Origin of the sequence: Mammaliicoccus sp. K-M42, assembly GCF_022386375.1 — a bacterium.
Taxonomy (GTDB): Bacteria; Bacillota; Bacilli; order Staphylococcales; family Staphylococcaceae; genus Mammaliicoccus; species Mammaliicoccus fleurettii.
This window is the reverse complement of sequence record NZ_JAJNIS010000005.1, coordinates 1-57,671: the sequence shown is the minus strand read 5'-3', so window position 1 is coordinate 57,671 and position 57,671 is coordinate 1. Positions and strand designations below refer to the sequence as shown.

Below are 57,671 nucleotides of genomic sequence, written 5' to 3'. Positions count from 1 at the left end.
TAGAAATATTTGAACATTCAGGTCACGCACCATTTATCGAGGAAAGCGAAAAATTCAAAAAAGTTGTTTCTAAATTTTTGAATCAAAACGTAAGAGATAAGCAAGTAATATAAACAGATTAAGAGCTGAGACAATTAATTTGTCCCAGCCCTTAATCTGTTTTGTTTATATATTAATCGTTTATTTCAGTCTTTGCGATTTCTTTATCAATTTTTTCAAGAACTTCTGATATAGATTTGCGTTGCTTTTTATTAACTAAAATTAAAACTGTACGTTCATCGTATTCATTTCTTCTTTTAGTAAAGTAATCGTGTTGTGATAGGTTTTTAACAGCTTTTACAATTTGTGGCTGTTTATAGTTTAATTTATTAATGATTTTTTTCAAATGATATTCTTCTTCATCTGTTTCATTAATATAAGTTAAAACTGCGAATTCTTCAAAGCTAAGTGAAAAATCCTTCTTAATGATAGATTTTAATTTGTCCACATAAGTAACAAGTGCTAATAAATCTGAACAATTTTCTATTTTAGAAATTGCCATTTTGAATCCCCCTAGATAGTGAGTATTTTGCTCCAATGATTGAAAAAATACAATATAGCGTGAAGGCTTGTCTAATCAATTTGAAAGCGTTTTTAATTTTTTAATTCATAGTTTCCATTTATCAATTATTTACTTATTTTAGCCTAAATATAAGTGTATGTAAACTAATAAGAGTAGGATTTAATTAAATAATAATATAAATAATATAATTGTCACAAACGAAAGGGACATATAATATAATCCTATAAAATTTAAGTGTAAGATTATTATTAATTCTACTAATAAAATAAATCGAGAATTACGAAATATTCTAATATTAAATGAGAATATTATATATTTAATTCATGTAAAAAGCCGTATTTAAAAATACGGCTTTTTAAAATGTTATTTTTTAATAGAAGTGTATTGAATAATTACTTCTTCAATAATATTTGAATCTAGTTCTGCATATTTGTTTAAGAATTCAGCAACACTATGATCATTGATATAGTTGTTTTTTTCAACTGTTTCTTTATCATTATCGTCTTGATATTCAAGCAAGTAACATAATGCTTTTACGAGTTCTGAATGTTTTTGATTTGTTTTTGATAAAGCTACTAAAGGTTTTACGATACGATCATTTGGTCCAACTTTACGTAACACACCACGTCCGACTCTTGTAACATCATCAGATAAGTAGGGGTTATTGAAGCGTCCAATTATTTTTTCAATATAATATGCTTGGTCTTCTTTTGTAAACTCGTCAAAGTTTGCAACGAGGTATTCACCTGTTTCATTTAATACTTCATGTAAACCGTCATTAATTTCTTTATCTTGAATCGCTTCAAGGATTGTTTTGTAACCTTTATATTGGCCATAATATGCTAAGTAAGCATGACCAGTGTTCACAGTTAATAATTTTCTTTCGATATAAGGTGTTAAATCATCAACATAATGAACATCTTCAAGTTGAGTACCTTGCCATTTAGAAGCTTCAACAACCCATTCAAAGAAAGGTTCTACTAATACATCTAATGAACCTTCTTTTTGACCTTGAGGTACAATACGGTCTACTGCTGAGTTAGGGAAACTTATATCATCTGATAAAGGTCCTGTAATATCTAATACTGCTTTTTTAAGTTGATCCGTTGCCATGATGGCATTTTCACAAGCAACAATATTTAATGTTTTACCAGGTTCGCGTTCTTTTAAAAATTGTGCGAAAGATTTAGCGATGATTGGTAAGATATTAACACCTACTGCAGTTGTGATTACATCTGCTTCTAAAATTGCTTCTTTTAATTTATCTGTTTCAGTAATACTATTTATACCTTTAACACCTGATACGGGTTCTTTAGTATTTTCTTTGTTAGCAATGACTACTTGATACGCTTTTTCTTCATTAATTTGATTAATAATATTTTCATTAACATCGACGAATGTCACATCATAGCCATTATCGCTTAATACTTTACCTATAAAACCTCGACCGATATTACCGGCACCAAAGTGAATGGCTTTCATTAAAGTTCAACCTCCTCAAAGATAGCAAGAATTTCTTCTTTAGATTGAGCGTTGATGACACGTTCTACATTTTCTTCTTCACTAAATACAATCGCGATTTGTGAAAGAATATCTAAATGTTCACCGTCTTTACCAGCTATACCAACAACAACTTTAGTTTCGTTTCCATCCCAATCAACACCATTTGGAATATGAAGTAATACGAGACCTGATTTTAATACTTCTGTTTTTGCTTCATCTGTACCATGTGGAATTGCTAAGAAGTTACCCATGTAAGTTGTAACAATTTGTTCGCGTTCTTTCATAGCAGTGATATATTTTTCAGTTACTGCACCGTCTTCAACTAAAGCTTGTCCAGCTTTTTCGATAGCTTCTTCTTGTGAGTTTACTGATAAGTTCATAAAAATGTTTTGTGGATTAAATAAGTTTGTCATGTTAAATCACTCCGTTTTCGTTAATTTTTGTTTTAATTTATTTAAGAAAAATGATTTGAGTGTATTTTCTATTAGCACTCTATCATTTAACAACTGATCAATATCATCCAGATGCTCAGTAATTAAGGATGATACTTCACTCATAAATTGACCTTGTTCTGAATTTTTCGGTATGAACATACTTACGAGCCAATTTACTTCTTGTTCTTCATTCTCTATCGTTCTAAGCATTAAAGGTTTAGTTAATTCAGTTATAATCAGTTGTGGTTTTTTAATAAGTTCATCTGATAAATGAGGTATAGCAACTGGATAATCTGTTAATGCAAAGCCTTGTAGTTCTATTCTTTTACTAAGTTTTTCATTGAAACTATGCGTGTCATCAATAATGTGATTTTTAGATAACGTTTGAACTAAATAGCGATTGAGCTGTGTTACTTTCTTCTTTTCAACTATCATATTTTGAATTAATGATAAGCTTTCTTCTATAAAAGAAACTGTATGATCATAATCTTCATATGAAATTGGCTGTTCTTTAGACTGATTGTCTTGTTGCCTTTGAACAATTGAATGTTGTAATTTCAAGAAATATTTAACATTTTCAGCGTCTTGTTCCGGTAATAATGGGTTCACTGTAATGTGTGGATATTTAGTATCAACTGCAACTGTAGAAATCATGCCATCATACATCGAGAAATCAATCGATTTTAAACTACTGACGGATACTTCGGTCGTTTGCGTAATTTCAGAAAAATGTTGTTTCAAACGATTGGATAGGATACGACTTGTACCAATGCCGCTACTACAAACAACTAATACATGTAATGAACGACTTTGTTTGGCTTTTAACATACCACCAAAGTGAAGTGCGATATAGGCTACTTCGCTTTTTGGAAAATGATAATTACTGAATACAATCTTTAAACCTGACGAAACAGCTTCGAATAATGCTTTATCATATGTTTCGATCATTTCAGTAAGCGGATTGTATGTTTCAATATTGGCTTCCAATCTGTTAATAGCGGGCTCTAAATGTAAATTTAGACCTTTAAATAATGACTCTTCATCTTTGAAAGAAAATCCTTCGCTTTTTACAAAATCAATGAGTTCCGTTACACGTTGTTCATGCGTTTCGGTGCTCTCATATGATGTTGCTTCATGACGTCGCCTTGCACCTCTTAAATGCATTGTGATAAATGCTATTTCCGAATGATTAAATGTGACATCATAAATGTTACTTAACACATTAGTCAGTCTTTCTGATACTTTGAATTCATCTGTTGAAATCAATTCGTTTAAAATATCATCTTCAATATCTACATGACCATCTTGCTTAATACGTTCAATTGCTAATACAATATGAATCGTTAAAGTTAAATAACTAGCTTCTGTTAATGTATAGGGCAGTGTACCAAGCTCATCCATTAACAACCGTTCAACATTAAATAATCTATCGATATCAACGATACCTTGTAAATGTGTCTCATTTAATGTGTGATATACAAAATGATCTTCAACAACAGAATAGACGCTATCTCCGTCTAACTTTTCTAACATAAATCTAGCTAATAGTTGTCTTTTATTTACTTCTTCACCATTTAAAATTAATCCCTCGCCGCGCCTTCGTTCTAACGATAGTTCAAAGGTTTTTAACTCAGGCTCTAACTGCTCAATAATCTTATTCAGTGTGTGTGTTGAAGCACCAATTTCATTAGCTAAGCTGTATAATTTCACTGGACCTTTAGATTGGATCAAATTGTATAAAATAATCACTTTTCGCTCTTCATCAGATAAATCAATCGTATGTTGTTCATTTAATGATTGAACGAAAGTATCAATATTTTGTGGTTCACCTTCAATGCGGAGTCCTAATTTAGGCACTCTTGTTAAGGAAAGGTGATATTTATTGAGTGTATCTTCAACACTTTTCATTTCTCTATGCACGGTTCTAGACGAAATACCTAAGTCTTGAGCAATGTCATGAATCGTTAAAAAAGAGTGAAGACGCTCAGATAGTAATTTGAGAATGCTTTTTTCTCGGTTACTTATCATCATCGACCTTCACTCCTTTGTTTAGAATTATTTTTTCAATTCGCTAATTAACTCTTCATATCTTGGTGAATTCAAGAAGTTATCTACTGAAATATGAATCGCTTTTGGATTCTTTTTAATAGCTCTATCTGTTAATGTTTTTTGAGTAATTACGACATCTGCATCATCTGGTAATTGATTGATAGCAGTGTTTGTTACTTCAATATTTGTTAATTCAGCTTTTTTGAATTTATTTCGTAACATGCCGGCACCCATTGCACTTGAACCCATACCAGCATCACAAGCGAAAATAACTTTTTGAACATTTGAGAAATCATGTGCGTCTACATTTTCAGTGTCATACTCATCTAATAATCCATCTGATTCATCTTTTTCTTCAGCATCATCTGAAGTTTCTTTTTCTTCTTTATCAGCACCAGTTAAAGCACCACTTACAGAAGATTTTTTACCCTTACGAGCTTCCATGTCAGCAGTTGCTGATTCAAGGTCACTTTCAGGATCTTTAGTTACTTTCAATATAATAGATGCTACTAAGAATGAAACTAAAGTTGCTAGGAAGATACCTAGTAACATGACTAAATAACTACCTTTAGGCGTTATTGCGAAGTAGGCTAAAATTGAACCTGGTGATGCAGGACCTGTTGTACCAAAGTCGAATATGCTGAATGTAGCTACACCAGTCATACCACCTAAAATAACGGCAACTAATAATAAAGGACGCATTAATACATATGGGAAGTAAATTTCATGAATACCACCTAGGAAATGGATGATACCAGCACCATATGATGTTGCTTTTGCTGTACCTTTACCGAATACCATATACGCTAATAAAATACCTAGACCTGGTCCAGGGTTAGACTCTAATGTATATAATATAGATTTACCAGCTTGAGTAACTTGTTCAGATGCAAGCGGAGTTAATACCCCATGGTTAATTGCATTGTTCAAGAATACAGTTTTTGCTGGTTCAATAATAATACTTACTAGTGGCAATAAATGATGAGAAACTAAGAAATCAACACCCATACCAAGAAGTTTCATTAATCCTTCAACCAATGGCGCTAAACCTTTGAAACCAATGATTGCCATGATGAATGCTAGAATACCAGCTGAGAAGTTGTTGAATAACATCTCAAAACCTTGTGGCGTTCTAGGAACTAAGAACTCATCCACTTTTTTCATTAACCAACCAAGAAGTGGACCCATAATCATTGCACCAATTAACATTGGTGTATCAGGGAATGCTGCGATAACCCCCATAGTAGCAGTAGCACCAACGACGCCACCACGTAAACCATGAACTAAACGACCACCACTAAATGCAATTAATAATGGAATTAAATATTTGATCATTGGGTCTACCATAGTAGAAAGTTCTTCATTAGGTAACCAACCATCTTCAATAAACAGTGCTGTAATTAGCCCCCAAGCAATAAAAGCACCGATGTTCGGCATAATCATACTACTTAAAAATGAACCAAAAGCTTGAACCTTAGGACCAATGCCTTTTTTCTTTTCTGTTTGTTCTGCCATATTTAACACACCTTCCCTTACATAAAAAGTATTTTGTTACTTAATCATACGAAGATGTATACCTATTAACAATGAATAGTAGATGCAACTTTGTCACAAGCACTTTGACATGTGTGATTTAAGTGGATGAAAGTGAACAAATGTTAAACAAAACGCTTTCAATGTAATTATACACTTTTGGAAGGGAGGTTCATAATGTTTTGGAATAAATGTTCAGATGTGAAGATATTCAGGCCAATAAAAATAAATATCGACCCGAAAACGGAAAATACAGGCCGATAAAAATAAATATCGGTCCAGAAACGCGAAATACGGCCGATAAAAATAAATATCGGTCCAGAAATGCGAAATACGGACCGATAAATAAAATTAGCGGTCCAGAAACGCGAAATACGGACCGATAAATAAAATTAGCGGTCCAGAAACGCGAAATACGGACCGATAAAATAAAATAGCGGTCCGAAATCTGCTTATAACGCACCTCTCCAAAGCACACTCTGCTATAGCCTGAACATAAAAACAGTAGTATATGTTTTATATCTATCAACACTCTAAATGTAAAAAGTATTTGACATGTTTATCTCAGATGTTAGACTAATAAATGTAAAAAACTTTTGACATTTGGAGGTGCAATTTTTATGGTATTGAAATGGTTACTTTTTATTATTATTACATTGGTCATGTGGACGGTTTACTATAAATATATAGCAATTAATACTAAAGAATTTAAAAAAGAGCGAAGACTGGATGAAAGGCAATTGAGAATAAGACTCGAAATACTGTCTAACACATTTGGTTATATGTTCTTGATTATCATGTCCTATATAGCGATTAAACTTTCTGGCTTAAATGGGAATGCACAGAATGTCTTCACTCAAAATCCTGAAATACTTTTTATTGTTTTGTTAGGCATTATATATGCAATTAATGTTTTAATAGTAAAGAAGAAATACAGTTGAGAGTAGGTAAGTTGTGAAGAATAAAATACGGGAATATCGAAAGCAAATGGGAATGTCACAGGATACGTTAAGTAAAAATGTAAAAGTGACGAGACAGACGATTAATGCAATTGAAAATGATAAATATGATCCTACATTGGCACTAGCTTTCAAATTAGCAGAAGTGTTTGATGTAACTGTAGATGAATTATTCTCTTAAAAGAAAGGAAGATTATTTTGAAGAAGCAAGATGAAATGGAAAGACAACATGTATTTATCGCTTCTAAGTATACTGTAGTGTATTTTATATTTGCTTTAGTTATTTATAATTTATATACGAAATTTACGACAGGCGAGTTTAATGTTGTTTGGTTAATATTATTAGTTGGCATTATTATATTTTTAGGAATTCAAACTTATTTTAAGGTTATTACTAAAACGTAATACTATTAAACAAAAGTATAAAAATACAATAAATATTTATTATTCCCCCCTTGTAATTGAAATTCAATATAGTAGGATGTAGGTGTATCGTCTTTAGATACATAATCTATAAAAAGGGAGAGAGATCGAATGAACAAATTTTCAAAGATTTTTGTTTCAAGCGGTTTAGCATTAGCGACAGTATTTACAGTAGGTGCAGCTAGCAACGGGAATACAGTGGATGCAGCAAGCAATGGTAATATGGAAAGCGAAGCGTCTCAACCTTATACTTCTTATTATAATGGATATGTTAGTTACGACCCAGGATTCTTTATAACAGATACTTTCAAAAAAGGATTCGAATCAGGTAATTTCACTTTAAACGGTTATGAAACACCTGCACATGAAAATTACGCAAAAGAACATCAAGACGAAGCAAAAAATATTAACTTATATGATCAAAATTTAAATGTCTATAGTAATTATGGTTTAGATGCAAACGCACAACCGACGAACGCTGAACAATTTAATTTATCTATAGATGATGTTAGAGAATCTTATGGTATGGATTATTCTAAAACTGGAAGTCCTCGTAGTATAGAAGGTCAATATTCTTATAATTTAAATGGTTACAAAATTGCCTTCACATCTGATGAAAAGGGTGTTGTAACAAGAATTGACTTTTATACATTAGTAGAATAATTTTATAAATTGTTTATTTGTTCAATACGATATTGAAGTTCATCAAAGTCTATTATTCGGGCTTGTCGGTGAACTTCTTTTTGATTGTAAAAAAGCATGACTACGGGTGAAGTGAATAAATTTAATTGTCCAACTGCTTCAGGTACTTGATTAGCGACTATTTCATATGCTGGGATTTGATAATTTTCAGCCATTTTTTGCACAATTGGATGATCAGCTTTACATACAGAACAATTTTCACTAGAAACATATATCAAAGTGAACGTATGGGCATTAATTTTTTCATTTAATTCGTCAAAAGTGTTTATAATTTTCATAAAAATCTTCTCCTATCATTTCAATATATCGGCAAGTATTATACCATTACAGGAGAAAAGGAGTGAATGATATGTTTGGTAATAAGAACGAAGACGAAAGATTTTATGTGAAATCTAAAGAAAATATTAAATCTTTAGGTAGATTTACTGTTGTAGCTGATCGTGAAACAGGCGTTAATTATGTACACGCTTGGGTAGGAACTGGTAGCAGTTTAACACCATTATTAGACAAGAACGGTAATCCTATAATAGATAACATGAAATAATTTTTCAGTAATACACAAAGGAGTATTTAAATGTTTAGTAGATTTGTACGCATCGTCGTAGCTATAACCTTATTGATTTTTATTGTAAATGCACCCTCAAAAATTGCTGAAGCATCAAAAGAAGCAGGTACAATGGGAAATGGTTATAAGAAATACATAGAAAATAAACAAGATACACAACATAGAAAAAGCCAAGAAACAAAAGAAGCGGCAGTCGTTCCTAAAGAAGATTCAATACTTGATTTATCAGAATGGCAAGGTAAACTAACCTCTGCACAAGTAAAAAAATTAAAAGCAAATTATGACTTTATTATATTAAGAGCACAGTATGGATCAGATTATAAAGATGCAACTTTTGCAACAAACTCAAAATTATTAGAAGCAAATAATATGAAATATGGTGTGTATTCATATAGCATGTACGAAAATGCCAGTGATGCACGAACAGAAGCAAAATCATTATATAATAGAGCACCGAACGCAAGCTTCTACATTAATGATTACGAAGAAGAAACTGTAACTTCAGGCACATCTGATGAAAGTACACAAGCATGGTTAGAAGAAATGAGAAAGTATTCAGGAGATAAAAAAGTCCTATTATATTCATATGAAGACTTTATGCTCAATAATACAGCAACAGCAGTACAATCATATGACGGATATTGGTTAGCAGCTTATCAAGAAACACAGCCAGAAAGAGAACATGTACTATGGCAATATACAGACAGTTATTATTCAGAAGAACTTGATCAAAACGTAGATGCTAATGTATTAAGTCCTAACGTTCAATCAAGCTGGTTTATCTCTTAAAATATACTTAATCATATGAAACCTCTCAAAAAGTCTATTTGTAGTAAGTTTGATTGAGTGTATAGTAACTATATACATTATCATAGATAGAAAGTAAGGTTCACTCGAATAAAGAGAGAGGTGTTATAAATGTATATATTATTTATTATTTTAGCTATAATTACATTCATTTTCTTGGCATATTCTATCGTAATATTAATGGGGAAAGATGGTATGATATATTCATTTTTATCCAAAAAAGAGAAGAATCAATCTGATAGAAATAAAGGTTGGATATTCTTTTCAAGTGTCTTATTATTGTTTATCTGTTTAATTGTTTTCTTCTTTTTTGTTATTTAAGTAATAAGACAATATGATTTATCTTCAAGGTTATGAAAGATATAATCGAGTATAAAGAAGGTGAATTAATGAATATATTAGATGATTATTTTAAATTATTTGATGAATCAAGATATAGTGAAGAAAGTTTTCAGAAGTTAAATGCATTATTTAGTGATGAAATTGAATTTGTATTGAATAATAAAACATTTAAAGGTAAAGAAGCTTGGAAACAGTTTGTAAAAAGTGTGTATACAACAAACAAAGACTTGAAACATATGCATAACGGTTGGACAGAAAACGAAGACGGTAGTTTCGAAACACATTGGGCAGTTAGTGGTAATAGATATGAGACAGGCGTTTACACACAAGAAGGTAAAGATATAGCAAGATTAGATGCAAATGGAAAAATTGCGTATTTAGAAAACCAGCCAAAAGACGATCAATTATTTTCAAATCAATAGAATAAATCAAGAGCGTAGGGCAGAAATCTAATTTTATGACAAGATTTCGTTGTCCCACTCTCTTATCATAGGGCATCCATATTCACACAAGTCGAGAGAAGTGTGAGCAAGGGTGGCTATATTTACACAAGTTGGAAGAAGTGTAAGCAAGGGTAGCTATATTCACACAAGTCGAAAGAAGTGTAAGCAAGGGCATCCATATTCACACAAGTTGAAAGAAGTGTGAACAAGGGCAGCCATATTTACACAAGTCTAAAGAAGTGTAAGTAAGGGCAGCTATATTTACACAAGTCTAAAGAAGTGTGAGCAAGGGTACCAAGAATAAATAATAACTTAGTTTAGATACTCTGATTATAAAAATAAGGTGATTATGTAAAATGGCTACTTTAATAATAGGTGGATCAGGCATGCTGTTACAAGCAACTCAAGAAATTATAAATGTTGAAAATCAAGTTTTATTATGTAGTAGAGATAAAAATAAATATAAAAATTTGCTAAATAATCATGACAGTGCAAAATTTTTACAATTTGATTTTTCAGACGCAAATGACTTTAAAAAACTTGGGAATTATATTAATGATGAGAAAATTAACATCATTAATATAATTATTTGGATACATAGCAGTTATTATAAATATTTTTATGAATTATTAGAGAACATTAAAGCTGATGAAAATACATCAATTTATTTATGCAAAGGTAATAGTTCGATGAATTTGGATAATTCATTATTTGAAAAATATAAAGTTCATATAATTAAACTGGGATACAATGACATTGATAATCGATGGCTCACTCATGAAGAAATTTCTAATGGAGTGCTAGAATCTTTTAGAAATAAGAAAAGTGTTCATGTGGGCCATGTAACAAGATAAATCTATTTTCATCATTCACGATGCTCCTCAATGAAAGCTCTTGTTTTTCCTGTGAGGAGTGGTCCGCCTGTATAAATGTCTCTTGTTGATTGATTTTTTATGTGCAATTCTGGTCGTATGCCATGTGCATGTACGCCGACAACGTGATTGTGTTTATTAAACACGGGTGATCCTGAGAAGCCGATTGTTCTATGCAAATGTCCGATATACTCAATGTAATTTTGAGTTGGTTTAAGGAAGTAACCTTTTGATTGATACATAAGTTGACCATTGTACGGATGTTCGCTCGGATATCCTAACATGTACAGTGGTTCTTTAGTTTGCATTTTTTTAATTTCTTGTTCGGATGCTAATGTTAATGGTTTTACTTTTTTAGATAAACGTTGTTCTGTAATGAGTATAGCGACATCTCTTTCAGACGATGTATAAAACTTTTTAACTTTAAATTTCATAGGAATTTGTTGTTCTGATTTAGATGGATAGAAATAAAATTGCTTTGTTTCTTTATTACCATCGTCATCACTAGCTACGTGAGCTGCGGTAATAATTGTATGATCATCAATGACAAAACCAGTTGCCCCATTCCCTGATTTACCAGTCTTATCTGATGATACTTTACCGACACCTTTGAAATGATTATTGCTATCTGTATCGTAGGGTTTAATTGTTAATAAATCATTTGGTATTTGTGAACCTAGTTTAAATGCATCATTGTAATCTGCATGTGTTGCTTCTGTGAATGTATCTTTATATGTTGCTGTTTCATCATGATCAACGAAAAAATAGTTGAATAATGATATAAATAGCACGAAAAATAATTTAAGGCATAACATAGTTTCATCACAATCTTTCTCAAAATTGAATATTGCCTATGTTATACCCTATTATAATTTTTATAAAATACTTGTTATGAAAAATGTGATGACTGAAAGTACGATAGATGTTATAGCCATAGCAATCATTGGTTTGAAAGCTTTTGCTTTTATGTCATTGAATGAAACGTTTAATCCAATTCCTACCATTGCCATAATTAAAATTAATGTAGTAAATGTGCTAATTACATTTAAAACACTCTCTGGAATTGGAACAAATGTGTTAATGGCACTCATTACTAAAAATCCAATTAAGAAGTATGGAAAATCAATTTTTTGAGAAACTTTATTAGATTTTTTTCTATTTACGATAACTAAGAAAATGATACTTAAAGGAATAAGTAAGAATACTCTTCCTAATTTAGTCAATAGCCCGATACTAAGCGCCTCTGTACCACCGGCATCAGCAGCTAAAATAACATGTGCAATTTCATGTAAACTAGCCCCCGACCAAATCCCATAAACTTCTGGATCCATAGGGAATAATGCATAGAGCAATGTATACGTTAATGAGAAAATAGTTCCCATAATTGCAACTAAACCTACACTTATACCAACATCACTTTCTTTAGATTTTAATATTGGTGAAATCGCTGCAATAGCTGCCGCACCGCAAACTCCTGTACCAACTCCTAATAATAAGACTAAATCTTTGTCTCCTTTAATGATTTTATTGAGCAAAATAATAAAGAAAATAACAAATGTTACAACACCAACATCAAGTAATAACAACGTGCCACCTTCATTAACAATCGTAGATAAGTTAAGCTTTAAGCCATAAAGTATGATGGCTAATCTAAGTAGCTTTTTAGAAGAAAATACAACGCCCGATTCTATTTGCTTTGGGTACCCTTTAAAATGTCTATACAAAATCGCAGTTATAATCGCAATAGCCAAAGCACCAACCTTATTTAAAATAGGCAAGTTAGATAATAATATACTTACAATTGCGATAATGAATGTAAACCCGACACCCAATATGAATTTCTTACTCATAATAACGCCCCCTAATTCCCTTAACTATAGTTTAAAAGGAAGAGCGTTATTTGTGAAATGCTATTTTTAAATATATAATATAACAAAAATGATATGGAGTGGATGAGTTGGAAGATAAATTAAATATATTAAAAGTTATCGTTGAAGAAGAAGGGTTTACGAAAGCTGCAGAAAAACTTTTTAAATCACAACCTTCCATAAGTAGAGATATCAAAACACTTGAAGACAAATATCAAATCAAAATATTCGAAAGCACTAGAAAGCAAATTGTATTAACAGAAGAAGGTAGAGAACTGTATAACTATGCCTGTCAATTAGCCATATTAGACGAACAATTGTATACAAAGATTAATCAGCATAAAGAAGAAGTGAAAGGTAAGTTTGTAATAGGAACAAGTCATACATTTGGACAGTCGATGTTATTGGATTTAACCATTTACTTACAAACTAAATATCCTAACTTAAATATACACATATACGTGTACAACTCAGCAGATATATTAAGTCGTTTAAAAGATTATTCACTAGATATAGGCATAATTGAGAAACCTGTAATAGATGACAAAATAAATAGCGAAGTGTTAACAAGAGATAAATTGCTGATAGTTAAGAATAAACAAATCAATGAAAATTTAAACGATATGAGATGTTATGTAAGAGAAACAGGGTCCGGCATTAGATATTACCAAGATATGCTCTTACAACAATTAGACTTAACCTCAAGAAAAGTTGTAATCAACGATAATCAATTAATATTAGAGCTCGTCAAACAAAACATGGGATATACAATATTGTCTAACTTCTCTATAAAGTCATTTGATAAAAAATTTATCACAACAAACGATCTAAACTTATATCGAAACTTCTTTATCGTATCTAACAGAGCAAGATACAAAACAAATAAATATAATGCAATAATGGATGAAATAAAAGAATATCAGTTTAGGTAGGGTGCTGAGTTTAAAATTAAGTGAAGAGGGCTTTGTTAAAAATTGATAATATATATTACTTAAAAATAAAATTTTGCATGTACTTTTAATAGCTATGGTCGTGGACTATAGCTATTACTTTATTTTAATGTCTATTGTAATGGACACACGAAGGTAAAACGCTTACATTATTTTGTTTTATTATGAACTTACAGGGAGGTTGTAAACGATATGAAGGGAGATAATCAAGAGAAGTTAATTAACTTTTTACTAAATGCGCATTCGTTTGTTGATTCGAATAGTTTGGCTAAAGAACTTAATGTTTCCACAAAAACGATTTATCGACTTGTTAAACGTATTAATGATTATTATAAAGAACCTCTTATTATTTCTGAAAAGGGTAAGGGCTATCGGATTGATGACAGAGAATATATTGAACAGCATGAGATTGGTCAGTTTCATCAAAATGACTTACTTTCTCCTATTGAAAGACGAAATATGATAACTAAAGATTTACTATTAATCTCCCCAAAATCGATATCACTTTTTAATATCGTTGAGCGTTATTATATTTCTGAAAGTGTTCTAAATTCAGATGAGAAAAAGATTGAAGAGATGTTGAATCAATTTAATTTAGTATTGGAAAGAAAAAATCGTCACTTATCTATAAAAGGTGGAGAAAGTGATATACGTCATGCTTTATTAGAACTGATTGGTGAAGGAAAGCTATCCAATCTTTCTGCATATAATGGTATGGATGAAACTGAAGATAGAGATTCTCACTTTGTTCAAGAACAGATTAACACGATTGAAAATTATAAAAATATTATCATTCCTTATCCATATAATGTGAATATATTTTCTCATTTATATATTTTGATTATGCGTTTTAGAAAAAGAGGCGTCATAAACGAAGATAAAAGTAGGGAAACTCAAGAGCTATTAAAGTTGAAAAATGAATATCAATCTTTTTATCGTACAAGTGATATGGTAATCGGCAATATTGAGAAATATTTGCATACACAATTACCTGATAATGAAAGGATTTATTTGTTTGAATATCTTATTTCATCTAGATTTGAAACACAAAATTATCAAGAAGATATGAAATATTCAAATGATGTTATTGAAATAACAAATGCTTTAATCGAAGGTGCGAGTGGTGAATTGAACCATTCTTTCAAAAATGCTGATTTAGAGCAACAACTCCTTAAACATGTGAAACCAATGCTCAATCGGATTGAACATCGATTGTTAGTTAAAAACACTTTAATAGAACAAATAAAAATTGAATATCCAATTGTCTTCAATGTTATAAGCAATATAACTAATCAAATATCAGAGACTTATGCTATTAAAAAGATAAATCAAGATGAAATTGGCTTTTTAACATTGTATTTTGCTAAAGAGCTTGAGAGAAATCCGAAAAAAATAAAAACATTAATTACATGTACAACTGGAATAGGTACATCAGAATTATTGAAAACAAAAATAGATAGAAACGTTCTAGAAATAGACATTATAGATGTTAAATCTTCATTTGATTTAACGGAAGAGGATTTACAAAAAATAGATTTAATTATATCAACTGTTCATATTCCTGAAGTTAAAACTATTCCAATAGTCGTAATAAGCGCAATGTTTAATAAGAATGATCAAATTAAATTGCGGAAGATGATAGAAATGTTAGGTGATGACAATGAATAAGAATCTATTTTGTGACATTCAAACTAAAAACATATTGTATAAAGACGTTATTGAAGAAGTGGGATATCAGTTAGAGAAAGACAACATTATAAAGTCTCACAATGACTATTTTCAAGAAGTGTTGAATAGAGAAAAATGTGGGGATATAGAAATCTTTCCAGAAGTGATTTTGCCACACATTCAAAGTGAAAATATTTTAAAAACAAAAATTTGTTTAATAAAAAGTGAACACGGTTTAATTCAATGGCATAAACAATCCGTGAAGTTAATCATATTATTAAATCTCAAACCTAATGAAGATAAAGAAAATTTATTAGAAATACAATCGTTTATGAGAAATTTAGCAGATGAAGATTATATTGAATCATTAATTAAATAGGAGGAATTTATTATGAATATCGTAAGTATTTGTGCTTGTACAGTAGGTATAGCACACACATATATTGCAGCAGAAAAATTAGAAAAAGCAGCAGAAAAGAAAGGGCATAGCATTAAAATTGAAACGCAAGGCACTATTGGTATTGAAAATGAATTAACGACAGAAGATATTAACCAAGCTGACATTGTGTTGTTAGCAGTAGATGTCAAAGTAAGTGCTAAAGAAAGATTTGAAGGTAAGAAAGTTGTTGAAATACCAACTGATGTAGCAATTAAATCTCCAAATAAACTTATAGAAAAAATCGAACAAATATCACAACAATAAAGGAGATGCCTTATGAACTTAAAAGATGTAATCGATGAAAAAACGATCTTAACTGAATTAGAAACACAAAATAGAGAAGAAACTTTAGAAACATTAGTTGAATTATTTAAACAAGAAAATTATATAGCTGATCAGAAAGATTTTTTAGAAGCGGTATATAAAAGAGAAGCAGAAGGTGTTACAGGTATTGGGAACTTAGTAGCCATACCACATGGAAAAAGCAAGAGTGTTAATAAAGTAGGTATTGCAATTGCGATATTAAAAGACACTGTAGAATGGCCAGCATTAGATGACAAAGGTGCTAAAGTTGTTATTTTACTTGCAGTTGGAGAAGATAACGACAATTCGAAAGAGCACTTAAAATTATTGTCATTAATCGCTCGTAGATTAAGTAATGATGAAGTAATTGAACAATTATTAAATGCTAAACAGAAATCAGAAGTTGTATCGATTTTATCAAACTGACAAAGGGGAAGTTAACATGAAATCAATTTTAAAACAGTTGAATTTGAAAGGTCATTTGCTAACGGCAATATCATATTTAATTCCTGTTGTTTGTGGCGCGGGCTTTATGATTGCTATTGGTATGGCACTTGGTGGAGATTCATCTGCTGATTTAACTAAGGCGGGTTATTCATTTTGGGATGTATTGGCAACATTAGGTGGCGCTGGTTTAGGGATGTTACCAGTCGTTATCGCAACGGGTATAGCATACTCAATCGCTGACAAACCAGGTATTGCACCGGGATTAGTAATTGGTTTAACAGCAAATGCTGTAGGTTCAGGATTTATTGGTGGTTTAATAGGTGGTTTCTTGGCAGGTTATCTTGTCGTGCTCATTATTAAATATATCAAAATGCCAAATTGGGCAAAAGGATTAATGCCAATGCTCGTTATACCATTTGTAGCTTCACTTATTGGTGGATTAATTATGGTATATGTAATCGGGGCACCAATAACGCAGTTCACACATCTGTTAACCGAATACTTAAAATCATTAAGTGGTACTTCTAAACTCATCTACGGCATCATTATTGGCGTATTAGCCAGTATAGATTATGGTGGTCCAATTAATAAAACGGTGTTCGCGTTTGTGCTTACATTACAAGCTCAAGGTATACACGAACCAATAACAGCGTTAATTGTAGTTAATACAGCAACGCCTATAGGTTTCGCACTTGCATATTGGGTTGGTAAATTATTACGTAAAAATATTTATAAAAAAGTAGAAGTTGAAACATTGAAAACAGCATTTCCAATGGGAATTATTGAAATAGTAGAAGGCGTATTACCAATTGTCTTAAACGATATTATCAGATGTGTCATTGCAACAGGTATAGGTGGCGCAGTAGGTGGCGCAATTTCAATGGTCATGAATGCAGATTCCAAAGTACCATTCGGAGGAATGTTAGCTATTCCAACTATGTCACAACCAATGGGATTTGTTATCGCAATTATCGCCAATGTATTTGTTACTGCACTCGTATTAGTATTATTGAAAAAACCAGTCAATGAATCAGAAGAAATGGTAGATGAGATAGAAGAAGATGAAATTGATTTAGGAGATATAAAAGTTTACTAATGGAGGTATAAATAATGGAAGAAGTAAAATTTTCACCATCATTAATGACTATGGATTTAGATAAATTTAGTGATCAAATTACATTTCTAAATAATCATGTAGAATCATATCATGTGGATATTATGGACGGTCATTATGTACCAAACATAACATTATCACCATGGTTTATTGAACAAGTTAAGAAAATTTCCAACGTTCCAATTTCTGCACATTTAATGGTGACAGAACCATCATTTTGGGTAGATGAATTATTAAAAGTAGATACAGACTATATATGTATACATGCAGAAGTAGTGAATGGTGTAGCATATCGTTTAATCAATAAAATTCATGATCATCATAAAAAAGTTGGAATTGTATTAAATCCAGAAACACCAATAGAAGTAATTAAACCATATATACAATATTTAGATAAAATCACAATCATGACAGTAGATCCAGGATTTGCAGGAGAAAAATTTATTGACGAAACATTAGATAAAATCGTTGAATTAAGAAAATTAAGAGAAGAGAATCAATATCAGTATTTAATCGAAATGGACGGCTCATCCAATAAAAAAACATTTAATAAAATACAAAAAGCAGACCCAGATATTTATATATTAGGACGAAGCGGACTATTCGGTTTAGATGATGACATAAACGAAGCGTGGAATAAAATGAAGAATGATTTCAATAAGGCCTTAACGGAAGTATAAGTAGAAAAGAGAAAAACCCGTTTCCTGGATTTCAGGAAGCGGGTTTTATTTATCAAGTATTTGGTAAGGTGAGTAGTAGTGCTGTATTTAGGTTGAAGGTCTGGTTCAAAACGCACGAAGACTCCAGAGATATCGTGCGATTCGGCTCAAACAATACTCTAACCTATTACGAAATGTTACTTTGTAATTCAAACAAAGTTTATTGTTGGGTTTTCATTTTCTTTGAAGTAATAATATTGATTATTAGCCAAACTATTTGAGTTAAAAAAGGCATGATAAAGAGTGTGGCGACCATACCGATAGACAACCATTTTAATTCAGTTGTTTGAACAGCACCGGTAGCATCAATTTCTCTAAACCATAAAAAGATAGCCATAAGAATAAATGATCCAAGTTCAATAACAGTTAATATCCACCATAATATCCATGATACTTTCATAAAGTGTCCTCTTTTCGGAAATTAATTATTTAATTAAAATGGTATCATTGATATTTTAAATGAGCAATATGCGTCATTTTTCCTTTTTCTTTTTATTATTAATAAGCGCCATAATAATACCATAAACTATAGAAACAATAATGATTTCTATCGCGGTATAATCTCTATTAAAGAAATATGTAAGTGCTGAAAAAATAATTAAAAAGCCTATAAAGTGTGTTAAAAAAGATTTTACCATTATGTGATATGCCTCCTTTTAAAACGTTTCTTTACTAATATGTATATAAAAAGTATAACTTAATTAGAATTACAATTATATGATATGCTAAAATTTAACTAAATAACGTTAATTTTAAAGAATAGAGGAATGTAAATGGCTTTTAACATTGAGATTCTGGATGATGCTAATAATATAGATTTAATTACGATTTATGACGGAAATTCAGAAATTAAATTCACTAATTTTGGCATGAGAATTGTAGATTGGAAAGTTGATGGTAGGTCTATCGTTCTTGGTCCAAATGAGAATGATGACTTAGTCCAATATTATGAAGAAAATCCTTATTTCTTTGGAGCTACTATTGGTAGATACGGTGGTAGAATTGAAAATGGTACATTTGAATTGAATGGTCAAAATTATAAATTAGAACAAAATGATGCTAAACATAATTTGCATGGTGGATCTAATGGGTTGCATTCACGCGTATTTGATTATGAAATTATAAATGAAGATAAGATTGTTACGGTTATTTATACAGCTGATATGAAATCCGAAGATGACTATTTCCCAGGTAATATACAAATAAGAGTAACGCACCGATATGATTTAATTCAAATGATGTGGTCAATTCATTATGAGGCTGCGAGTACGGAAGATACTTTATTTAACCCAATGAATCATGTGTATTTTAATTTGAATAAGACGAATCAAACGATTGAAAATCATAGAATTCATAATGAAATTGAATTTTATCCATTAAAAGAAAATCAAATTGTGAAGTCATTGGATACAGTAAATATTAATGAAGAAATAGGAAAAGAGATACTTACTTTTAGAGATGTTTTTGAGAGTGGCTTGGAACAAATTAAGCAATTTAACGGAATAGATCATCCTGTTAAATTAGGAGATGAGTCATTTACAGTTTCAAATGATGAATTGGAAATTGAAATGAAAACTGATCAAGACCATGTAGTTATTTTCACTTTGAATGATGTAGATTGGAACGACCATGATCACACAATTCAAGAGCACGGCGGTTTTACTTTAGAAACACAATCTATACCTGATGATATACATTTGTTAGGTGATAGTGCACCTTCTATTTTAAGAAATGGCAAAACATTTAGTAGTGAAACAAGTTACCAAATTAAAACTAAAGATAAGTAAGAAGAAAGATATCGTGCGATTCAGCTCAAATCGGGTTAAAACGCACGAAGACTTCAGAGATATCGTGCGATTCGGCTCAAATCGGGTTAAAACGCACGAAGACTTCAGAGATATCGTGCGATTCGGCTCAAATCTGCTTAAGCCTAAATTAGTTATAAATGATTTCTTTTAATTTTAATATTGCAGGCTCAATATCTTCTAGTTCTATTTTAGCAAATCCTATGATCAACGTTTTGATTGATGAATTTGCTGGTTCTTCAACCATAAATCTTCTTAATGTATAGAGTTCTATACTATTGTCATGTGCTTTTTGTTCTATTTCTTTATAACTCAGTGTGCTTTTTATATTTAATAAGAAATGAAGACCTGCTTGCATATCATAAATCGTGATATCTTCTTTAAATTCTTTTGATAATATTTTTAAGAATAGCTCTCTTTTTTCTGTATATATGTGATGCATTTTTCGAATATATTTCTCGTAATTTCCTGATTTGATAAAAAGATGTAGTGCATAGGCATTAATTGAACTTAAATCGGTAATTGAAGTCTCTGTTGCTAAATCAAATTTATAAAGTAGTGGATATGGTAATACCATATAACTCACTCTTAAGCTTGGCATTAAAGTTTTTGAGAATGTTCCTAAATATATGACTCGGTCATTTTTATCTAAACTATATAATGAGGGGATATTGTCTGTTCCGTATTTGTACTCACTATCGTAATCGTCTTCTATAATGTATTTATTTTGTTCAGTCACCCAATTTAATAATTCTATTCTTCTAGATATAGGCATAATTGTTCCAGTAGGAAATTGGTGAGAAGGTGTCGTCACAACGAAATCTGGTTTTTCTGTCTTTAATGTATTAACCGATAATCCTTTATGATCGAGTGGTATGTTTACGACTTCTTGCCCCATATCTATAAACAGTTTTCTCATACGTGAATATCCGGGATTTTCAATTGCGATTTTTTGATTGTCGGATAGTGTCTTAAATAACGTACTTAATAAATTAGCTGTACCTGAGCTTACTATGATTTGTTCAGGATAACAGGATACACCTCTTTTATATGAGATGAGTTGTGCAATAGATTTTCTAAGTTCTAAAGGTCCTTTGTAAATAGGTATTTCTGACATTTCATTTTTGAAGGTAGAAAAAGCTTCTTTGACATGTTTAGACCAAAAATCAATTGGAAATTGTGAGATATCTGTCGTCATATGAGATAAAGAATAGCGAAATGATGATTTAATTTGAGTTGGATTATTGTTTAATGGTTGTGAAACGTGATGATCTTGTATAATCAGTTTGTTTAACACTTCAACAAAATACCCCTGTCTTTCCTTCGTATAAATGTAACCTTCCGCAAACAGTTGTTCATAAGCATTTTTAACAGTATTTATACTTACACTTTGATCATTTGCAAGTTGTCTTTTTGAAGGTAGTTTTTCGTGACTATTATATTGTTGCGAGAGAATATCTTGTTTTATTTTGAGATAAATTTCTCTATATTTGTAAGTTTGAGTCATACTTTTCACCCCTCTGGTACTATAAATTAATGAAAACTGGTACTTTTCATTATACCAATAATTTTTTAATATGTATTAAATAAACAATAGGAGGGATTTTAGATGGGTAAGACTCAAGAAGAATTAGTATCTCTACGTAACGAATATGTAGCAAGAGGTGTCAGTAATGGAAATACACATATAGCTGACTTTGCTAAAGGGGCAACTGTTACAGATAATGAGGGACAAGAATGGATAGACTTTGCAGGCGCAATTGGTACATTAAATGTCGGTCATTCACATCCGAAAATTACTGAACATCTAAAAAATGAATTAGAACGATTTATATTACCTGGGTTTAATGTCATTATGTATGAAAGCTATATTAAGTTAGCTGAAAAATTAGCTGAGATTACACCAGGAGATCATAAAAAGAAAACAGTATTACTTAATTCAGGAGCTGAAGCTGTAGAAAATGCAGTAAAAATAGCTCGTAAATATACAGGAAGACAACAAGTTGTATCTTTCATTAGAGGTTTCCACGGAAGAACAAATTTAACAATGTCTATGACTAGTAAAGTTAGACCATATAAATTTGGTTTTGGACCTTTCGCACCAGAAGTATATCAAGCACCTTATCCTTATTTAGCTGATAAGCCAGAAGGTTTGAGTGATGAAGCGTATATCGACTCAGTCATTAAAGATTTAAAGAACTTCTTTATAGCTACAGTTGATCCTACTGAAGTTGCTTGTGTCGTTATTGAACCAGTACAAGGTGAAGGTGGATTTATTATCCCCGACAAAAAATTCATTCATGCATTAAAAGATATTTGTGAAGAACATGGAATTGTATTTATTGCAGATGAAATACAAACTGGATTTGCTCGAACAGGAAAGACATTCGCGATAGAGCATTTTGATGTTGTACCTGATTTAATGACGGTATCTAAATCTCTTGCAGCAGGTTTTCCATTAAGCGGTGTTGTAGGTAGAAGTGAAATTATAGATAGCCCAAACCCAGGTGAGATTGGTGGTACATATGCCGGAAATCCTCTAGCTTGTGAAGCTGCACTTAAAGTTATAGAAATTATAGAAGAAGAAAACTTGAATGCTAAAGCTGAGCAACTTGGCGCAACTTTAGAAACAACATTACAATCATTTAAATTAGAACATAATTATATTGGAGACATTCGTAGATTAGGTGCAATGGTCGCAATGGAAATTGTAGATCCAGAAACAAACGCACCAAATAAGCTAAAAACATCAGAAATTGTGAAAACAGCTAACGATAATGGGTTATTATTATTATCAGCTGGTATAAACGGTAACGTGATTAGATTTTTAGCACCTTTAGTCACTACAGACGAAGAACTAAACAAAGGTTTATCGATTTTAGAATCCAGTCTTTAATAAATAGGACTAATGAAAATGGGGTATGAATATGAATTCTCAATTTAATAAAACAATGAACATAGCAGATGTATTGTTTCTCGCGATTGGAGCCATGCTTGGATGGGGCTGGGTTGTACTTTCGGGAGAATGGATTTCTGAAGCAGGATTTTTAGGAAGTATCATAGCTTTTGTAATAGGTGGTTTATTAGTAATATTTATAGGATTGACGTATGCAGAGCTAGCATCTGCAATACCTGAAACAGGAGGCGGATTCGTCTTTGTTAAGAAAGCGTTCAGTCCAGGTGTAGCTTTCTTCTCAGGTTGGTCAGTATTATTTGGATATGTATCAGTCATTACATTTGAAGCTGTTGCATTACCGACAGTTATAGATTACGTTATACCTTTTGAACATACAGGATTGTTGTGGAACTTAGCAGGTTGGGACGTTTACTTAACATGGGTTCTAATAGGATCTATTGGCAGTGTTATCTTAACTTCACTAAATTACTTTGGCGTTAAGCCAGCTGCTATTATGCAAACAGTGTTTACTATATTTATTGTAGGCGTAGGATTGTTATTATTTTTCGGAGCGAGCTTTAATGGTGAATTTACTCAACTTAAACCATTATTCAGCCATGGTGTTGGAGGAACAATGTCAGTTCTCATCATGATTCCATTTCTATTTGTAGGGTTTGATGTTATACCTCAAATAGCTGAAGAAGTTAAAGCACCATCTAAAAAGATTGGTAGCATACTTATTATTTCAATCATTGCTTCAGTGATATTTTACTTATTAATTGTATTCGGTGTAGCGACAGGGTTAACACCTAGTCAGTTAGGCTCAAGTGAATTAGCTACAGCGGATGCTATGGTCAATTTATTTGGATCTAGTGGATTTGGTGTATTACTTGTATTAGGTGGCGTTGCAGGTATTATAACAAGCTGGAATGCTTTTATTATTGGTGGTAGTCGTATTCTATATGCTATGGCTAAAAATAATATGATTCCTAAATGGTTTGCATTTATTCATCCTAAATATAAAACACCGACACATGGTATTTTATTCCTAGGTGTACTAGCATTTGTTGCACCACTGCTTGGACGTCCGGCACTCGTATGGATCGTTGATGCAGGTGGAATTGGTGTTGTATTAGGTTATTTACTAGTTGCATTCTCTTTCTTGAAGTTAAGAAAAAGTGAACCTAATTTAGAAAGACCGTATCGTATTAAAAGTGGCAAATTTGTAGGTTGGACGGCTGTTATTTTAAGCATCGCATTTATAGTAATTTATTTGCCAGGAATGCCTTCATCACTTATATGGCCAAATGAATGGATTATCGTATGTGTTTGGTATGGTATTGCAGTTGTTCTATATTTAACGAAATCTAAGGAGGTTGAGACTTTTGAAAGAGCTCAAAGTATACAATCCAGCAACGAATGAAGTCGTAAAGACAATTAAATACACTTCTGAAGAAGAAGCAACGCAACAAATAAGTAATGCACAAGAAGCATATGAATCTTGGCGTGAAAGAGATGCTCATGATCGTTCTGCACTTTTATTAAAATGGTATCAATTAATTGATGAACATAAAGAAGAATTAGCAGAACTTATAACTTTAGAAAATGGAAAGCCTTATAAAGAAGCTTTAGGTGAAGTTGCCTACGCTAATAGTTATATACAATGGTATCAAGAAGAAGCGAAACGTATTTATGGAAAAACGATACCTGCTAATCAAAAAGGCAAGAAAATTATTACAGACTCATTTCCAGTTGGTGTTGTTGGTGCTATTACTCCTTGGAATTTCCCAGCAGCTATGATTGCTAGAAAAATGGCACCAGCGTTAGCAGCGGGTTGTACGATAGTTTGTAAGCCAGCCTTAGAAACACCGTTAACGACGATACGCATGGTTGAACTGGCACATGAAGCGGGCATACCAGAAGATGCGATACAATATGTCGTTTTAAGTGGTCGAGATGCTGGAAGAATTTTTACAGAAAGCCCAATTATTCAAAAAATCACATTTACAGGGTCTACGCCAGTAGGTAAACAGTTAATAAAAGCATCTTCAGACAGTGTTAAAAATGTAACAATGGAATTAGGCGGATTAGCTCCAGTAATTGTACATAAAGATGCTGATTTAGAACTAGCTGTTAACCAAACAATTGCTACTAAATTTAGAAATTCAGGTCAAACATGTATTAGTGCAAATAGAATTTTTGTTCATAAAGACATTGAACAAGCTTATACAGAATTATTAACTAAAAAAGTAAATGCTTTGAATGTAGGAAATGGTTTAGAACAAGATATAGATATGGGACCGTTAATTAATCAAAATGCAGTAGAAAAAGTATTAGATCAAATAGAAGATGCAGTTGAACACGGTGGCGAACTATCATTACCAATCGAACAACTGAAATTAGGCGGAAACTTCTTGAAGCCAGTAGTCATACGTCATGCAAATCTTGAAATGAAAGTGATGCATGAAGAAACATTCGGACCAATCGCAGCAGTTATGACATATGATGATTTAGAAGACATCATTAAAGTAGCAAATGATACAGAATATGGATTAGCAGCTTACTTCTTCACTAATGATTATAGAACAGGCTTTGATATATATAGAAAGCTTGATTATGGCGTAATAGGCTGGAACGATGGCGCACCATCAGCAGCACATGCACCATTCGGAGGATATAAAGAAAGTGGTTACGGTCGAGAAGGCGGTATAGAAGGAATAGAGCCATACTTAGAAACGAAATATTTATCAATAGGTAATATGTAAAATACAAAGCAAAATCATTAGCATAGTTTTAAACTCTAGTTTACTCAAAAAGTAAGAGCTGGGACATTTATGTCCCAGCTCTTTTCATATCAATATATTTACCTAATGTCTTTTACGATTTTACCGTCTATAGCTACGACTTTAATCTTGTTTGGATCTCTTAATACTGCGATATCATCTAATGGATTTTGTTCTAGTAAAATAAAGTCTGCTTTTTTACCTTCTTCGATAGTACCGAGTTCTTCATCGTAACCTAAACATTCTGCTGCAGTCTTTGTTGATGAAACGATTGCTTCCATTTCTGTCATACCGTGTTCAACCATAAGTTCCAACTCTCTTAAGTTAGTACCGTGTTTGAATACGCCTGCATCTGTACCCATTGCTATTTTCACACCTGCTTGGTGGGCTTTCTTAAAGCTTTCGATATGATCTTGCATGACTTGTTTGGATTTATTTATAGAATTTTCGCTCATTCCTAATTCGGCAGCGAATTCTATAACGGACAATGGTGCAAGAAGTGTAGGTACTAAATACATATCTTTTTCTTTCATCAATTTTACAGCTTCATCGTCTAAATATATACCGTGTTCGATTGAATGAATGCCAGCTTCTATACATTGTTTTACACCTTGTAAACCTTGTGCGTGTGCCATTACTTTACGATTATTTCTAAATTGTGCTTCTTCGACAATTACTTTTAATTCTTCTACTGAAAATTGTGTGTAGTCTGGATGGTCAGTTGCACTGGTAACACCACCAGTTGCATGAACTTTTAATACATCCGCACCAGCTCTAAGCATTTCACGCGCTTTTTTTCGGACTTCGTTGACGCCATCGCATAATCCACTCGGCATTCCGGGATAACCATCTTGTAAAAGTGGTAAATGAATTCCGGACTTTGTATAGCTATCTCCATGTCCACCTGTGATTGTTAATGCGTTTATACTAATTTGTAGACGTGGACCTAGTACAATCCCGTCATTTACAGCTTCTTTTAATCCTAAATCTGCACCTAAAGCATCTCTAACAGTTGTAACGCCAGCATCGACTGTACGTTTTAAATGATCAATAGCTTTATAAAAATTATATGAAAAAGGCGTAGATAAGCGATTTTCTAACGGTTCCATTTCCAACATTACGTGCACATGGCTGTCAATCATACCAGGAAGTAAATATTGTCCATTTCCTTCTATAACATCATCACCATTTAAATTCTTGCCTATTTCAGCAATAACATTATTTTCGATTTTAATATCTATGTTTTTTTGAATATCATTACCAGTTCCATCTATTAAATTTATATTTTTTAAAATCAAGTTAACTTCCTCCTACGTTATTTAATAAAATTCATTAAAATAGTTGTTAAAATAACAGATGCTACTGTTACGGTTGTAAATCCACCGATAATCATTGGACTTAGTAATTCATTAAATACATCTTCTCTATCTTCTTCGTTGTCTGTAACCGAACGACTGACTTCTTCGCATAATATAAAATCACCTGGGAAACCATATAGTGCAGTTAATGCAACAGGTAAAGCTTTAGTAGGTCTCCAACCGATTAATTTCGCGCCAACAAAGCCTCCTATTAAAATGCCGATTGTACCAATAACAAGAATAGATAATATTGCAGGTAAGTATTCCCATAAGTCGTGAGGTTTAATACCGCCCATAGAACCGATAACGATGAGAATAATAATAACCATCATAATTGTGAATGATTGGTTGCGTTCCATTTCTTTTTGTTCGAACAAACCAATCTTCAATCCAATTACACCAAATAATAAACTAAGTAGTGTGTAATGAATGCCAGTAAATTCTCCAATAATAAAAGCAAAACTTGCTAATAAAAACATAATAAAGAGTCTAATAACATTGTTTTGAAGTAATGGACTTTTACTAAAAATCGTTTCTTTTTTATCTTCATTTTTATTAGAGATATTCGCAACGTTCTTATCGTGCTCTCTATTTGCAAGATAATATTTTGAATAACGTTTCATAAGTATTGAACTAAGAGGCATGCCAATAACACCTTGCAAAGCCTGAACAATAGCAGGTAAAACAATTAAATTAGCTAATCCTAAATCTTGAAGTTTCTCTACAGTAATAAGAAGTGCAACAATACCACCCGCAATAGGACCGACACCAGAAGCTGCTGTACGGAAATCAAACAGGAGTGTAACGAAAATTAAAATTAAAGTAGTAGAACCAATAATCCCAAAAATTGAAATGACAACCGCTTTCCATTGAGACTTAAGTATATGAAGCGGCATCATAGTACCCATATGCATAATAACTGGCGCAATAACAAGTGCACCTAGTGAAGGTAAAATTGCATTATCAAGTATTTTTGCTGGTAAAACACCTGCCCAAGATAAGAGTAAATAACTGACCATAGCAGTTAATAACATTGGAACACGAGCCTTTGTAACATAAGAAATAACTTCACCTAGAACAATTAATGCAAATAGTATAGTAGCAGAAATAAGCGGTTCACTAACCATTAGCGTTCACTCCCTTTTTAAGTTAATAAGAAAACCTTAGCACATAAAAATGCAATAGTTAATACTATATTCAAAATATTTTGAATATATAGACAAATATTACACAAATAAGTTCCAGCCATATATTTTTAGAATGAAAATATTGCATTAGGAATTTTATGATTGGAGCTTTTTATAAAAATAATAAGCGCAAGAGGTGTTGTAAGGGACATAATTCTGAGAAATGTCCGTAAGAACTAGTATCTAAGAAGCACAATTCAGAATTCTGCTAGTAAGAACACTCTAAGGAGCACAATTCGAAATTATGCCAGTAAGAACAATCTAAGGAGCACAATTCGAAATTATGCCAGTAAGAACAATCTAAGGAGCATAATTCAGAATTCTGCTAGTAAGAATAGTCTAAGGAGCATAATTCAGAATTCTGCCAGTAAGAACAATCTAAGGAGCACAATTCAGAATTCTGCCAGTAAGAACAATCTAAGGAGCACAATTCAGAATTCTGCCAGTAAGAACAATCTAAGGAGCACAATTCAGAATTGTGCCAGTAAGCGCAGTCTAAGGAGCACAATTCGGAATTGTGTCAGTAAGCGCAATCTAAAGTCACCTCTATAATATTCCACAAAAATAAAACTCTCTCAATCCGTATTTATGTTCAACGGTTTGGGAGAGTTGCTTTAAGTATCGGGATGAAATCTCATTCTTATACTCAAATTAAAATATTAATGTGCTGTTGATTGTCTACTTTTATTTATATAATAAGCAGCTAACAACAGGATAATCCATAATGGTGAAAACATTAATGCTGTACGTGTGTCTTCTGCAAAGAACAACATCACGAGTACGAATGCGAAGAACACTAATGATACATAAGAACCAATTAAACCAAATGGATTTTTAAATTTAGATTTTTTATGTAAATCTGCATCTTCTTTTCTGTACTTGATATAACAAATTAAAATAATAGACCAGATAAAGATAAAGAATATTGTTGCTAGTGTTGTTACAAGTGTGAACACATCATCAGGTATGAAGTAATTTAATATCGCTGCAAAGAACAGTACGACGCCTGAGAAGATAAGTGCTGGATATGGCACACCTCTTTTATTCGTTTTACTTAATCCTTTTGGTGCGTGACCAGTTTGTCCTAATCCATAAACCATTCTACTGTTACTAAATAATCCACTGTTTGCAGCACTTGCAGCAGATGTTAACACAACAAAGTTTACAATACCTGCTGCTGCGGGGATTCCAGCTAATACAAATAAGCTAACAAATGGACTTTCTGCTGGATCGATTTTATTCCATGGTGTAATACTCATGATAATTAATAAACTCAATACATAAAATATTAATATTCTATATCCGATAGAATTGACTGCTTTAGGTAAGTTCTTTTCAGGATCTTTTGTTTCACGAGCAGTTACGCCGACTAGTTCGATCCCAACAAAACTAAACACTGCCATTTGGAAAGCGAGTAAAAAGCCCATCGCACCATTCGGGAAGACGCCACCGTGTGAATATAAATTATGGAATCCTGATTGAGCACCATGACTTGATTTAAAACCATTAAAAATCATCCATAAACCAATAACAATCAATAAGACGATCGCAATAATTTTTATGAGGGCAAACCAAAACTCTACTTCACCAAATAGTTTCACTGTCATTAAATTTAAACCTAATAAAATAACTACTGTGGCTATTGCTGATGCGTAAGAGGGAATGTCTGGATTCCAAAATTGAATATATTTAGCTACAGCTGTAATATCGGCGATTCCTGTCGCTACCCAACAAAACCAATACGTCCAACCAGTTAAAAAGCCAAATAGATGACCTAAATAATGTTCTGCTATATCAGTAAATGAATTATAATCACTATTTGAAAGTAATAGTTCTCCTAATGCTCTCATCATAATAAATAAGAAAAAGCCAATAATAATGTAAACTAATAAAATTGATGGACCAGCTAATGAAATACTTTTACCAGCACCTAGAAAAAGGCCTGTACCAATAGCGCCACCAATTGCAATTAATTGAATGTGTCGATTCGACATACTCCGTTTTAATTCATGATCTTCCATATTTATTCTCACTCCTTAATCTCATTAACACATATGTGTAAAATATGATTTAAAAATCAATATAAAAATCATTATACTACTATTATTTGTGTTCTCATATCAATAATAATACATATTGATATTCCACTACTAGAGGAAAATGATTATATCGATATGTAAACGTATACAAAATATAATGGAAATATAATCGAAAGGGGAAATTAAGATGAGAAATATTTTATTAGCATGTTCAGCGGGAATGTCTACAAGTTTATTAGTAACGAAAATGGAAGAAGCAGCAGAAAGCAAAGACATACAAGTGAATATTAAAGCTATGTCCAGTGACAATGCTTTTCAAGCTTTAGATGAATATGATGTTCTGTTAATTGGTCCACAAATGAGATTTATGAAGAAAAAATTTATCAAAGCTGCTGAAGAACAAGGGTTAGAAATGCCAATTGAAACAATTGACTCAGTGAGTTATGGAAGAATAGACGGGGATGGCGTACTCAAACAAGCTTTATCATTATTAGGGGAATAGGTGATAAAAATGCAAAGTACTTTTATGGAAAAGTTAGAAGACGTATTACTGCCAATAGCAGATAAATTAAATAACAATAAATATTTAGCATCTTTACGTGATGGTTTTATGATTGCTTTACCATTAATTATATTTGGTTCTATCTTTGTCGTAATTGCAAATTTTCCATTTTTAGATAAATTACTATCTGAAAGTCAGTTTGCAGCATGGCAAAATGCAGTTGGACCAGCATCAGCAGCAACGCTTTCAATAATGGGGCTATTTGTCATTATCGGAATAGGATATAAATTAACTGAACGAAATGGTTTGGAAGGGATATACGGAGCGGTAACAGCTCTAAGTGCAGTTCTAATTTTAACTCCTCAGGTAGTAGGAAAAACTGAAGGCGTTATACCTACAGAAATATTAGGTGCAAAAGGAATGTTCCTGGGCATTATCGTATCAATTATCACTTCAGAGCTATATAGTTTCTTTACGAAAAAAGACATTACGATAAAAATGCCTAAAGGTGTGCCAGATCAAGTATCTAAATCATTTAGTGCATTACTTCCAGTAGCATTTACTTTAACTATATTTTTAGTGATAAGAATATTAATTGCATTAACACCTTTTAATACATTACAAGATTTAATCTATACAGTTGTACAAGAACCACTAACAGCATTAGGAAAAGGTTTGCCAGCTACGATTGTTGCTGTTTTATTCATTCAAATATTTTGGTTCTTTGGATTACACGGACAAATTATTGTCAATACAGTGTTTGATCCGATTTGGTACTCATTAAACAATGAGAACTTCGAAGCATTTCAAAAGGGATTAGAGTTACCAAATATAATAACTAAACAATTTATAGATACATTTTTAGTTGGTATGGGTGGAACAGGAGGAACAATAGCAGTTGTAATTGGTATTTATTTACTTTGTAGAAGTAAACAAAACAAAGAAATTGCAAAATTGGGAACACCAGCATCTATATTCAATGTAAACGAACCGATTTTATTTGGATTACCGATTATTATGAATCCATTAGTGATTATTCCTTGGATTATATCACCAGTAATTATAACGATTGTAAGCTATTCAGCTATGTATATTGGATTTGTACCAAAACCTTCAGGAGTTATTGTGCCATGGACTACACCTATATTTATAAGTGGTTATTTAGCAACAGGAAATGCATGGCAAGGTGCAGCGCTACAACTCGTTAACTTGTGTATCACATTTGTTATTTGGTGGCCATTTTTAAAATTATTAGACAAAAACTATTTAAAACAAGAATTGAAAAAGTAATATAGGATGGAGGAATTTACGATGGCGACCTCAATTAATGAGAAAGCATTTCAAATCATATTATACGGTGGTAATGGACGGTCAAGTGCTATGGAAGCAATTCAATGTGCAAAAGAAAGAAATTTTGAAGAAGCAGAAGCATTAATAAAAGAAGCAGAACAAGAAATAAATAAAGCACATAAATATCAAACTGAATTATTACAAAATGAAGCACAAGGTAAAGAAAGTGAATTGAATTTATTACTTATTCATTCACAAGACCATTTAATGAATGCAATTACAGTCAAAGATTTAGCAAATGAAATGGTAGACTTATATAAGGAGATGAAATCATGACTAAATATGTATTTCCAGAAGATTTCTGGTGGGGAAGCGCTGCTAGTGCAACGCAAACTGAAGGTACTGATTCAATCAAGGATAAAACTATATGGGACAAATGGTTTGAAGAAGAACCCAATCGTTTTTTTGAAGGTGTAGGGCCGAATCATACATCAGATTTTTATCACCAATTTAATGAAGATATAAAATTAATGAAGGAAACTGGTCATAATTCTTTCCGATTATCTATCTCTTGGACGCGGTTAATGGATCAAGATACGAATGAAGTTAATCAAGAAGCTGTTCAATTTTATAATCATGTTATAAATGAATTAAAAGAAAATCATATAGAACCTTTTGTGAATTTATATCATTTTGATATGCCATATAAAAAGCAACAACAAGGTGGTTTTGAGTCATTAGAAGTAGTTGATTATTATGTGGATTATGCTACAAAATGTTTCGAGTTATTTGGTGACCGTGTTAAATATTGGTTTACATTTAATGAACCAATTGTGCCTGTAGAAGGTGGTTATTTATATGATTTCCATTATCCAAATATTGTAGATGCAAAGAGAGGATTTCAGGTTGCATTTAACACTGTACTTGCGAATGCCAAAGTAATTCAATCGTACAAAGAAACTGGTTATGACGGAAAAATTGGTATTATATTAAATTTAACGCCATCATATCCACGAAGTGAAAATGAAGAGGATGTTAAAGCAGCTGAAATTGCAGATTTATTCTTCAATAGAAGTTTCTTAGATCCTGTAACGAAAGGCGAATATCCAAAAGCTTTAGTAGATATATTGAAAAATCATGAACTGGTACCTACTTATACGGAAGATAATCTCAAAACAATTAAACAATATACGGTTGATTTACTAGGCGTGAACTATTATCAACCAAGACGTGTTAAAGCGAGAGATACAGTCCCCAATCCTAACGCACCATTTTTCCCTGAGTATTACTTTGATAATTATGAAATGCCAGGTAGAAAAATGAATCCATATCGTGGATGGGAGATTTACCCTAAAGGTATTTATGACATTATGATCAATTTGAAAGATAACTACAACAATATAGAAAGTTTTATTTCTGAAAATGGTATGGGTGTGGAAAATGAAGCGAGATTTATAGAAGATGGTCAAATTAATGATACTTACCGAATTGACTTTGTAAAATCACATTTAATATGGTTGAATAAAGCTATAAAAGAAGGTGCGAATTGTACGGGGTATCATATGTGGACATTTATGGATAACTGGTCATGGATGAACGCTTATAAAAATAGATATGGTTTTATTTCTGTAGATATTCATACGATGAAAAGAACAATCAAGCAAAGTGGTAAATGGTTTAAAGAAGTTTCTTCAAGCAACAGTTTAAATGACTAATATGAAATAAAAAGAAAGATATTAGGAGAGAGCGTGATGGAAACCAGACACCTCAACATTGTTAAAATATTATATCAACACCAACATGAATATATGAATAGTGATGCAATTGCCAAATTATTAGGATTATCTTCAAAAACGATACGCTCACATATAAAATTTATTAATGAAGCGAGTAATGATTTTGGTTTCTCTATACTAATTAAAAAATCAAAAGGTTATCAACTCCATATAATAGATGAAGGCTTATTTAATTATTTCTTAAATGAAAGATTTTTAAAAGATGAAAATTTAAATTTTAACAATCAAGATAGTAGAATTCGTTATATTATGAAAAAATTATTGTTAGATGACCATTACACTAAGTTAGAATCATTAAGTGAAAGTATGTTTGTGAGTGTAGGAACTTTAAAAAATGATTTGAATGAAATGAGAAAGATACTATCTCAATATGAAATTGAAATCGTAAGTCGTCCGAACTATGGTATGAAAATAATTGGCAAAGAATTTCAGATAAGATACGCTATTGCTCAATTTTTATTAAATAATCAACATGTAAATATAGGTTTTACAGAAGATGATATTAAAAGTGTAAAATCATATCTAATTAAACTATTGAGTAAATACAAAATAGAAATTCCGGAAGTAAAGCTAGATAATTTAGTAACACATATTAACATAGCAATTGTTAGAATAAGAAATGAACTCATGATAGAACAACAATTTCAAATTGAAGAACAACAATTACCGAACAAATTAAAATCATTCTTCGAAGAAATGATACATTTTATAGAGTACCGTTTTGAGTTAATTTTACCTAAAAAGGAAATGGATTATTTATATATTCACTTTGTGACGACAGGTATTATGAACGAAGTGAGAAACATACCTAGAAATAAAATGATTGAAACTATGATTAAACATATGTTAGATCATATAAAACGTATCTTTTATTTGGATTTAACTTCAGACAATAATTTGAAGAAAAATTTATATTTGCATTTATGTACTTCGATTAATAGATATAAATATAAAATGAACATTAGAAACCCGATGTTAAATGAAATTAAGCAAAACTATCCCTTTGCATTTGATTTAGGATTAGTGGCTAGTAAAATGATTGAAAAAGATTTAAAAGTTCAAATATCAGAAAGTGAAATAGGTTATTTAGCACTTCACTTTGAAATGGCTTTAAATCGAATAGAGACAGATAAAGGGAAGTTGAATGTCATACTTGTTTGTAATTCAGGATTAACGAGTTCGCAATTGATAAAATATAAATTAATGCAGAATTTTAGCAATCAAATTCAAATTTCTGAAATTGTTGAGTTATATAACATTCACAATGCGGATCTTGTACAAGCGGATTTAATTATTTCAACAGTACCAATAAATGATAATGTAGATTTACCAATACTATATGTAAATCCAATTATGTCACAACAAGATTTAGATAAAATTCAAAAGTTTATTGATTTAAAAGATACTCACCATTTAGATGAATTAATTGAAATTATTGAATTAAAAACAAAATTGGACAATAAAGAAGATTTATTAAAATATTTAAATGTTCAATTGGAGAAAAAAGATTTAATTTACAGTGGATTTATAGATAGTGTAAAAGAAAGAGAACATCATGCATCGACTGCATATGGAAATTTAGTAGCTATTCCTCATCCGGTAATGCCATTAGCAAAGCAAACATTTATTTATATGATAACTATGGATAAGCCAATCGCATGGGATGATAAAGAAGTACAAATTATATTTTGTCTTGGTTTGAAAAAAAATACAACAATAAATCTTGAAAAAATGTATCAAAACTTAACAGACATTATTAATGATTATAATAAAGTTTTAAATTTAATAGGATCAAGCTCTAAGGAAGAATTTTATAAAGTCTTTTCGCCTCAGCTTAGTCAATAATAAACAATTAAGAGTTAACTTGTATGACAGATTCTGTCATATAAGTTTGCTCATTTTTTTGTTCGCTTTGAAATAATCATTCAGAGAAGGGTATATTATGGATATAAGAAGTAAATATGACCGATAATTTATATAACACTAAAAATCTCCTATAAAGGATAGTGAATGGAAATGACATTATTAAAGGTGGATTACGTTACGAAGTATTTTGGAAAGTTCAAAGCGTTAAATGGCGTTGATTTCATAGTTGAAGAAGGGGAAATCTTTGGCTTTATTGGACCTAATGGATCTGGTAAATCTACAACTATCAAAGCAATTTTAGGGATGCTTAAACCAACGAGTGGCTCTATTGAGATTTTTGGAAAAGATGCTTGGAAAGATGCAGTTCACATTCATAAAAATATCGCTTACGTTCCTGGTGATGTCAATTTATGGCCAAACTTAACTGGTGGGGAAGTTATAGACTTATTTTTAAAGTTAAGTGGTACAAATAATGTTGAAAAAAGGGATGAATTAATTGAAAAATTTGATTTAGAGCCTACTAAAAAATGTAGTTCTTATTCTAAAGGGAATCGGCAAAAGGTAGCGCTCATTGCAGCTTTTACAACAGATGCAAAGCTTCTAATATTAGACGAACCAACTTCTGGTCTAGATCCTTTAATGGAAAAAGTATTTCAAGATTGTGTATTAGATAAGAAAAAGGAAGGAAAAAGTGTGCTATTATCTAGTCATATTTTAAGTGAAGTTGAAAAACTGTGCGATAGAGTTGGCATTATTAGAAAGGGAGAAATTGTTGAAATGGGTACATTAGATGATTTAAGGCATTTAACAAGAATGCGTTTTGTTGTCCAAACTAATGAAGCATTGATGAATTTGGACCAACAGACAGGTATCCATGATATTTTTAATGAAGAAAATACGTATCACTTTCAAGTAGATTCTGAACATGTATCAAATGTCATTAAATATTTAAGTCAATTTGAACTGTTGAAACTTGAGAGCATGCCACCTACTTTAGAAGATTTATTTATGACTCATTACGGCGTTGATATTGAAAGAGGTGAATAGCGATGCATAATCTCTTTAACGGAGTCGGTAAACTAACGTTATTTTACTTAAGAACGAATAAATGGAAAATGATTTTTTGGATAATAGGGATAGTTGCATTAACACTTATAATCCCACCGACATTTTATGAAATGTATCCAAATAAAGCTGATATGCAACCAATTGTTGAAACGTCTAAAAACCCTGCAATGGAGGCTATGTTAGGTCCAGGTCAATTTGACCAAGTTTTAGTTGGTGCATTGTTCACGCATGAAATGATGCTCTTTACAAGTATACTTGTTGCGATTATGAGCATATTGCTCGTCTCTAAAAATACACGAGGTGATGAATCTGATGGCCGTATTGAAATGATAAGAGCTTTACCAATAGGAAGAGTTTCGCCTTTAATCAGTTCAATAGTCATTATGATAATAGTTAACTTAGCGATTGCTGTGATATTGTCTATAACATTACCTTTACTCAAAATTGATAGTATAACTTGGCAAGGTTCTATATTATATGGCGTTTCACTTGGGTCTATAGGTATCTTATTCGGTATGATTACAGCTATATTTGCTCAGTTAACAGAAACAAGTAGCAGTGTTACTGGATTAAGCGTAACAGTGTTGTTGTTAAGTTATTTAGTACGTGCGGTAGGCGACGTTATAAATGATGGTATATCTATGATTTCTCCACTTGGATGGTTAACAAGAACGTTTGCATATTCTGATAATAATTGGTGGCCAGTTGTTGTTATGATAATCACTGCAATATTACTTTTAGTAATAGCAATGACACTTTATTTTAGAAGAGATATAGAATCTGGATTATTGCCATCTAAGCCTGGTAATAAATATGCACACAAAATATGGCTATCACCATTAGGAATGCAATTAAAATTGTACAAAGTAGGAATAATTTCCTGGGCAATAGGCATGTTTATATTTGGGGCATCTTATGGGTCGATTTTTGGAGAATTAGATGATTTTATTAAGAGCAATGAAATGTTACAGCAAATGCTTTCGAGTAATAGTGATGATTATGTAGAATCCTTTTTACCAACACTAATGGTTATTATGGCAATAGTATCAACTATTCCAGCTTTGCAAAGTCTCTACAAAATTAAAAACGAAATACAAACACATAGAATTGAAAATATTTTATCCAAAAAAGTTTCTAGAATGAAGTTATTAAGCAGTTATCTGCTAGTATCATTGGTTAATTCATTTTTAATGATATTTTTAGCAGCATTAGGCATGTATGTAGCACAAGCTTTCGTTTTAAAGGATCCTTTTGAATTTTGGACAATAATAAAGGCAGGAATCGTTCATGTGCCAGCGATAATATCCTTTGTGTCATTAGGTGTACTGCTTTTAGGATGGGTGAATAAATGGCATTTTGCTGTGTATTTATATTTAACTTATACATTTTTTGTTGTATATCTAGGGCAGTTATTAAATATTAAAGAGTGGCTAAAAAATATAACACCGTTTCAACATATTCCTGAAATTCCTGAAATTCCTGTAGAAGAAATGGATTTTTCGGGTATAAGTATATTAATCGTTATATCAGTCGTTTTGATTATTGTAGGGTTGATTGGATTTAATCGTAAAGACATTTCATAAAGGGGGTACCAAGATGACACATTTACCGAAAATAGGTAAACCGGCGACGAATGCTTTAGATAAGATTAATGTAACAACTTTGGAACAAGTTTCTAAACTAGACTATCATAATTTATCGAAATTACACGGTGTTGGTCCTAAAGCTATAAATATTTTAAAAGAAGCTTTGAATGAACAAGGCATGTCATTTAGTAAGTTAGACGCTGATTTAAGCGACTTGGAATTTACAGTTCTCGGTGATTTGAAATGTGATAATGCGCCTAAACGACGAATTGTCCGGGATATTGTAATTGCATCTGTAGTTGGAGATGAACATTACCTTAACGAATGGTTAGCTGATGACTTTATATGGATAGTCCCGGGAGAATTTGAATTAAATGGTAAAGCAGCATTTATAGAAGAAATAAATGAGCACTTACAAAAAGTATCAAGTTTAGAAATAGCATCAATGCTCACACATGGCAAAGAAGCTTCTACTCATGGGACGATAATAAATCAAACAGGTGAAACAATACACTTTGCTGAAATATATGAATTTGAAAATCATAAAAAAGATTCTAAGATTAAAAAAATTACTTCATATATCATTATGAAGCCTTAATTTAATTAAAAATATTTATAGATTAAATACCTATATGAGTGAAATTATGGTAAATTATAGAGGTTATTATAAACTCTCGGAGGTTGAGAAATGGAAGCTACATTACCAAATTGCCCTAAATGTGATTCAGAATACACTTATGAAGATGGTGTATCATACATTTGTCCAATGTGTAACTATGAATGGACGGCTAATGGAGAAGAATCAGGAGACGCTGACAAAGCAATCATTAAAGATGTAAATGGCGTCGAATTAAAAGATGGAGATACTGTTACAGTAGTCAAAGACTTAAAAGTTAAAGGATCTTCAAATTCAATCAAACAAGGAACTAAAGTAAAAGGTATCAGATTAGTGGATCCAGAAGATGGACACGATATTGATTGTAAAATACCAGGATTCGGTCAAATAGGGCTGAAATCATCTGTAGTTAAAAAAGTAAGTAAGTAGATTTATTTAATAAAGACTGAAGATAGACAATTAATTTGTCTCATCCTTAGTCTTTTTGTGTATAAGAATGTTGTTAAATCAGTTTATACTTTCTAATATTCTTTATTTATAAATTAATATCACTAGTTGAATATTTAAAGAATATAATAATTAATAGACTTTTTTAAGAATTTCGAAAATTAATTTGTTATGTACATATAATGATTTTTATGGTAAATATGGTATATAGAAATCGTTTTCAAATAATTTTAGGGGGAAAATACATGAAGGCTTATATGCAAAAATTTGCACAGTCTCTTATGCTACCTATTTCAATTTTACCGGTTGCAGGATTATTGTTAGGTATAGCATCTTTTATTGATTCGGGAGCAATTAACGGAGAAGGAAACAGTGTTGCTAACTTTTTAGCAAATGGTGGATTAGCTGTTATTAACAATTTACCCATACTATTCGCTGTCGGGTTAGCGTTTGGGATGTCTAAAGATAAAAATGGTGCAGCTGCACTTAGTGGTCTTGTATCATTTTTAGTTGTTACAGAAGTTTTAAAGCCAGAGTCTATGGCGAAAGTATTACATGTTGCGGAGGATAAAGTAGATTTAGCATTTACAGGTATTAGCAATGTGTTTATCGGGATAATTTGTGGTTTAGTAACTGCAGCAATTTACAACAGATTTAAAGATACAAAATTACCAACAGCGTTTGCATTCTTTAGTGGTAAACGTTTAGTACCAATCTTATCAGCAGCAGCAATGTTGGTTATTTCAATAGCACTTATGTTTATATGGCCACCAGTTTATAATGGTTTAGTTGCATTCGGTGAGATGATAGCTCATCTTGGACCATTTGGTGCTGGCTTATACGGATTCTTTAACCGTTTATTATTACCATTTGGTTTACATCATGCATTAAACCAAGTGTTCTGGTTTGATATTGCAGGTATTAATGATATCGCTAATTTCTGGTCAAGTAATGGCGAGCAAGGTGTAACTGGTCGATATCAAGCTGGTTTATTCCCAATTATGATGTTCGGTTTACCAGCAGCAGCATTAGCAATTTGGAAAAATGCTGAAAAACGTAACAGAAAAGTAGTAGGTTCTTTAATGATAACAGCAGCAATTGCTTCATTCGTTACTGGTATCACTGAACCATTAGAATTTTCATTCTTAGTAGCAGCACCATTGTTATTCGGTATTCATGCCGTACTTACTGGTGTGTCTATGTTCATTGCAGCAACATTCCAATGGACAGCAGGGTTTACATTTAGTGCGGGATTGATTGACTACTTATTAAGCTTAAGTATTCCAATAGCTAATAAACCACTCATGTTATTGTTACTTGGACTAATAATGGGTGTCGTATACTTCTTAGTATTTGATTTTGCTATACGTACATTTAACTTGAAAACACCTGGACGAGACGGTTTGATGGAAGAAGCGGCTAAACAAGACCCAAGTCTTGTAGAAGAAGGCGATGATCAAACTGCAAACAATAGTAGAGCAAAAGTTTCTAATAAAACACAACTTATTTACGAAGCTATAGGTGGAAACGACAATATCGAAGTAATAGATCATTGTACGACAAGATTACGATTGACTTTAAAAGACACAAGTAAAGTAGATTTAGAAAAAGTCAAAAAATCAGGTGCACTAGGAAATAAAGTTATAAGCGATAAAAACATCCAAATTATAATTGGAACAGATGTACAATTTACAGCAGATGAATTATTGCAACTGCAACAAAATAATCAATAAATTATGAAACTGCCGACAAAGTAGGGAACTTTGCCGGCAGTTTTTTTGTGATTTTTTTACTGGAAGAGAGGAAGATAGAGATAAGTAAAAATATTGGAATTTAATAGGACTCTAAGGATGCCGAAACGCACGAAGACTGAGACGATATCGTGCGATTTTCTTATCTCATTTTTTTAAAAAAATCTTCTTATCTCAACATTAATTCACTACAAAGTCTGGTTGTTCTCCTTGTAGTTTTTTAATTGTATTGTTTGCTACGATTCGTGCCATTTCATCTCTTGCTTCAAATGTAGCGTTTCCGATATGTGGTGTAAGTACTACATTATCCATTGTTTTAAGTTCATCTGTTATTTTTGGTTCGAACTCAAATACGTCCAATGCAACGCCTTCGATTTCTTTTTCTTTTAGTGCTTCTACTAATGCTTTTTCATCTACAATTGGTCCGCGTGATGCATTGATAATATAAGCTGTTTCTTTCATTTTTTCAAAAGCATCTTTATTGAATAAATGATGTAATTGTTCTGAGTATGCTGCATTAATTATGATGAAATCTGCTTGTTCTAACATTTCATCTAGACTGACATAAGTGGCACCTAATGATGCTTCTTTGTCTGGTTTTTTGTTTGGACCTGTATAAAGTATATTCATGTCAAATCCCTTGGCACGTCTGGCTACTGCAGAACCAATTTCACCTAGTCCTACTATACCGACAGTCTTACCGGAGACTTCCCTACCTCTAAAGAATAAAGGTGCCCAACCATTGAAACCTGTAGTTCTACATAGTTTGTCTCCTTCAGCAATTCTTCTAGAAGCAGCGAGCATTATACCTATTGTTAAATCTGCTGTTGCGTTTGTTGATGCTTTTGGTGTATTTGTAACATCGATGCCTTTTTCTCTAGCATATTTAACGTCTATATTATTAAATCCAGCGCCATAGTTTGCTATGATTTTTAAGTTAGATGCTTGATCGATTACTTCTTTATCTATATTAGTAGATAGTGGGCTTATAATTGCATCTACATCTTGTACACTTTGAAGTAATGTTTCTTTTGTGATTAATTTGTCCCCTTTAAATACATCTACTTCAAAATGTTCTTTTAATAAATTTAAGCCTTCAGTTGGTATTTCTCCTGTTATGAATACTTTTTTCATGTTGCTACCTCCTACAAATCTTAATATATATTAGCTATACCCTAGTGTAACATTTTCCATTCACTGAATTTGCGTACGATGATTTCAAAAGCTATATGATAGGGTAAAAAGCTTGAATATGAAACTTGATTGTAGAGTTCTATTGGTGAGCTGTTTACATATATATTGTAGCGTGCATTTTGTGCTAAGTAGTTGTCTTTTAAAGTTGTAAGAGAAATGTAGCTGATATTACGTGTATGCATAATTTCAATATTCTCTTTAAGATGTGGTGTTTCACCAGATAAAGAAATGATAAATATTAAATCGTCTTCTTTCATTTGATTCATTGAAATTTTAAGTTCACTTTCATCATTTATGACCATTACTCTTTTATTAATAGAAAGAAAATGACGTTGTGCATCTCTCGCGACATTTAATTGTGCGACACCTGTTCCATATATATAGATGTATGGTGATTTATCAATTTGTTCACTTATATAATCATAATCAATCATTTTTAAGTGCTTTATTGATTGTTGTAAATCTTGCTCGAGACTTTCTATGATATCGCTAGATGGTTTAGAAACTTGTTTGTTTAGTTTAATGTAAGCTTTGAAATCACTATAGCCATCAAATCCTAATTTGCGAGCTAAACGGTGGATAGAAGATATTGAAGTATGTGATAGATCAGCTATTTCTTGAATTTTTAAGCGATGAATCAAGTGAATATTTTGGTTAATCATTTGTATGATATGTATATCATTATCGTTAAGTCGTTGGTAATGCTCATTAATCAGTTTATCCAAAATCATTATAATCCTCCATTCGAAGTGAAAATATTTTTGTATTATGAAAATATAATCTAAGTTTACTATGTGATTTCTATTTACGTCAAACCTATTGGAAAATGTAAGCGGTTCCTATATTGTGGAGTTAACTTGATACAGAAAAGGGGCTAATATATGAATGCAATTAAACGATTTGGTAGTGCCATGATTGTTCCGGTATTGCTATTTGCATTTTTTGGTATTGTTGTAGGATTTGCAACTTTATTTAAAAATCCAAATATTATGGGTGATATAGCAAATGAAGGCACAATGTGGTTTAAAATTTGGAGCATAATTGAAGCTGGTGGTTGGACGATATTTGATCATATGGAATTAGCTTTTGTAATAGGATTGCCGATTTCACTAGCTAAAAAAGCACAAGGTAGAGCAACATTAGCTGCATTAATGATTTATCTTGTATTTAACAATTTTATAAATTCTATATTAACACTTTGGCCAAAAACTTTTGGAGTAGATTTATCAAAAGGTGTTGAAAATTTAACAGGTGTTAAAGAAATAGCTGGAATTGAAACTTTAGATACAAGTATTATCGGTGCAATTTTCATATCAGCAATTGTTATTTGGATACATAATCGTTTCTATGATAAAAAGCTTCCTGAAATGGTTGGTATTTTTCAAGGGTTACCATTCGTCGTTATAATTGGATTCTTTGTTATGATCCCAATTGCTTTTATTGTTTGTACAGTTTGGCCGACAGTTCAAACTGGTATCGCATCATTACAAGGCGTAATGCTACATTCAGGATTTGTTGGAGTTTGGTTGTTCCATTTCTTAGAAAGAATTCTTATACCAACAGGATTACATCACTTCATTTACACACCGTTTGAATACGGTCCAGCTGTTGTGAATGGTGGCTTGAAACCTTACTGGATTGAACATTTAACAGAATTCTCTAATTCTACAAAATCACTTAAAGAATTATATCCATATGGATTCTTGTTACAAGGTAACATTAAAATGTTCGGTTGTTTAGGTATTGCTTTAGCAATGTATGCTTCAACACCTAAAGAAAATAAGAAAAAAGTTTTAGCACTTGTATTACCTGCTGGATTGACTGCAATTTTCGCTGGTATTACCGAACCTTTAGAATTTACATTCTTATTTATAGCACCATACTTATTCTTAATTCATGCATTGTTAGGTGCAACGATGGTTACCATTATGTATCTCTTCGGTGTTGTTGGTATTCAAGGTGGTGGCGCAATAGAACTTGCTGCAATTAACTGGATTCCATTGTTCTCTAACCATGGCAGTACTTATGTGGCACAATTCATTATCGGTATCATATTTGTTGTCATTTACTTCTTTGTTTTTAAATTTATTATAGAGAAATTCAATATTCCTTTACCTGGACGAGTTGCTGATGACGGTGACGCAAAACTGTATACAAAAGACGATTATAAATCTAAAAAAGGTAGTGCAGATACGCATCTTGATAACAATGCATCTGAATATGATACAAGAGCCATTTACTTCTTAGAAGGTCTAGGTGGTAAAGAGAATATTAAAGATGTAACAAATTGTGCGACAAGATTAAGAGTAACCGTTTATGATGCAGATCTAGTAAAAGATAATGATTATTTCACACATAACCAAATGGCACATGGTGTTGCGAAAAGTGGTACGAACGTACAAGTTATTGTTGGGTTAAGTGTGCCACAAGTAAGAGATTCATTTGAAACAATGATTTAAACAAAAATTTGGAGGTCATGAATAATGAAGAAATTTAATATTACAGTAGCAGGCGGCGGAAGTACATTTACACCAGGTATTATATTAATGTTATTAGATCATTTAGAAGATTTTCCAATTGATACAATTAAACTTTATGATAATGATGGAGAAAGACAACAAACTATAGCTGACGCTTGCGAAATACTTTTAAATGAAAGAGCACCAGGTGTTAAATTATTAGCAAGTACAGATCCTAAAACAGCATTTGAAAATGTAGATTTTGTGATGGCACATATCCGTGTAGGTAAATATGCAATGAGAGAACAAGATGAAAAAATACCACTAAAACATGGTGTTGTTGGTCAAGAAACATGTGGACCAGGAGGCTTGTCATACGGTATGCGCTCAATAACAGGGGTGCTTGAAATTGTTGATTATATGGAAAAGTATTCTCCAGAAGCTTGGATGCTCAATTATTCAAATCCAGCTGCTATAGTAGCAGAAGCAACTAGAAAACTAAGACCAAATTCAAAAATATTAAATATTTGTGATATGCCAATAGGAATTGAAGAATTAATGGCTACAAATATTGGTTTAGAATCTAGAAAAGAAATGGTCGTTAAATATTATGGGCTTAATCACTTCGGTTGGTGGACAGATATTAGAGATAAATCAGGTAAAGACTTGATGCCTAGTATCATTAAACACGTAGAAAAGTTTGGGTACTCAACTGATACGGGCAGTGAAATGGAACAAGAAGCAAGTTGGAACGATACATTTAAAAAAGCACGTGACGTTCAAGCATTAGATAAAGATACATTACCGAACACATATTTGAAATATTACTTCTTCCCAGATTATGTAGTAGAACATTCAAACAAAGACTATACAAGAGCGAATGAAGTAATGGCAGGAAGAGAAAAGTTTGTATTTGGAGAATGTAAAAGTATTATTGAAAAAGGGACTGCAGAAGGAACAGAGCTAACAATAGATGAACATGCATCTTATATCGTAGACTTAGCCAGAGCAATTGCATTTAACACAAAAGAAAGAATGTTAATGATTGTTGAAAATAAAGGCGCAATATCAAACTTTGAGCCAACAGCAATGGTTGAAATACCATGTTTAGTTGGTAGTGAAGGGCCAGAACCATTATCTGTAGGAGAAATACCAAGATTCCAAAAAAGTTTAATGGAACAACAAGTAGGCGTAGAAAAATTGACTGTTGAAGCTTATGAAGAGCAATCTTATCAGAAATTATGGCAAGCACTCACATTATCTCGAACAGTACCAAGTGCATCCGTAGCAAAAGATATATTAGACGATCTAATAGAAGCAAACAAAGGCTATTGGCCAGAACTGAAATGATTTGAAAAAGCTGAGACAAATTAATTTGTCTCAGCTTTCTGTTTTGAAAGTAAAGATGAGGAGTGAGATAGGAGTTAATCGAAGAGATGGTGTAAGTTGTAGATTAACTCGGCAGTTAATCGAAGAGATGGGTAAAGTTGTAGATTAATTCGTTAGTTAATCGAAGAGATGGGTAAAGTTGTAGATTAATTCATTAGTTAATCGAAGAGATAGCGTAAGTTGTAGATTAACTCGGCAGTTAATCGAAGAGATGGCGTAAGTTGTAGATTAATTCGTTAGTTAATCGAAGAGATGGCCAAAGTTGTAGATTAATTCGTTAGTTAATCGAAGATATGGTGTAAGTTGTAGATTAACTCGGTAGTTAATCGAAGAGATGGTGAAAGTTGTAGATTAACTCGGCAGTTAATCGAAGAGATGGCGTAAGTTGTAGATTAATTGGGTAGTTAATCGAAGAGATGGCGTAAGTTGTAGATTAACTCGGCAGTTAATCGAAGAGATGGGTAAAGTTGTAGATTAACTCGGCAGTTAATCGAAGATATGGTGTAAGTTGTAGATTAACTCGGTAGTTAATCGAAGAGATAGCGTAAGTTGTAGATTAACTCAGCCGTTTTTCCCATACCATCGTTCTTTAATAGAAATCTTCTAAGTGATATAATTAATTCAAGAGTTATATATTTTTATTTAAAAATATAAGGGAGAATATCTATGTATATAGAGAGAAAGCCAACTATCAATTTAGCGGAATTAAAGAAGGAATTCACTAGTAATCTAGGGGAAATTGAATATGCACAATCATCTGAACAAGCTTTAGAAGAACTTTTTAATTTTATTGAATTACAACATAATTACGCTGCTGCTTTAGAAGAAATTGGTACTAAATTGAAAATTTTAGATGATGAATTTCAAGTTGCTTATAAGCATAATCCGATTCATCATATGGAAAAGCGTGTTAAAGAGTTTCCGAGTTTAATTAAAAAGTTAGGACGTAAAGGGTTCCCTTTAAATGCTGATTCGGCAAAGAAAAATATTCAAGATATAGCGGGGATGAGAGTAGTTTGTAATTATCTTGAAGATGTATATACTATTGAAAAATTATTACTGAGACAAGCTGATGTCAAACTATTAAAAAGAAAAGACTATATCGAGAATCCTAAATTAAATGGTTATAAAAGTTTGCATATAGTTGTATCTATTCCAGTGTTTTTAGCTGAAAGTGTGCAAGTAATACCTGTTGAAATTCAAATTCGCACGATAGGTATGGACATGTGGGCGAGTTTAGAACATAAGCTAAGATATAAGAATACACACGTTTCAACTGAGCAATACCAAGAGAAATTGAAAGAATGCTCAATTGAAATTACGAATGTAGAACAAAAAATGCAAGAAATGAATGATGAAATTTATCAGGATGAAACGGATCATTTATTAAAAATAGATAAATAATAAGAGTGAGAGGTAGGTCATCGTAATGGTCTTGCCTCTTTTTTATTTTCATAATGTATTATAATCTTAAATAAACAATTATAGATTAAAGGAGTGGGGAACATGGATAGACATCCTAAAGTTGAAGCTTTTATGCAACGAGAGAAGAAATGGAAAGCAGAGTTTGAACTTCTAAGAGAAATTATTCGTGAGTGTGAGCTAGAAGAAGATTATAAATGGATGCATCCTTGTTACACATTAAAAGGTAAGAATGTGGTGCTCATTCATGGCTTTAAAGAGTATTGTGCACTTTTATTTCATAAAGGAACATTATTAAAAGATCCTCATAAATTATTAATACAACAAACAAAAAATGTACAAGCAGCTAGACAATTAAGGTTTACTAACGTTGAAGAAATTAAAGAACAAAGAGAGATGATTAAAGATTATGTTGTTGAAGCTATTGAACTTGAAAAATCAGGAGCTAAAGTTGAATTAAAAAAGACAGAACAATATGAAATGCCAGTAGAACTTCAAGAACAATTAAATCAAAATAAAAATTTAAAAGAAGCATTCTATAATTTAACGCCTGGACGACAACGCCAATATATTTACTATATTAGCCAAGCGAAGCGGGAAACTACTCGTATGAGTCGAGTTGAAAAATATATTGATCATATTCTCGACGGAAAAGGTCTAAATGATGAATGATAATGTATAAAAATACTGAAAAATCAATTAAATCAATCCTTTCTAAGATACATTTTATAAAGAACGTGATATTATAAAAGTGTTGACTACATTTAAGGGGGATTTAAATTGGCAGATTCAGTAAAATTATTAAAAACACTCACAGATATTAATGGTATATCTGGATATGAGTATAATGTTAAAGCTAAGATGAGAGAATACTTAGAACCTGTAAGTGATGAAATTGTAGAAGATAATTTAGGGGGCATTTTCGGGAAGAAGAATGCTAAAAATGGTTCTAAAACAATTTTAATCGCAGGACATTTAGATGAAATTGGATTTATGGTTACACGTATCGATGAAGATGGTTATATTAAATTTACGCCGATCGGTGGCTGGTGGAACCAAGTAATGCTTTCTCAAAAAGTTACAGTTACTACAGATGACGGTAAAGAATTAAGAGGTATTATAGGCTCTAAACCACCACATGTATTAACGCCAGAAGAACGTAAAAGTCCGGTAGATATGAAAGGAATGTTTATTGACTTAGGTGTTGGTAGTAAAGAAGCGGTAGAAAAATTAGGTGTAGAAATAGGTAACATGGTTACGCCATATTCAGAGTTTGAAGAGCTAGGTGATAGCAACTATTTAACAGCAAAAGCATTTGATAATCGCTTTGGTTGTGCATTAAGTGTTGATGTATTAAATAAACTTAAAAACGATGAACTTGGTATTAATTTAGTATCAGGTGCGACAGTACAAGAAGAAGTCGGTTTACGTGGTGCGAAAGTAGCAGCAAATAAAATTAAACCAGACTTATCAATCGCAGTAGACGTTGGAATTGCATATGATACACCTGGAATGAAAGGTCAAGATCATGAAACTAAACTAGGTGAAGGTCCACTTGTATTATTAATGGATGGAACGAATATTGGTCACGTTGGCTTTAGAAAATTCATTAAAAACGTAGCAAAAGATAAAGGGATTGACGTACAATGGGATAATATTACAGGCGGTGGAACAGACGCAGGTAGTATTCACGTTGCAAACGAAGGTACACCAACAATCTCAATAGGCGTACCATTACGTTATATGCACTCAAACGTATCGATTCTTCATAAAGAAGACTACTTAAACGCAGTAAAATTAGTAGCAGAAATCGTAAAAGCATTAAACGACGATACAGTAAAAGATATTATGTGGTAAATAGAAAAAGTGAGAGGCTGAGACAATTAATTTGTTTCGGTCTTTTTTTGAGACTTTTTTATATAATCATCGCGACCAATAAAAAAGTTATAGCATAAATCCTTTAATAACAGGCTTTACATCAAGTGTTATGACCAAGTAATAAATTATTATTAAAATAAAACAATATTTCTTGGTTGAATTCAACTTTTTTGAAATAGATATTAATTGTAAAGTGTCTTGTTATGCTATATCATAAGTATTAGAGATGGAAGTATTTGATTCATTCAGGTGTTTCTTTTTTCTATATTTATTGAATAAAAGGACGTGGAGAATTATCGAAAAAGAGAAGAAGAAGTTGCTACGAAAAATGGTAAAGCCATTTGAAAATAACAATCTAAAGAAAAGTACAATACAAATAATAAATACATTAATTCCGTTAATAGCACTTGTAGTAGTAGGATTCTTAAGTTATCAATTACATTGGTCATTGTCGTTGATTTGTGGCATTTTGGCTTCGGGATTTTTAATTAGAACATTCATTATCTTCCATGATTGTTGTCATGGATCATTTTTAAGTAAGAAAAAGAATAACGATTTATTAGGTAACATAACTGGACTTATGACGTTTTTCCCGTATGAAAAATGGCGTAGAGAACACATTATTCATCATACGAGTAGTGGTAATTTAGAAAAACGTGGTATTGGTGATATTTGGGTTATGACGATTGAAGAGTATCATGATGCTTCGAAATTTACTCAATTTAAATATCGTATGTATAGACATCCGTTTGTAATGTTTATACTAGGTCCTATATTCTTATTGTTTATTTCTAATAGAATGAACGCAAAAGATGCTAAACCAAAAGAAAAACGTAATACTTGGATTCATAATATCGTATTACTAACATTCTATGTTGGTATGTTCTTCTTAGTTGGAGCCGTTCCATTTATGCTAGTATTCCTACCAATGCTATTTATAGCTGGAATGTTAGGAATTTGGTTATTTTATATTCAACATACATTTGAAGATGCTTATTTTGAAGAGTCATCTGAATGGGATTATGTAAAAGCAGCTATAGAAGGTAGCTCTTATTATAAATTGCCTAAAGTTATACAATGGATGACTGGTAATATCGGCTACCACCATGTGCATCACTTAAGCCCAAGAATACCAAACTATCAATTAGAACAAGCACATGAAAAGACACCACCATTACATCATGCAACTACAATTACAATCAAAGATAGCTTCGAATCTTTAAAATATAAACTTTATGACGAAAAAAATAAATGCTTTATCACTTTTAAAGAATATGCACGTAGATTTAATAGAGGACATGCATAACATAGCTATAAATATATGAGGCCGGGACAAATTAATTGTCTCGGCTCTTTTTAGTGTGGAGGAAGTGGGCGATGTGTGGTTTGTGGATAGGCTTGGTTGTGGATCTTGATTGGGGGCTTGGTGTATATAGGTCGTGCATAAGGTCGTGCGCTAACTTGTAATATTCTGGATAGTGCTCCTTAGGTTGTTCTAACTGGCAGAATTCTGTATAGTGCTCTTTAGAAAGATCTAACTGGCAGAATTCTGGATAATGCTCTTTAGAAAGTTCTAACTGGCAGAATTCTGAATAGTGCTCCTTAGAAAGTTCCAACTGGAAGAATTCCGAACAATGCTCCTTAGAAAGCTCTAACTGGCAGAATTCTGAATAGTGCTCCTTAGAAAGCGCTAACTGGCAGAATTCCGAATAGTGCTCCTTAGCGACACCACCTCATGCGGACATTACTCAGAATTATGTCCCTAACGACACCTCTTGCGGACATTACTCGGAATTATGTCCCTAACAGCACCTCTTACGGACATTACTCAAAATTATGTCCTTAACAGTACCTCTTACGGACATTACTTGGAATTATTTCCCTAACGACCCTTCTTACGGACATTACTTGGAATTATGTCCCTAACATAATGACAAGCCTGGGGTATATGTCCCAGGCTTGTACGTTTAACTTATTAAGTTCAAATCAAGCAAGTATATAACGCACGAAGACTCCAAAGATATCGTGCGATTCACAATCTAAATTATGAATCCTGCTTCTTATTGCTTCTTATTGATTCTTAATGCTTTTTAAATTCATAGCTTTTATTTAATAGTACATAGAATAAGATGAATGCAACTGATAAGAATATATGTCCTAATCCTGACATACCTGCAATTGCTGGACTAGCTTCTATACCTTTTAATGTCATAATTCCGTTTGTCATTTGCATAGCAACTGTTAATAGTAGACCTACGTGATACGTGATGAAGAACCAGTTAAATAGTTTGTGATTTCTTGTTAGGCTAAAGTTTTTCTCTATAAGTAAGAATACTAGAAACATGATTGTACCTAATACGAGCATATGTGTATGCGTAACATTTAATTGAGAGTAACCTTCGAAGTCGTTAGCTCTGCTCATTTCTCTATAGAATAGTCCACTTAATAATCCTAATGCCGTGTAAATTGCTGAACTGTAAAATAATCTTTTCATTATTGTTTCTCCTTTTAATTGTTTTTATTAACAAATAAAATATTAATACAAATATATGAACTGAATATGAACAACTATATAAAATATTTAAATGCTGAGACAAATTACTTGTCTCAGCTTTTTTGAGGTTGGAGACATAGATTAAGTCCACTCCCAACTCTAAAAGTTCTTATTATTTGCATTGATGTGAAATGTTTCGGATTATAAAACGAAGTAGATTACACATCTATAACTTTAAGCAAACGCTTACAATATAAACAAGGAGGTTATTTGATTGCTTAGCAAACGTCAAAGAAATATATTGTCATATTTATCAGCTGAGAAGGACTTCGTAATGATCTCTGAATTGGCATCTTTATTTCAAGTTACTGAACGGACGATTCAATATGATTTGGAGTTTATTGAATCGTTTAAAAATGATTTGAATGTTGATGTTGATAGAAATAAAAGTTTGGGCGTCAAATTATCACAAAAAGAAAATTATAATGAAAATTCTAATGTCGAATTGGACATTCATTATTCTAAAAATGAAAGAAAAGAACAGATTATCTTAAGTTTATTTGAATCTTCAAGTCCGATTAGTTCTCAAAGTTTAGCTGATCTTCTTAATGTATCACGCCGAACGGTTGTAGATGATTTGAAGTCTGTACAGCTTTGGTTAGAAGAATATGCTCTTATTCTGGAATATAAAAAGAATAAAGGATTTGTTATTGAAGGTAATGAAAAGAATTTAAGAGAAGCTTATGCCAACGTGGTGAATGAGTATTTTCGTAAATCTACTGCTCAAATTGGAATTGAAATTTTTTCTAAAGATGAACTTGAAAAAATAAGACGTGCTGTCATTACAACAATAAGTGAACAAGATTTTCAATTAGTTCAAGTTGGTATTGATGGATTGATTTATCACATTATTATTGCAATTCATCGCGCGAAAAAGAAATTTGTTTTTGAAATTCCTGATGAAGAGTATGAGAGGTTAAGTAATACGGACGCGTTTAACATTGCAATTCAAATTACTGCCGAGTTAGAAAAATTATTTGATATTGAGTTTCCTAAAAGTGAAGCTGCATTTATTACATTACATTTATTAGGTGCTAGGGTAAATAAATTTCATCAAGAAGAAACACAACAAAATTTATCTCATTTATCTAGTTTGTTCATTCAAAAAGTCAGTGCTCAAATAGGTATTCCGCTTATTCACGATCATAAATTGCTGACGGGTCTTGTTACACATTTACAACCCGCCATCCATAGAATGACTTTTAATATGGAACATTCAAATCCATTGAAAAATGAAATCTTAAAAGAGTATCAAGATTTAGTACAAGCGATTAAAAAACAAGTTTGGATATTAGAAGAAGGATATCAAGTTACGTTTAATGAAGATGAAATTGCATATTTAGCACTGCATTTTGCTTCTTCAATAGAACGATTATCTAGCGAAGAAACAACTCAAATTAAAGTCATCTTGTTATGTGGTTCTGGTGTTGGGACTTCACAATTGTTGAAAAGTCGTATTAAGAATATTTATCCAGAATTAGAAATCTTAGATGCTTTTTCAATTTATGATATTTCGGAAAGTTTTCTAAAATCACATGGAGTAGACTATATCCTTTCAACTGTACCGGTTGATGGCTTTTCAGTACCGACTATCGAAGTTTCACCATTTTTAAATAAAGAAGATAGAAATAAAATCAATCACATGATTAATGATTATAGAGAAAGATATATTTCTAGTTTCAAAATGGTTGGACCTAGCTTAGAAGATGTCATACCTGAACATCATATTCAAACACATATTAAAGCTACGAGCAGAAATGAAGCAATCAAAAAAAGTGTACAAACTATAGTAGATGCAGACCACGTAAATAAACAATATGGTGATGAAATTGTTGACCACCTAGATAAATTTGGGCCTTATATGGTGATTGGACCAAATATCGCATTATTGCATTCAAATTTTGAGAATGTAAATGTTCCAGTAAGTATGTCCATTGTTCATTTTGAAGATGGAATCGACTTTGGACATGAACGATTTGATCCTGTAAAAGTCGTGGTTATACTCGCTACTAGTCAACCTCAAATACATTTGAATGCACTTGGTCAGTTAAGCCAAATCATTATGAATGAAGAAAATAGAAATGAAATGATTAAAGGTAATAAAGAAAGAATATTGCAACTCATCAAAACGGTGAACCAAAATGAGGAGGGTGTCTAAATTTGACCCAAATTATAAAAGAAGAACATATACAATTAAAAGATAAAGTTGCTAACTGGGAAGAAAGTATCCAAATAGCTGCAGCACCATTATTACAGGAAGATTATTTTAATAAGGATTATGTCGATTCAATGATTAAGAGTGTTCATGATATGGGACCTTACATTGTAATTGCCCCTGAAATTGCGATTGCACATGCAAGACCTAACGAGAATGTAAATAAAGTAGGATTAAGTTTACTTAAACTAGATGAACACATTAACTTTTCGGACAATAGTCATTTTGCGTCATTAGTATTTGTATTAAGTGCCATCGATAACGAAGCGCATCTCGAAATTTTAAAAAAACTAGCAACAATTTTAAGTGATAAAGAAACAGTTCAATCACTTGTTTTAGCAAAAAATAAATCAGAAATTATAAATATATTTAAGGAGAATGATTAATATGAAAATTTTAGTAGTTTGTGGACACGGTTTAGGAAGTAGTTTCATGGTTGAAATGAATGCACAGGAAGCATTGAAAAATTTACAAGCTCCAGATGATGTTAAAGTTGAACATAGTGACATAATGTCAGCAAGTCCTGATATGGCTGATGTCTTTATCTGTGGTAGAGATTTAGAAGAAAATGCACAAAGATTAGGTGAAGTTGTTGTGCTAGATAACATTTTAGATAAAGAAGAATTACAAAATAAACTAGAAGAAAAATTAAAAGCACTGAACATTTTATAAACAAAGGGGAGACTGCATCATGAATTCAATATTAGGATTTTTTGTAGATGTTTTTAGTCAACCTGCTATACTTGTAGCACTTATCGCATTGATTGGTTTAATTGTACAGAAAAAATCAGCAGCAGATATTACATCAGGTACAATTAAAACAATTCTAGGCTTTCTTGTATTAAGTGCTGGAGCAGGTGTTGTTACAAATTCATTAGAACCGTTCGGGAAGATGTTTCAAGAAGCATTTGGTGTACAAGGTGTCGTTCCAAATAACGAAGCCATTATATCCATTGCTTTAAAAGATTACGGAACAACAGCAGCTTTAATTATGATGTTCGGGATGCTAGTTAATATATTTATCGCAAGATTTACAAACTTAAAATATATTTTCTTAACAGGTCATCACACATTTTACATGGCAGCTTTTCTAGCAATACTGTTAACTGTAGGTAATATTACAGGGACAATGACAGTTATAATGGGGTCAATTATTTTAGGACTGATTATGGCAGTATTACCAGCACTTGGACAATCCACAATGAAAAAAATCACTGGATCAGACCAAGTAGCAATAGGTCATTTTGGAACAGTAAGTTACTGGGCAGCAGGAGAAATTGGTAAATTATTTTCTGGGAAATCAAAATCAACAGAAGATATTAAGTTTCCTAAAGGATTAAGTTTCTTGAGAGAAAGTACAATAAGTATTTCATTAACAATGATCGTACTTTATATTATAGCTGCATTATTTGCAGGACCAACTTTCGTACATTCAGAATTAAGTGACGGTACTAACTTTATAGTATTCTCAGTTATTCAAGGTGTAACATTTGCAGCAGGGGTATTTATCATTTTGACAGGTGTGAGATTAATTTTAGCTGAAATCGTACCAGCATTTAAAGGTATTTCAGAAAAACTCGTACCAAATACGAAACCAGCATTAGACTGTCCGATTGTATTCCCTTACGCACAAAATGCTGTATTAATAGGATTTTTCGTCAGTTTCGTCACTGGAGTTATAGGCATGTTAATCATGTTCCTTATAGGAGGCGTCGTAATATTACCAGGCGTTGTACCACACTTCTTCTTAGGAGCAACAGCAGGCGTATTCGGTAATGCAAGAGGCGGAATAAAAGGAGCCATTGCAGGATCAGCATTAAACGGTATATTAGTAACATTCTTACCATTATTACTCCTACCATTTATGGGAGACCTAGGAGCAGCATCGACTACATTCTCAGACACTGACTTCTTAGCAGTAGGAATCGTAGTAGGATATATAGCAAAATTCTTAGGATTAGCAGGCGTAATCGCAATCATAATCATTATTGGCGTATTAGGCGTGTTATTACAAAAACGATCTAACAAAAAAGTAGTAGAAGAGAAGTAAGAAGGAATAGAAAGCACTCCGTCTAGATGACGAAGTGCTTTTTTATGTGGAGTTAATCGGAAAGATGAGATATAGTCTGCTTATATTAAGTCGATTTTTGAAAAGATGAGGTAAGTCTTCGATTAATTCGGTAGTTAATCGAAGAAATTGGTTAAGTTGTAGATTAACTCGGTAATTAATCGAAGAGATAGTGTAAGTTGTAGATTAATTCGGTAGTTAATCGAAGAGATGGGTAAAGTTGTAGATTAACTCGGTAGTTAATCGAAGAGATGTTGTAAGTTGTAGATTAACTCGGTAGTTAATCGAAGAGATGTTGTAAGTTGTAGATTAACTCGGTAGTTAATCGAAGAGATGTTGTAAGTTGTAGATTAACTCGGTCGTTAATCGAAGAGATTGGATAAGTTGTAGATTAACTCAGTCGTTAATCGAAGAGATTGGTTAAATTGTAGATTAACTTGGTAGTTAATCGAAGAGATGGTGTAAGTTGTAGATTAACTCGGCAGTTAATCGAAGAGATGTTGTAAGTTGTAGATTAACTCGGTAGTTAATCTAAGAGATTGGATAAGTTGTAGATTAATTCGGTAATTAATCGAAGAGATGGTGTAAGTTGTAGATTAACTCGGTCGTTAATCGAAGAGAAGGCGAAAGTTGTAGATTAACTCGGCAGTTAATCGAAGAGATTGGATAAGTTGTAGATTAACTTGGTAGTTAATCGAAGAGATGGGTAAAGTTGTAGATTAACTTGGTAGTTAATCGAAGAGATGGGTAAAGTTGTAGATTAACTTGGTAGTTAATCGAAGAGATGGGTAAAGTTGTAG

The 57,671-nt window shown here is 32.0% G+C and carries 58 protein-coding genes (1 of these 58 running past the window's edge); 41 read left to right on the top strand and 17 right to left on the bottom strand.

Going from position 1 to position 57,671, the window contains the following annotated elements; genetic code table 11:
• Window positions 1-113, top strand: the end of a protein-coding gene (locus LQ668_RS04765; RefSeq protein ID WP_078357835.1) for an alpha/beta fold hydrolase. It extends 670 nt beyond the left edge of the window; 113 of the gene's 783 nt are visible here — the last part of the coding sequence; its start codon lies beyond the left edge, outside the window; the stop codon is at window positions 111-113.
• Between the two features lie 59 nt (window positions 114-172).
• Here the strand turns inward: LQ668_RS04765 and sarA are convergent, their stop codons facing one another.
• From sarA to LQ668_RS04740, 5 genes are all read right to left on the bottom strand, one after another.
• Window positions 173-541, bottom strand: a complete 369-nt coding sequence (gene sarA, locus LQ668_RS04760) for a global transcriptional regulator SarA (protein ID WP_078357836.1) — start codon at window positions 539-541, stop codon at window positions 173-175.
• 384 nt (window positions 542-925) lie between these two features.
• Window positions 926-2,044 carry a mannitol-1-phosphate 5-dehydrogenase gene (locus tag LQ668_RS04755; RefSeq protein ID WP_078357837.1) on the bottom strand — a complete coding sequence of 373 codons (1,119 nt, stop codon included), beginning with the start codon at window positions 2,042-2,044 and terminating at the stop codon, window positions 926-928.
• Window positions 2,044-2,478, bottom strand: a complete 435-nt coding sequence (locus tag LQ668_RS04750; RefSeq protein ID WP_078357838.1) for a PTS mannitol transporter subunit IIA — start codon at window positions 2,476-2,478, stop codon at window positions 2,044-2,046. The genes LQ668_RS04755 and LQ668_RS04750 overlap by 1 nt, the downstream gene beginning before the upstream one ends.
• 6 nt (window positions 2,479-2,484) lie before the next feature.
• Window positions 2,485-4,530, bottom strand: a complete 2,046-nt coding sequence (locus LQ668_RS04745) for a BglG family transcription antiterminator (protein WP_119634147.1) — start codon at window positions 4,528-4,530, stop codon at window positions 2,485-2,487.
• Between the two features lie 24 nt (window positions 4,531-4,554).
• Window positions 4,555-6,063, bottom strand: a complete 1,509-nt coding sequence (locus tag LQ668_RS04740) for a PTS mannitol transporter subunit IIBC (protein WP_119634146.1) — start codon at window positions 6,061-6,063, stop codon at window positions 4,555-4,557.
• Window positions 6,064-6,701: 638 nt separating this feature from the next.
• Here LQ668_RS04740 and LQ668_RS04735 point away from each other — a divergent pair.
• From LQ668_RS04735 to isaB, 4 genes are all read left to right on the top strand, one after another.
• Entirely contained in the window at window positions 6,702-7,022 is a 321-nt protein-coding gene (locus tag LQ668_RS04735) for a hypothetical protein (protein WP_078358595.1), read from the top strand.
• Window positions 7,023-7,035: 13 nt separating this feature from the next.
• Window positions 7,036-7,221 carry a helix-turn-helix transcriptional regulator gene (locus tag LQ668_RS04730; protein ID WP_107509397.1) on the top strand — a complete coding sequence of 62 codons (186 nt, stop codon included), beginning with the start codon at window positions 7,036-7,038 and terminating at the stop codon, window positions 7,219-7,221.
• 17 nt (window positions 7,222-7,238) lie between these two features.
• Window positions 7,239-7,445, top strand: coding sequence for a hypothetical protein (locus LQ668_RS04725; protein WP_237687724.1), 207 nt, complete (start codon window positions 7,239-7,241; stop codon window positions 7,443-7,445).
• A gap of 129 nt (window positions 7,446-7,574) precedes the next feature.
• On the top strand, window positions 7,575-8,126 hold the full coding sequence (gene isaB / locus LQ668_RS04720; RefSeq protein WP_107509396.1) for an immunodominant staphylococcal antigen IsaB family protein: 552 nt from the start codon (window positions 7,575-7,577) through the stop codon (window positions 8,124-8,126).
• A 2-nt stretch (window positions 8,127-8,128) separates the two neighbouring features.
• Here isaB and LQ668_RS04715 read toward each other — a convergent pair whose 3' ends face one another.
• A complete protein-coding gene (locus LQ668_RS04715; protein WP_107509395.1) occupies window positions 8,129-8,443 on the bottom strand; it encodes a thioredoxin family protein in 315 nt (104 codons plus the stop codon).
• A gap of 71 nt (window positions 8,444-8,514) precedes the next feature.
• Between LQ668_RS04715 and LQ668_RS04710 the strand changes: the two genes are divergently transcribed.
• The 5 genes from LQ668_RS04710 to LQ668_RS04690 all read left to right on the top strand — a co-directional run bounded on the left by LQ668_RS04710 (window position 8,515) and on the right by LQ668_RS04690 (window position 11,176).
• A complete protein-coding gene (locus tag LQ668_RS04710; RefSeq protein ID WP_239775919.1) occupies window positions 8,515-8,709 on the top strand; it encodes a DUF6440 family protein in 195 nt (64 codons plus the stop codon).
• A gap of 30 nt (window positions 8,710-8,739) precedes the next feature.
• A complete protein-coding gene (locus LQ668_RS04705) occupies window positions 8,740-9,519 on the top strand; it encodes a GH25 family lysozyme (RefSeq protein WP_203154083.1) in 780 nt (259 codons plus the stop codon).
• Window positions 9,520-9,648: 129 nt separating this feature from the next.
• Window positions 9,649-9,858, top strand: a complete 210-nt coding sequence (locus tag LQ668_RS04700) for a hypothetical protein (RefSeq protein WP_078358326.1) — start codon at window positions 9,649-9,651, stop codon at window positions 9,856-9,858.
• Between the two features lie 68 nt (window positions 9,859-9,926).
• Window positions 9,927-10,301, top strand: a complete 375-nt coding sequence (locus LQ668_RS04695; RefSeq protein WP_107509393.1) for a nuclear transport factor 2 family protein — start codon at window positions 9,927-9,929, stop codon at window positions 10,299-10,301.
• A 377-nt stretch (window positions 10,302-10,678) separates the two neighbouring features.
• Window positions 10,679-11,176 (top strand): Rossmann-fold NAD(P)-binding domain-containing protein, encoded by a 498-nt coding sequence (locus LQ668_RS04690; protein ID WP_107509392.1) that lies wholly within the window; start codon window positions 10,679-10,681, stop codon window positions 11,174-11,176.
• Between the two features lie 11 nt (window positions 11,177-11,187).
• On the opposite strand, the gene LQ668_RS04685 is transcribed toward LQ668_RS04690, so the two are convergent.
• Together LQ668_RS04685 and LQ668_RS04680 are read right to left on the bottom strand one after the other, a co-directional pair.
• Complete coding sequence (locus LQ668_RS04685; protein ID WP_107509391.1) at window positions 11,188-12,009, bottom strand: trypsin-like serine peptidase; 822 nt, start codon at window positions 12,007-12,009, stop codon at window positions 11,188-11,190.
• A 60-nt stretch (window positions 12,010-12,069) separates the two neighbouring features.
• A complete protein-coding gene (locus LQ668_RS04680; protein WP_239775918.1) occupies window positions 12,070-13,044 on the bottom strand; it encodes a YeiH family protein in 975 nt (324 codons plus the stop codon).
• Window positions 13,045-13,151: 107 nt separating this feature from the next.
• Here LQ668_RS04680 and LQ668_RS04675 point away from each other — a divergent pair, with 107 nt between their 5' ends.
• The 7 genes from LQ668_RS04675 (at window position 13,152) to alsE (ending at window position 18,663) form a co-directional block, all read left to right on the top strand.
• A complete protein-coding gene (locus tag LQ668_RS04675; protein ID WP_107509389.1) occupies window positions 13,152-13,994 on the top strand; it encodes a LysR family transcriptional regulator in 843 nt (280 codons plus the stop codon).
• Window positions 13,995-14,204: 210 nt separating this feature from the next.
• A complete protein-coding gene (locus LQ668_RS04670; protein WP_239775917.1) occupies window positions 14,205-15,680 on the top strand; it encodes a BglG family transcription antiterminator in 1,476 nt (491 codons plus the stop codon).
• Window positions 15,673-16,059, top strand: coding sequence for a PTS sugar transporter subunit IIA (locus tag LQ668_RS04665; RefSeq protein WP_157946492.1), 387 nt, complete (start codon window positions 15,673-15,675; stop codon window positions 16,057-16,059). Before LQ668_RS04670 ends, LQ668_RS04665 begins: the two co-directional genes overlap by 8 nt.
• A 12-nt stretch (window positions 16,060-16,071) precedes the next feature.
• Window positions 16,072-16,383, top strand: coding sequence for a PTS fructose transporter subunit IIB (locus tag LQ668_RS04660; protein ID WP_107509386.1), 312 nt, complete (start codon window positions 16,072-16,074; stop codon window positions 16,381-16,383).
• Window positions 16,384-16,395: 12 nt separating this feature from the next.
• Complete coding sequence (locus tag LQ668_RS04655; protein WP_107509385.1) at window positions 16,396-16,848, top strand: PTS sugar transporter subunit IIA; 453 nt, start codon at window positions 16,396-16,398, stop codon at window positions 16,846-16,848.
• Between the two features lie 16 nt (window positions 16,849-16,864).
• Window positions 16,865-17,965 (top strand): PTS fructose transporter subunit IIC, encoded by a 1,101-nt coding sequence (locus LQ668_RS04650; RefSeq protein ID WP_107509384.1) that lies wholly within the window; start codon window positions 16,865-16,867, stop codon window positions 17,963-17,965.
• 14 nt (window positions 17,966-17,979) lie between these two features.
• The gene (gene alsE / locus LQ668_RS04645; protein ID WP_107509383.1) at window positions 17,980-18,663 is read left to right on the top strand and encodes a D-allulose 6-phosphate 3-epimerase; all 684 of its coding nucleotides are present in this window, start codon (window positions 17,980-17,982) and stop codon (window positions 18,661-18,663) included.
• Between the two features lie 199 nt (window positions 18,664-18,862).
• Here the strand turns inward: alsE and LQ668_RS04640 are convergent, their stop codons facing one another.
• Together LQ668_RS04640 and LQ668_RS04635 are read right to left on the bottom strand one after the other, a co-directional pair.
• Window positions 18,863-19,102 carry a DUF3923 family protein gene (locus LQ668_RS04640; protein ID WP_107509382.1) on the bottom strand — a complete coding sequence of 80 codons (240 nt, stop codon included), beginning with the start codon at window positions 19,100-19,102 and terminating at the stop codon, window positions 18,863-18,865.
• Window positions 19,103-19,175: 73 nt separating this feature from the next.
• Window positions 19,176-19,340, bottom strand: a complete 165-nt coding sequence (locus LQ668_RS04635; protein ID WP_157946491.1) for a hypothetical protein — start codon at window positions 19,338-19,340, stop codon at window positions 19,176-19,178.
• Window positions 19,341-19,475: 135 nt separating this feature from the next.
• Here LQ668_RS04635 and LQ668_RS04630 point away from each other — a divergent pair, with 135 nt between their 5' ends.
• The gene (locus LQ668_RS04630; RefSeq protein ID WP_107509381.1) at window positions 19,476-20,489 is read left to right on the top strand and encodes an aldose epimerase family protein; all 1,014 of its coding nucleotides are present in this window, start codon (window positions 19,476-19,478) and stop codon (window positions 20,487-20,489) included.
• A gap of 148 nt (window positions 20,490-20,637) precedes the next feature.
• On the opposite strand, the gene gabR is transcribed toward LQ668_RS04630, so the two are convergent.
• Window positions 20,638-22,014, bottom strand: coding sequence for a MocR-like transcriptional regulator GabR (gabR, locus tag LQ668_RS04625; protein ID WP_107509380.1), 1,377 nt, complete (start codon window positions 22,012-22,014; stop codon window positions 20,638-20,640).
• Between the two features lie 102 nt (window positions 22,015-22,116).
• Here gabR and gabT point away from each other — a divergent pair, with 102 nt between their 5' ends.
• From gabT to LQ668_RS04610, 3 genes are read left to right on the top strand one after another with little or no spacing between them, the layout of a single operon-like run.
• Window positions 22,117-23,403 (top strand): 4-aminobutyrate--2-oxoglutarate transaminase, encoded by a 1,287-nt coding sequence (gene gabT, locus LQ668_RS04620; RefSeq protein WP_107509379.1) that lies wholly within the window; start codon window positions 22,117-22,119, stop codon window positions 23,401-23,403.
• A 31-nt stretch (window positions 23,404-23,434) separates the two neighbouring features.
• The gene (locus LQ668_RS04615) at window positions 23,435-24,826 is read left to right on the top strand and encodes an APC family permease (RefSeq protein WP_107509378.1); all 1,392 of its coding nucleotides are present in this window, start codon (window positions 23,435-23,437) and stop codon (window positions 24,824-24,826) included.
• The gene (locus LQ668_RS04610) at window positions 24,789-26,168 is read left to right on the top strand and encodes an NAD-dependent succinate-semialdehyde dehydrogenase (RefSeq protein ID WP_107509377.1); all 1,380 of its coding nucleotides are present in this window, start codon (window positions 24,789-24,791) and stop codon (window positions 26,166-26,168) included. Before LQ668_RS04615 ends, LQ668_RS04610 begins: the two co-directional genes overlap by 38 nt.
• 98 nt (window positions 26,169-26,266) lie before the next feature.
• Here LQ668_RS04610 and LQ668_RS04605 read toward each other — a convergent pair whose 3' ends face one another.
• The 3 genes from LQ668_RS04605 to LQ668_RS04595 all read right to left on the bottom strand — a co-directional run bounded on the left by LQ668_RS04605 (window position 26,267) and on the right by LQ668_RS04595 (window position 30,752).
• Window positions 26,267-27,484: a metal-dependent hydrolase family protein gene (locus LQ668_RS04605; RefSeq protein ID WP_078358350.1), complete on the bottom strand. Its 1,218-nt coding sequence runs from the start codon at window positions 27,482-27,484 to the stop codon at window positions 26,267-26,269.
• A gap of 17 nt (window positions 27,485-27,501) precedes the next feature.
• Window positions 27,502-28,671, bottom strand: coding sequence for a hypothetical protein (locus LQ668_RS04600; protein WP_107509376.1), 1,170 nt, complete (start codon window positions 28,669-28,671; stop codon window positions 27,502-27,504).
• A gap of 719 nt (window positions 28,672-29,390) precedes the next feature.
• A complete protein-coding gene (locus LQ668_RS04595) occupies window positions 29,391-30,752 on the bottom strand; it encodes an amino acid permease (protein WP_218703063.1) in 1,362 nt (453 codons plus the stop codon).
• 205 nt (window positions 30,753-30,957) lie between these two features.
• Here LQ668_RS04595 and LQ668_RS04590 point away from each other — a divergent pair, with 205 nt between their 5' ends.
• The 10 genes from LQ668_RS04590 (at window position 30,958) to nagE (ending at window position 41,674) form a co-directional block, all read left to right on the top strand.
• Window positions 30,958-31,272, top strand: a complete 315-nt coding sequence (locus tag LQ668_RS04590; protein WP_078358353.1) for a PTS sugar transporter subunit IIB — start codon at window positions 30,958-30,960, stop codon at window positions 31,270-31,272.
• 9 nt (window positions 31,273-31,281) lie between these two features.
• The gene (celB, locus tag LQ668_RS04585) at window positions 31,282-32,562 is read left to right on the top strand and encodes a PTS cellobiose transporter subunit IIC (RefSeq protein ID WP_078358354.1); all 1,281 of its coding nucleotides are present in this window, start codon (window positions 31,282-31,284) and stop codon (window positions 32,560-32,562) included.
• Between the two features lie 21 nt (window positions 32,563-32,583).
• Window positions 32,584-32,898 (top strand): PTS sugar transporter subunit IIA, encoded by a 315-nt coding sequence (locus tag LQ668_RS04580; protein ID WP_078358355.1) that lies wholly within the window; start codon window positions 32,584-32,586, stop codon window positions 32,896-32,898.
• Window positions 32,895-34,277, top strand: a complete 1,383-nt coding sequence (locus tag LQ668_RS04575) for a glycoside hydrolase family 1 protein (RefSeq protein ID WP_078358356.1) — start codon at window positions 32,895-32,897, stop codon at window positions 34,275-34,277. Before LQ668_RS04580 ends, LQ668_RS04575 begins: the two co-directional genes overlap by 4 nt.
• 36 nt (window positions 34,278-34,313) lie before the next feature.
• On the top strand, window positions 34,314-36,203 hold the full coding sequence (locus LQ668_RS04570) for a BglG family transcription antiterminator (RefSeq protein WP_107509190.1): 1,890 nt from the start codon (window positions 34,314-34,316) through the stop codon (window positions 36,201-36,203).
• A gap of 171 nt (window positions 36,204-36,374) precedes the next feature.
• The gene (locus LQ668_RS04565) at window positions 36,375-37,271 is read left to right on the top strand and encodes an ABC transporter ATP-binding protein (RefSeq protein WP_119634154.1); all 897 of its coding nucleotides are present in this window, start codon (window positions 36,375-36,377) and stop codon (window positions 37,269-37,271) included.
• Window positions 37,272-37,273: 2 nt separating this feature from the next.
• A complete protein-coding gene (locus tag LQ668_RS04560) occupies window positions 37,274-38,875 on the top strand; it encodes an ABC transporter permease (protein ID WP_119634137.1) in 1,602 nt (533 codons plus the stop codon).
• A gap of 13 nt (window positions 38,876-38,888) precedes the next feature.
• Window positions 38,889-39,476 carry a helix-hairpin-helix domain-containing protein gene (locus LQ668_RS04555; RefSeq protein ID WP_239775916.1) on the top strand — a complete coding sequence of 196 codons (588 nt, stop codon included), beginning with the start codon at window positions 38,889-38,891 and terminating at the stop codon, window positions 39,474-39,476.
• A 90-nt stretch (window positions 39,477-39,566) separates the two neighbouring features.
• Window positions 39,567-39,923 carry a zinc ribbon domain-containing protein YjdM gene (locus LQ668_RS04550; protein WP_078358522.1) on the top strand — a complete coding sequence of 119 codons (357 nt, stop codon included), beginning with the start codon at window positions 39,567-39,569 and terminating at the stop codon, window positions 39,921-39,923.
• Window positions 39,924-40,186: 263 nt separating this feature from the next.
• Window positions 40,187-41,674: an N-acetylglucosamine-specific PTS transporter subunit IIBC gene (gene nagE, locus LQ668_RS04545; RefSeq protein ID WP_119634135.1), complete on the top strand. Its 1,488-nt coding sequence runs from the start codon at window positions 40,187-40,189 to the stop codon at window positions 41,672-41,674.
• 198 nt (window positions 41,675-41,872) lie between these two features.
• Here the strand turns inward: nagE and LQ668_RS04540 are convergent, their stop codons facing one another.
• Together LQ668_RS04540 and LQ668_RS04535 are read right to left on the bottom strand one after the other, a co-directional pair.
• Complete coding sequence (locus LQ668_RS04540; protein ID WP_239775915.1) at window positions 41,873-42,826, bottom strand: 2-hydroxyacid dehydrogenase family protein; 954 nt, start codon at window positions 42,824-42,826, stop codon at window positions 41,873-41,875.
• Window positions 42,827-42,867: 41 nt separating this feature from the next.
• Window positions 42,868-43,617, bottom strand: a complete 750-nt coding sequence (locus tag LQ668_RS04535) for a MurR/RpiR family transcriptional regulator (RefSeq protein WP_107509193.1) — start codon at window positions 43,615-43,617, stop codon at window positions 42,868-42,870.
• A 150-nt stretch (window positions 43,618-43,767) separates the two neighbouring features.
• Between LQ668_RS04535 and LQ668_RS04530 the strand changes: the two genes are divergently transcribed.
• From LQ668_RS04530 to desA, 6 genes are all read left to right on the top strand, one after another.
• Window positions 43,768-45,345 (top strand): alpha-glucoside-specific PTS transporter subunit IIBC, encoded by a 1,578-nt coding sequence (locus LQ668_RS04530; protein WP_107509194.1) that lies wholly within the window; start codon window positions 43,768-43,770, stop codon window positions 45,343-45,345.
• Between the two features lie 24 nt (window positions 45,346-45,369).
• Window positions 45,370-46,695 carry a 6-phospho-alpha-glucosidase gene (locus LQ668_RS04525; protein WP_107509195.1) on the top strand — a complete coding sequence of 442 codons (1,326 nt, stop codon included), beginning with the start codon at window positions 45,370-45,372 and terminating at the stop codon, window positions 46,693-46,695.
• A gap of 705 nt (window positions 46,696-47,400) precedes the next feature.
• The gene (locus LQ668_RS04520; protein ID WP_107509196.1) at window positions 47,401-48,138 is read left to right on the top strand and encodes a GTP pyrophosphokinase; all 738 of its coding nucleotides are present in this window, start codon (window positions 47,401-47,403) and stop codon (window positions 48,136-48,138) included.
• Window positions 48,139-48,240: 102 nt separating this feature from the next.
• Window positions 48,241-48,828 carry a YdeI/OmpD-associated family protein gene (locus LQ668_RS04515; protein ID WP_078358515.1) on the top strand — a complete coding sequence of 196 codons (588 nt, stop codon included), beginning with the start codon at window positions 48,241-48,243 and terminating at the stop codon, window positions 48,826-48,828.
• A 108-nt stretch (window positions 48,829-48,936) separates the two neighbouring features.
• Window positions 48,937-50,013 carry a M42 family metallopeptidase gene (locus tag LQ668_RS04510; protein WP_107509198.1) on the top strand — a complete coding sequence of 359 codons (1,077 nt, stop codon included), beginning with the start codon at window positions 48,937-48,939 and terminating at the stop codon, window positions 50,011-50,013.
• 349 nt (window positions 50,014-50,362) lie between these two features.
• Window positions 50,363-51,340: a Delta(5) desaturase DesA gene (gene desA / locus LQ668_RS04505; protein WP_239775914.1), complete on the top strand. Its 978-nt coding sequence runs from the start codon at window positions 50,363-50,365 to the stop codon at window positions 51,338-51,340.
• A 774-nt stretch (window positions 51,341-52,114) separates the two neighbouring features.
• Here desA and LQ668_RS04500 read toward each other — a convergent pair.
• Window positions 52,115-52,528 (bottom strand): DUF2871 domain-containing protein, encoded by a 414-nt coding sequence (locus LQ668_RS04500; RefSeq protein ID WP_119634133.1) that lies wholly within the window; start codon window positions 52,526-52,528, stop codon window positions 52,115-52,117.
• Window positions 52,529-52,802: 274 nt separating this feature from the next.
• Here LQ668_RS04500 and LQ668_RS04495 point away from each other — a divergent pair, with 274 nt between their 5' ends.
• The 4 genes from LQ668_RS04495 to LQ668_RS04480 are packed head-to-tail and all read left to right on the top strand — an operon-like array spanning window position 52,803 to window position 56,853.
• Entirely contained in the window at window positions 52,803-54,746 is a 1,944-nt protein-coding gene (locus LQ668_RS04495) for a BglG family transcription antiterminator (RefSeq protein WP_239775913.1), read from the top strand.
• Between the two features lie 2 nt (window positions 54,747-54,748).
• Window positions 54,749-55,189 (top strand): PTS sugar transporter subunit IIA, encoded by a 441-nt coding sequence (locus LQ668_RS04490; protein ID WP_107509199.1) that lies wholly within the window; start codon window positions 54,749-54,751, stop codon window positions 55,187-55,189.
• A gap of 1 nt (window position 55,190) precedes the next feature.
• The gene (locus LQ668_RS04485; RefSeq protein ID WP_078357913.1) at window positions 55,191-55,475 is read left to right on the top strand and encodes a PTS sugar transporter subunit IIB; all 285 of its coding nucleotides are present in this window, start codon (window positions 55,191-55,193) and stop codon (window positions 55,473-55,475) included.
• 19 nt (window positions 55,476-55,494) lie between these two features.
• Window positions 55,495-56,853 carry a PTS ascorbate transporter subunit IIC gene (locus tag LQ668_RS04480; protein WP_078357914.1) on the top strand — a complete coding sequence of 453 codons (1,359 nt, stop codon included), beginning with the start codon at window positions 55,495-55,497 and terminating at the stop codon, window positions 56,851-56,853.
• The last annotated feature ends 818 nt before the right edge of the window (window positions 56,854-57,671 follow it).

Excerpts from the sequence above, each read along its gene's own strand:
- sarA (WP_078357836.1), bottom strand. The coding sequence starts at position 541 with ATGGCAATTTCTAAAATAGAAAATTGTTCAGATTTATTAGCACTTGTT.
- LQ668_RS04755 (WP_078357837.1), bottom strand. The coding sequence starts at position 2,044 with ATGAAAGCCATTCACTTTGGTGCCGGTAATATCGGTCGAGGTTTTATA.
- LQ668_RS04750 (WP_078357838.1), bottom strand. The coding sequence starts at position 2,478 with ATGACAAACTTATTTAATCCACAAAACATTTTTATGAACTTATCAGTA.
- LQ668_RS04745 (WP_119634147.1), bottom strand. The coding sequence starts at position 4,530 with ATGATGATAAGTAACCGAGAAAAAAGCATTCTCAAATTACTATCTGAG.
- LQ668_RS04740 (WP_119634146.1), bottom strand. The coding sequence starts at position 6,063 with ATGGCAGAACAAACAGAAAAGAAAAAAGGCATTGGTCCTAAGGTTCAA.
- LQ668_RS04735 (WP_078358595.1), top strand. The coding sequence starts at position 6,702 with ATGGTATTGAAATGGTTACTTTTTATTATTATTACATTGGTCATGTGG.
- isaB (WP_107509396.1), top strand. The coding sequence starts at position 7,575 with ATGAACAAATTTTCAAAGATTTTTGTTTCAAGCGGTTTAGCATTAGCG.
- LQ668_RS04715 (WP_107509395.1), bottom strand. The coding sequence starts at position 8,443 with ATGAAAATTATAAACACTTTTGACGAATTAAATGAAAAAATTAATGCC.
- LQ668_RS04710 (WP_239775919.1), top strand. The coding sequence starts at position 8,515 with ATGTTTGGTAATAAGAACGAAGACGAAAGATTTTATGTGAAATCTAAA.
- LQ668_RS04705 (WP_203154083.1), top strand. The coding sequence starts at position 8,740 with ATGTTTAGTAGATTTGTACGCATCGTCGTAGCTATAACCTTATTGATT.
- LQ668_RS04700 (WP_078358326.1), top strand. The coding sequence starts at position 9,649 with ATGTATATATTATTTATTATTTTAGCTATAATTACATTCATTTTCTTG.
- LQ668_RS04695 (WP_107509393.1), top strand. The coding sequence starts at position 9,927 with ATGAATATATTAGATGATTATTTTAAATTATTTGATGAATCAAGATAT.
- LQ668_RS04690 (WP_107509392.1), top strand. The coding sequence starts at position 10,679 with ATGGCTACTTTAATAATAGGTGGATCAGGCATGCTGTTACAAGCAACT.
- LQ668_RS04685 (WP_107509391.1), bottom strand. The coding sequence starts at position 12,009 with ATGTTATGCCTTAAATTATTTTTCGTGCTATTTATATCATTATTCAAC.
- LQ668_RS04680 (WP_239775918.1), bottom strand. The coding sequence starts at position 13,044 with ATGAGTAAGAAATTCATATTGGGTGTCGGGTTTACATTCATTATCGCA.
- LQ668_RS04670 (WP_239775917.1), top strand. The coding sequence starts at position 14,205 with ATGAAGGGAGATAATCAAGAGAAGTTAATTAACTTTTTACTAAATGCG.
- LQ668_RS04665 (WP_157946492.1), top strand. The coding sequence starts at position 15,673 with ATGAATAAGAATCTATTTTGTGACATTCAAACTAAAAACATATTGTAT.
- LQ668_RS04660 (WP_107509386.1), top strand. The coding sequence starts at position 16,072 with ATGAATATCGTAAGTATTTGTGCTTGTACAGTAGGTATAGCACACACA.
- LQ668_RS04655 (WP_107509385.1), top strand. The coding sequence starts at position 16,396 with ATGAACTTAAAAGATGTAATCGATGAAAAAACGATCTTAACTGAATTA.
- LQ668_RS04650 (WP_107509384.1), top strand. The coding sequence starts at position 16,865 with ATGAAATCAATTTTAAAACAGTTGAATTTGAAAGGTCATTTGCTAACG.
- alsE (WP_107509383.1), top strand. The coding sequence starts at position 17,980 with ATGGAAGAAGTAAAATTTTCACCATCATTAATGACTATGGATTTAGAT.
- LQ668_RS04640 (WP_107509382.1), bottom strand. The coding sequence starts at position 19,102 with ATGAAAGTATCATGGATATTATGGTGGATATTAACTGTTATTGAACTT.
- LQ668_RS04635 (WP_157946491.1), bottom strand. The coding sequence starts at position 19,340 with ATGGTAAAATCTTTTTTAACACACTTTATAGGCTTTTTAATTATTTTT.
- LQ668_RS04630 (WP_107509381.1), top strand. The coding sequence starts at position 19,476 with ATGGCTTTTAACATTGAGATTCTGGATGATGCTAATAATATAGATTTA.
- gabR (WP_107509380.1), bottom strand. The coding sequence starts at position 22,014 with ATGACTCAAACTTACAAATATAGAGAAATTTATCTCAAAATAAAACAA.
- gabT (WP_107509379.1), top strand. The coding sequence starts at position 22,117 with ATGGGTAAGACTCAAGAAGAATTAGTATCTCTACGTAACGAATATGTA.
- LQ668_RS04615 (WP_107509378.1), top strand. The coding sequence starts at position 23,435 with ATGAATTCTCAATTTAATAAAACAATGAACATAGCAGATGTATTGTTT.
- LQ668_RS04600 (WP_107509376.1), bottom strand. The coding sequence starts at position 28,671 with ATGGTTAGTGAACCGCTTATTTCTGCTACTATACTATTTGCATTAATT.
- LQ668_RS04595 (WP_218703063.1), bottom strand. The coding sequence starts at position 30,752 with ATGGAAGATCATGAATTAAAACGGAGTATGTCGAATCGACACATTCAA.
- LQ668_RS04590 (WP_078358353.1), top strand. The coding sequence starts at position 30,958 with ATGAGAAATATTTTATTAGCATGTTCAGCGGGAATGTCTACAAGTTTA.
- celB (WP_078358354.1), top strand. The coding sequence starts at position 31,282 with ATGCAAAGTACTTTTATGGAAAAGTTAGAAGACGTATTACTGCCAATA.
- LQ668_RS04580 (WP_078358355.1), top strand. The coding sequence starts at position 32,584 with ATGGCGACCTCAATTAATGAGAAAGCATTTCAAATCATATTATACGGT.
- LQ668_RS04575 (WP_078358356.1), top strand. The coding sequence starts at position 32,895 with ATGACTAAATATGTATTTCCAGAAGATTTCTGGTGGGGAAGCGCTGCT.
- LQ668_RS04570 (WP_107509190.1), top strand. The coding sequence starts at position 34,314 with ATGGAAACCAGACACCTCAACATTGTTAAAATATTATATCAACACCAA.
- LQ668_RS04565 (WP_119634154.1), top strand. The coding sequence starts at position 36,375 with ATGACATTATTAAAGGTGGATTACGTTACGAAGTATTTTGGAAAGTTC.
- LQ668_RS04560 (WP_119634137.1), top strand. The coding sequence starts at position 37,274 with ATGCATAATCTCTTTAACGGAGTCGGTAAACTAACGTTATTTTACTTA.
- LQ668_RS04555 (WP_239775916.1), top strand. The coding sequence starts at position 38,889 with ATGACACATTTACCGAAAATAGGTAAACCGGCGACGAATGCTTTAGAT.
- LQ668_RS04550 (WP_078358522.1), top strand. The coding sequence starts at position 39,567 with ATGGAAGCTACATTACCAAATTGCCCTAAATGTGATTCAGAATACACT.
- nagE (WP_119634135.1), top strand. The coding sequence starts at position 40,187 with ATGAAGGCTTATATGCAAAAATTTGCACAGTCTCTTATGCTACCTATT.
- LQ668_RS04540 (WP_239775915.1), bottom strand. The coding sequence starts at position 42,826 with ATGAAAAAAGTATTCATAACAGGAGAAATACCAACTGAAGGCTTAAAT.
- LQ668_RS04535 (WP_107509193.1), bottom strand. The coding sequence starts at position 43,617 with ATGATTTTGGATAAACTGATTAATGAGCATTACCAACGACTTAACGAT.
- LQ668_RS04530 (WP_107509194.1), top strand. The coding sequence starts at position 43,768 with ATGAATGCAATTAAACGATTTGGTAGTGCCATGATTGTTCCGGTATTG.
- LQ668_RS04525 (WP_107509195.1), top strand. The coding sequence starts at position 45,370 with ATGAAGAAATTTAATATTACAGTAGCAGGCGGCGGAAGTACATTTACA.
- LQ668_RS04520 (WP_107509196.1), top strand. The coding sequence starts at position 47,401 with ATGTATATAGAGAGAAAGCCAACTATCAATTTAGCGGAATTAAAGAAG.
- LQ668_RS04515 (WP_078358515.1), top strand. The coding sequence starts at position 48,241 with ATGGATAGACATCCTAAAGTTGAAGCTTTTATGCAACGAGAGAAGAAA.
- desA (WP_239775914.1), top strand. The coding sequence starts at position 50,363 with ATGGTAAAGCCATTTGAAAATAACAATCTAAAGAAAAGTACAATACAA.
- LQ668_RS04500 (WP_119634133.1), bottom strand. The coding sequence starts at position 52,528 with ATGAAAAGATTATTTTACAGTTCAGCAATTTACACGGCATTAGGATTA.
- LQ668_RS04485 (WP_078357913.1), top strand. The coding sequence starts at position 55,191 with ATGAAAATTTTAGTAGTTTGTGGACACGGTTTAGGAAGTAGTTTCATG.
- LQ668_RS04480 (WP_078357914.1), top strand. The coding sequence starts at position 55,495 with ATGAATTCAATATTAGGATTTTTTGTAGATGTTTTTAGTCAACCTGCT.